Genomic DNA, 51,861 nt, shown 5'->3' on the forward strand with positions numbered 1-51,861 from the left:
ACCCATTTCGGACTGATCGCCTTCCAGCGCCAGACGAGCGGAGCCGGTGATGATCGGGGTGTCGTCACCCGGGAAGTCGTAGGACGACAGCAGGTCGCGCACTTCCATTTCCACCAGTTCCAGCAGTTCGGCGTCGTCCACCAGGTCAGCCTTGTTCAGGTAGACGATGATGTACGGCACACCCACCTGACGGGACAGCAGGATGTGTTCACGGGTTTGCGGCATCGGACCGTCAGCGGCCGAGCACACCAGAATCGCGCCGTCCATCTGGGCAGCACCGGTGATCATGTTCTTCACATAGTCGGCGTGGCCCGGGCAGTCTACGTGAGCGTAGTGACGGGTAGCGGTTTCGTATTCAACGTGAGCGGTATTAATGGTAATACCACGTGCCTTTTCTTCCGGCGCGCTGTCGATCTGGGAGTAGTCTTTGGCTTCGCCACCGAATTTCTTCGACAGAATGGTGGTGATAGCGGCGGTCAGCGTGGTTTTACCATGGTCAACGTGACCGATGGTGCCGACGTTTACGTGCGGTTTTGTCCGCTCGAACTTTTCCTTAGCCATGGCAAAATTTCCTGAATCCGAAACAAATTAAGCGGTGGTGCCCATGGGCAGAATTGAACTGCCGACCTCTCCCTTACCAAGGGAGTGCTCTACCCCTGAGCTACATGGGCCCTAAAACTGGCATTTAACGTCTGGAGCGGGTGAAGGGAATCGAACCCTCGTCGTAAGCTTGGAAGGCTTCTGCTCTACCATTGAGCTACACCCGCCCGTCACGATCACGGACGACCTTACAACACGCCGCCAAGACGTTTAAAAAGTATTCTGGTGGAGGGAGAAGGATTCGAACCTTCGAAGGCAGAGCCGTCAGATTTACAGTCTGATCCCTTTGACCGCTCGGGAATCCCTCCTGAAAGAGACCCGAATATTATAGACACCCCCGAAGGTCGTCAACACCTTTTTTGAAAAAATCGCATTTTTTTGCGGATAAAAAGCAGAAAGGTCCGGCGGACTGCTTTACCACCGAACCCTTCTCTTTCCAGATCAGACACTTAGCACCGAATCAGGCCTTGCCGCTGATGCGTAGATACTTCTGGTACAACTCGTCCTGCGTTTCCTGATGGCTCGGGTCCAGCGGAATGCAGTCGACCGGACAGACCTGCTGGCACTGCGGTTCGTCGTAATGACCGACGCACTGGGTGCACAGGTTGGGGTCGATCTCGTAGATTTCCTCGCCCTGCGAGATGGCGCTGTTCGGGCACTCCGGCTCACAGACGTCGCAGTTGATGCACTCGTCAGTAATCATCAAAGACATAGTATTTTCCTCAAGTATTTCATGTTTGAATTCTGTCACCCGGCTTGCCGGCCCGCAAGTCCTCACTGTTATATGGATATAGCGGGCTCCGGCGGCGGGCTACAGGCTTGCGTCTGGCCGGTCCCGCCCGAGCAGTCCGTAATGGACCAGGCCGGCGCGGCCTTCTTTTATCCGTTGCCAGCCGTCGAGTCCGGGCCAGCTGGCCGCCTCGGCGTAGACCCGCGCATCGTCGGCGAGCACGGCGGGCAGCAGCGGCAGGATTTGCTCGAGCAGCTCGGAACGGTAGGGTGGATCGAGAAACACCAGGTCGAAGCGCTCGCGGCAGCTTTTGAGGTAATGCACCGCATCCATCACCACGACCTCGACCGACTGCGCCGCGAGCAGCTGGCGATTGGCCTTGAGGCTTTCGGCGACCTTGCGCGACTTTTCCACCATGACCACGCGCCGCGCCCGGCGCGAGGCGGCTTCGAAACCCAATGCGCCGCTGCCGGCGAATAGATCGAGGCAGTTGAGCCCGTCCAGCTCCTGTCCAAGCCAGTTGAACAGGGTTTCGCGCACACGGTCGGGGGTTGGCCGAAGGCCTTCGGCGTCGGGGAACGGCAGTTGCCGGCGGCGGTAGTCGCCGCCAATGATCCGAACTTGGTTTCTGGCTTGACTCATGGTAAAGCGGTGAAAAAATCAAGGCGCAGAGTTTACCGTGATCCGGTGCTCGGCGCCTTAATTTTAATCAGCTCACTGCCACGTGGACGATCCCGGTACGACATCGCCCCGCGGCAAGGGCCTACTGCCGGTCTCGATCGACACAGCCGGCGGCGCCCACAGCGCCCCCTGGTTGCCCGCGCGCCCCGCCCGTGCGCAGACGGGAGCAGCTACGTTGGTGGAACGGTCAGGAATTCGGCCCGACGATGACCGTCGCCATTTGCTCGGGGTGGATACGGCGTCGCCAGGCATCGCGTACTTGGTCCGGCGTGACCGCCGCGACGTGCTTCACGTAATCGTCGAGGAAAGTCAGCGGCAGCTGGTACAAACCGATCACGCCGAGGTAGCCCAGCAGCTTGCCGTTGCTATCGAAGCGCAACGGGAAGCCACCGATGATGTTGGCCTTGGCCTGCTCCAGTTCGGCCGCGCTCGGTCCTTCTTCGATGAACTGCCTCAGTGTGTCACGGGTGACCTTGAGGGCGGTCGCGGCCTGGTCGTTACGGGTGGAAAGCCCGATACCGAACTCGCCGGCGCGCTGATACGGGCTGAAGTTGCTGCTGACGCCGTAGGTGAGGCCGCGCTTGTCGCGCACTTCCTTCATCAGCCGGGCGTCGAAACCGCCGCCGCCGAGGGCATAATTGCCGACCAGCAGGGGGAAGTAATCCGGATCGTCCCGGGTGATCACCGGCATGCCCAGCGCCATGTGGGTTTGTGTTCCGGGATGGGTCAGCTTGACCGTCTTGCCGGCGGGCGGCAGCGCCACCGGCGGAATGGCCGGCAGGCTGCCCGGGCGGTTGGCAAGCCCGGCGAGCAGTTCTTCGGCCAACCTTTCCGCTTCCGCCCGACTCAGGTCGCCGACGATCGATACCACGGCGTAGCGCGGCTGGTAGTGACTGCGCCAGAACGCCAGCAGGTCGGCACGGGTGATCGATTTGAGCGATGCCGCGGACACCCTGGCGTTGATGCCGTAGGGATGCTGCGGGTACATCTGCCGGGTCAGCTCGCGCTGCGCCAGGAAACCGGCGTCGTTCTCTTCCTGGCGCAGGTTTTCGATGGTGCGCGCCTTTTCCCGCTCGAGGATGGCCGCGGGGAAGGCGGGGTGGGCCAGCACGTCCGCCGCCAGCGCCACGGCCTGCTCGCGCACGGCGGGACGAGCCAGGGTGCGCAGCGTGACGCCGGCTCCCTCGAGTTCGGCGAATGCCGACAGCGACGAGGCGGTATCGGCCAGTGCTTCGCGCAACTGTTCTTCGCTGCGCCTGGCGGTGCCGGCGTCGAGCAGACTAGCGGTCATGTCGCTGACGCCGGGCTTGGCCGGGTCTTCGCGCCGGTTGCCGGCGTCGAACTCGACGCGCAGGTCGACGATGGGGTTGGCATGGGCCTCGACGAAGTAGACGCGGGCGCCCTGGGCACTGTTCCAGTGCTGGATGGTCACGGCCTGCGCCATGCCGCCGAGCAGCATGGAGACGGCCAGCCAGCCGATCACGCTCTTGGACAATTTAACGGACATGAGTCTGATCCCCTTGTGGCATGGCCGGCATACGTGGCTTGTCTCCCTGTTGCGGCAATAGCGTCACGACAGTCAGATGGTCGTCGACCAGGCTGCGCGCCGCCTGCCGCACCTGCTCGGCGCTAACCTTGGCGATATTGGCGTCGATGGTGGCGTCGTCGCGCCAGGAGAAGCCGATGCTTTCCAGGTTGCCGATCCGCATGGCCTGGGCAAACATCGAATCCTTTTCATAGATACGCCCGGCCTGCAGCTGCAATCGCACGCGTTCCAGCTCGCGTTCGCTGACACCGTCACGGGCGATATGGGCCATTTCCTGGCGCAGGGCCTGTTCCAGTTGCGCCAGGGCCTTGCCCTGGGCTGGCACACCGCTGAGCGAGAACAGGGCTCCGCCGCGGCCGAGCATGTCGTAGTCGGCCGACACCTCGGTGGCGACGCGCTGTTCGCGCACCAGGCGACGCGGCAGGCGCGACGCGGCCTGGCCGTCGAGAATCGCCGACAACATATATAAGGCATACGGCCGCTGCGCATCGACTTTCTCCAGCCGCGGCACCTGCCACGCCAGCGTCAGGGAGGGCAACGGCGACACCGCCTTGACGCTGACCCGGCGCTCACCCTTCTGCTCCGGCTCGATCTGCGGTCGGCGCTCGGGCAGTGCCACCGGCTTGAGCGGGCCGAACTGGCGGCGCGCCTCAGCGATCACTGCCTGCGGATCGACGTCGCCCACCACCACCAGCGTGGCGTTGTTCGGGCCGTACCAGTGGTGGTACCACTGGCGCAGGTCGTCCGGCTTCATGTGGTCGAGGTCGTCCATCCAGCCGATCACCGGGTAGCGCACCGGGTTGGCGACGAAGGCGTTGGCGAACAGGGTTTCAGCCATGATGCCGGCGGGCTGGTCGTCGGTGCGCATGCGCCGCTCTTCCTTGACGACCTGCAGTTCGCTGGTGAAATCGCTGTCCTTGAACGACAGGTTGTGCATGCGATCCGCCTCCAGCTTGAGCGCCAGCGGCAGCTTGTCGGCAGCCAGCTGCTGGAAGTAGACGGTGTAGTCACGCGAGGTGAAGGCGTTGTCCTTGCCGCCGGCCTGGGCGATGAGCCGGCTGAACTCGCCGGCCGGCACCGTCGGCGTGCCCTTGAACATCATGTGCTCCAAAAGGTGCGACAGCCCGGTACGGCCGTTGACCTCGTCCACGCTGCCGACGCGGTACCACAGCTGGGATACCGCCACCGGCGCGCGCTCGTCGCGCTGCACCACGATTTTCATGCCGTTGTCGAGCACGGCCTCGACGGGCTCGGCCGAAACCACGCCGCACACCCCGAGAAACACCACGCCCGCAACAGTCGAGAGGGTTCTAGAAATCACGGAATCTGCCCTATGCCTGATTTGAGGATACAATTTGGTCCATCTGATGCCATAAGTTGACTACAGCCCAGCATGTTTAGTTTCTTCAAGAAGAAGTCTGCGCCGCCGGCCATCCCGGCCAGCAGCGAAACGCCTACCCCCGATACCGTCAGCGCCACCGAGCTCATTCCCGACACGTCACTGCCTCCGGAGATTCCGTCCGCACCGGCCGTCGTGCCGGCGGCGTTTGAGACCGCCCCGCCCAAGAAGCTGAGCTGGACCGAGCGGCTCAAGGCCGGCCTGTCGAAAACCCGCGACAAGCTCGGCAAGTCGCTGGCCGGGCTGTTCGGCGGCGGCAAGATCGACGAGGACCTGTACGACGAGCTGGAGACGGTGCTGTTGACCGCCGACATGGGCGTCGACGCCACCCTGCACCTGCTCAAGGACGTACGGGAGCGCGTCTCGCTGCGGGGCCTGAAGGATGCCGCCGAACTGAAAGGGGCGCTGAAGGATTCGCTGAACGACCTGATCGGGCCGCTGGAGCAGCCGCTCGACGTCACCGGACGCAAACCCTATGTCATCATGATGGCCGGCGTCAACGGCGCCGGCAAGACCACCAGCATCGGCAAGCTGGCCAAATACTTCCAGTCGCAGGGCAAATCGGTGCTGCTGGCCGCCGGCGACACCTTCCGCGCTGCCGCACGCGAGCAGCTGATCGCCTGGGGTGAGCGCAACAACGTCACCGTGATCGCGCAGCAGAGCGGCGATTCGGCCGCGGTGTGCTTCGACGCCATCAAGGCGGCGCAGGCGCGCGGCATCGACATCGTGCTGGCCGACACCGCCGGCCGCCTGCCGACGCAGCTGCACCTGATGGAAGAAATCAAGAAGGTGAAGCGAGTGATCCAGAAGGCGCTGCCGGAGGCGCCGCACGAAGTGATGCTGGTACTGGACGCCAACATCGGCCAGAACGCCATCAACCAGGTCAAGGTGTTCGACGAGGCGCTCGGCCTGACCGGGCTGATCCTGACCAAGCTCGACGGCACCGCCAAAGGCGGGGTGATCGCCGCCATCGCCAAGCAGAACCCGGTGCCGCTGCGCTTCGTCGGCGTCGGCGAGAGCATCGACGACCTGCGCCCGTTCAATGCGAAGGACTACGTTGACGCGCTGTTCGACTGAGAGCCATCCCGTCAGGCGGCTCCGCCTTGGCATGGCGCATGTTGGCCGGCGGCGTGCCAATCCATGGCTCTGGGCCGATCTGAAGATTGGTCCAGCGAGCTTTGGCCGGCGGCTCGGATGCCTCGTGTACCCCGTGTACATTCCGCCTCCCGTGCGCCGGCAACACGCGCCCCACCCGGGCTCGCTCGCCCGCGGCAATAACGCCATTTGCCGCGTGGCCCTGGCTTCGGCCAATTAATCTATCCGCAAGGGGACTCTTCCGCATGATCCAGTTCGACCAGGTGACCAAGCGCTACCCCGGGGGTAACGAGGCCCTGAAGAATCTCTCGTTTGCCATCGACAGCGGCGAAATGGTGTTCCTGGCCGGCCACTCCGGTGCCGGCAAATCCACCCTGCTGAAGCTGATCGCCGGCATCGAGCGCGCCACCAGCGGCGGCGTGCTGGTCAACGGCCAGAACCTCAGCAAGCTGCGTCCGAGCCAGCTGCCTTACGTGCGCCAGCACATCGGCCTGGTGTTCCAGGATCACAAGATCCTGTTCGACCGCCCCGTGTTCGACAACGTCATGCTGCCGCTCAACATCATCGGTTTCGACCGGCGCGATGCCGCCAAACGCGTGCGCGCTGCGCTCGACAAGGTCGGCCTGCTGGGCAAGGAGAAGGCCATGCCGATCCACCTCTCCGGCGGCGAACAGCAACGGCTGTGCATTGCCCGCGCCGTGGTGCATCGGCCGTCCATCCTGCTCGCCGACGAGCCTTCGGCCAACCTCGACCGCGCCTACGCGCTCGACATCATGGAATTGTTCAAGTCGTTCCACCAGGTTGGCGTCACCGTGGTGATCTCGGCCCACGACGAGACGCTGATGGAAGACTACGGACGCCGCATCATCCGCCTGAGAGAAGGACAGTTCGCCGCATGAAGCACTTTCTCTACCTGCACCTCCTGAGCGCCCGCCAGGCGTTGGTCAAAATCCTGCGCCAGCCGTTCGGCAGCCTGCTCAGCCTGCTGATGCTGTCGGTGGCACTGGCGCTGCCGCTGGCCCTGTACCTCGGCGTCGAGAGCACCCAGGCCTGGGTTGGCAAGCTCACCGCCACGCCGCAGATTTCGCTGTTCATGGAGCTGTCGGCCGAAGACGCCGACCTCGCCGCGGTAAAAAGCTCGCTGGCCGGCAACCCCAAGGTGAAATCGGTCAGCTTCGTCAGCAAGGCCGAGGCGCTGGCGGGGCTGGAAAAGCGCAACGGCCTCGACGGCCTGGCCGCCGATCTGGACAGCAACCCGCTGCCAGACGCCTTCGTGGTCACCCCGGTGACGCTCGAGCCCGGCGAGCTGGACATGCTGCAGAAGGAGCTGTCGGGCCTGCCGATGGTCGAGTCCGCCCAGTTCGACGCCAGCTGGGCCAAGCGCCTCTACGGCATGGTCGAACTGGTGCGCCACCTGACCTTGTTTCTCGGCGCCGCTCTCGGCCTCGCCCTGGTACTGGTGACGCATAACACCATCCGCATGCAAATTCTGGCGCACCGCGACGAGATTGAGGTGTCGAAGCTGATCGGCGCCAGCGACAACTTCATCCGCCGGCCCTTCCTCTACCACGCCTTGTGGCAGGGCATCCTGGCCGGGCTGATCGCCTGGGGGCTGACCAGTTGGCTGGTGGCCACGGCCAACCCGGCGGTACGCGAATTCGCCCAGCTCTACAACGAGCGGCTGGAACTGCGCACGCTGACAGCGTTCGAACTGCTGGCCATGCTCGCCGCCACCGGCGTGCTGGCGATGCTCGGCGCACGGCTGGCGGCCAATCATCACCTGCGCCAGATCGAGCCGCACTAGGCGCCCCTCACGGCGAAAGAGACCGGCTATCGGGCCGATTGAAAAATACATCGCCACCGGAACTTTTTGCAGCTGGCACTCGACCAATGCGAGTGCTAGCATTGCACTACCCATCAAGGAGGTAGTTAATCCATGACCGCAACGTTCGCCTTGCCCGTCCCCTCGTCCAGCGGCAGCCTGGAGCAGTACATCCAGATCGTGAACAGCGTGCCGCTGTTGAGCGCAGAAGAAGAGAACGAGCTGGCCAACCGCCTGCATGCCCAGAACGATCTGGAGGCGGCCAAAAAGCTGGTGCTGTCGCATCTGCGCGTGGTGGTATCGATTGCCCGCGGCTACGCCGGCTACGGCCTGCCGCAAGCCGACCTGATCCAGGAAGGCAACATCGGCCTGATGAAGGCGGTAAAACGCTTCGAGCCGGACCGCGGCGTGCGCCTGTTCTCCTTCGCCGTGCACTGGATCAAGGCCGAAATCCACGAATTCATCCTGCGCAACTGGCGCCTGGTGCGTGTCGCCACCACCAAGCCGCAGCGCAAGCTGTTTTTCAACCTGCGCAGCATGAAGAAAAGCTTCGCCGCGCTGACCGACAGCGAAGCGCGCGTGATCGCCGACGATCTCGGCGTCAAGCCGGAAGAAGTGCTGGAGATGGAAACCCGCATGAGCGGCCAGGACGTGGCCCTGCTGGCCGACGACAACGACGACGAGGGCTTTGCCCCGATCGACTGGCTGGCCGACTCCGACCACGAGCCGACGCGCCAGCTGGAGAAGAAAGCCTTCGACCACCTGCAGACCGCCGGGTTGGAACAGGCCCTCTCCTCACTCGACGCACGCAGCCGCCGCATCATCGAAGCGCGCTGGCTGGCCGATGACAGTGGCGCCACGCTGCACGAACTGGCCGCCGAGTTCGGCGTCTCGGCCGAGCGCATCCGCCAGATCGAGGCCAAGGCACTGACCAAGATGAAGTCCGCACTGAGCGAGCGGGCCGCCATCGAGGCCTGAAGCGCCTGATCACGGAACACAACAACGCCCCGCAAAGCGGGGCGTTTTGCTTGCTACGGCGTAAAGCGGGTTAGTCGCCCGTAGGATGGGGAAAGGCGTTTGCGCCCTGCCCCATCAAACCATGCGCTTCAGTGGTGGGTTACGCGACGCCTCGCCCATCCTACCCCGCCCCCCCCTGCGAAGCCGCCGCTTCAGCGGTATTGCGGGGGCAGCTTTTGCCGCGCCGCCTCCGTGGCTCGCCTCAGCCCGGCCCAGGCCGGCTCACGCGGATCGAGTTCGTTCAGGAACGAGGGGGCGTAGGTGGGGAACGACGCCAGCGCGGCGCCGAGCGTCGCCTCGGCAGCGTTTTCGTCCCCCGCCAGCGCCTCCAGCTGGGCCTTCTTCAGCAACACGTCCGGATAGGGACGGAACGCCGCCAGCCGTGTCAGCCAGCGCCGCTTTTGCGGCAGCTGTTCGCGCGTCGGCTGCAGGTAATTGTCCAGCGTGTTGAGCGCGTGGAAGGCGAACAGCGGTTCGGTCTCGACGATCTCGGCCAACCGCGCCACGCGTGTTTCGTTGGCCTTGGCGTTGGCCAGCGGCGTATACAGCCCGAGCAGCTCGTCGTAGCGGGTCAGCCCCGTCAACGACAGCCAGCCCAATGCCGCCACCCCCAGCCACAGCGGCAACCTTGCCAAGCGCGGCAGACGGACGCCCGGTCCCGGCGCCAGCGCCACGAAGATCACCAGCACGGCAAGGAAGTACAGATACCACAACGGGTATTCCAGCAGGCTGTGGATCAGCGTCACCGCCATGCCTCCCAACGGCAGAACGTGTTCCAGTTCAGCCCGCTCTCGGAAATACGGCCACACCGTCCAGACAAAGCCTCCCAGCACCAGCAGCGTCACCAGCCCGCCCATCTCCGCTAACAACTGCAGCACCAGGTTATGGGCATTGGTGAACAACCCGCTATTGAAGCCGGCGGCGGCAAACGGCGGCAGCGGCTGCAACCGCACGCTCTCGGCCGCGAACTGCGACCAACCGACACCCCACAGCGGATGCGAGCGGAACACCAGCCAGGCCTTGTGCATCTCGGCGAAGCGGCGCGAGCCCATGCTGTCGCCATTGGCCGCCAGCCGCTCCAGCCCCGAGGCCCCGCCGACGCTTTCATGACTCAGCAGCGACACCAGCTGGTTCACCCACGGCAGCAGGAACTGCGCCGCCAGGATCAATACGCAACTGATCCATAGCACGTTGCGCAGACGTCGCGAAGCCGTGTCGCCGATGCGCCAGTGCCAGACCAGCGCCAACACCGATAGCGCCAGCAGATAGAGCAGGATGGTGCGCGAGCCGGCCCAGGCCAGCAACAGCGCCAGCCATGCCGCCAGCCCCCACAGCCAGCGCGCCGGCAATTTCCCGGCGGCATGCAGATAACACCCCGCCAGCACGCCCCACATCAGGTAATGGGCGAACTGGTTGCGCTGGCCGATGTGGCCGAAAATGTTGCTGGTCGGATGGGCGTGGTCGTAGAACAGCAGCCCCCCTGTGGCTTCGGCCAGCCCGGTCAGTTGCGCCATGCCGATCAGCGACTGGAGCAGCGCCCCCGCCAGCAAGGCCCAGGCGAGCCAGACGGTCAGCTCACGTTGACCGAAGCGCTCGCGCAGCGTCACCGTGACGCAGGCTAACAAGGCCATGCACGCCCAGGCCAATGCCGTTGCCCAGCTCATGCCGGGGAACAGCACCGGCACCAGCCACGGCTGCAACCCCCAGCACAGCCCCGCCAGCAAAGCCCACCAGGCCGCGCGCGGCACGCGATCGAACAAGGCTGGCGTCGCGGGCAGCAACAGCACCGCCGCCAGCACGGTCAGCCAGACCACGTTGATCTCCCCCCACCACTGCGGCAAGGGTACGTAGTGGAAGCGCGAGGCGAACGGCACAATGGCGATCAGGCAGACGCTCAGCAGGGCAAGACGGGGAAACAGTCGAGAGGAAAGCATTGGTGTCGGGTCAGTAAACACAAGCGCGCAGCATAGCGCAAAGCGAGGGGGAGGAAAAAGCCGGGAGGGGGCCCGGCTCTACACTGAAATAATCTGTCGTAAAGTGGCGGTTAAAATACTGCAATCAATGCTATTTCGCCGATACCATTTTGACAGCCGCTTGATAACCGCCTTGGCGATATGCGATTTGCACTTTAGCAGTCAGTTCCTTGAGTGGACCATATTCCGGCTCAGAAACCACATTCAGCATGTCCTCCGCCTGCCCCGCCAAATGGGGAAATGACACCAATGCCATCGCTAACGTCTCTTGCGCCTGTTCAGCTTGCTGGCTTAAAGCTTGTAACATGGCCAGTTTAACCAGAATGCCGAAATAGGGACGGAAACGCGCTATTTCGTAAAACAAGGCCAGTTGCGTCGATTTTTGCGCTCTAACAGGAAACAAATAATTACTCAGTACCAGGTCCACGTCACTAGACCATAGAGGGTTCTGCCGTAAAGCAATCATTTCGCGTATACGGTAACCGGTGTCCACGCCAGCGCTGGGCGGCCTATCCCACAAAACCAGGCGGGCAAAAATCGGGACACCACTCACAGCGTAAGTGATGGTGCCAATGCAAATTGACACAAGCAACGCATTGCGAATGCCCAGCCTCACTACTAATGCCATTGGCTTAGCGGGGGACAAACACAACACAATAGCGAAACAGCAAAGAAATGGCATATACCACAATGGGTATTCGAACATGGAATGGCCCAGTGTAATCATGGCCAATCCAATTAACATCAGATTCTCCGACGTTGCTTCCCGGCGACGCAGATAGGGCAACAGGCAATACAACAGGGCAGCTAACGCATAGATCAGACCCATCAGCCCTGTTTCTGCCATCAACTGGAAAATTATATTGTGGGAGTGTGTGAATAGTGTATTTTCCGCAACTTTGGAATATCCACCGTAAGCCTCATACCACATGCTTTGCCAAGCATAACTGCCAAAACCCGTGCCAAATAACGGATGTGCAAGGAGTACCTGCCAAGCCTTGCTCCACTCAATACGGCGCCGGGCGCCAAAACCGGCATCCATCAGGCGGTCAGCCCCACTGACAACATTGATCTGCACACCAGACCAGCGAGTAAAAGTAGCCACTAACTCATGAGTGAACAATTGTGCGAGCATGATCAGCAACGTTGTCGTTATCAAAGCTATGACGAAGCGCCGGATAATTTGATCTTGGCTACCACGGAACCACCAGAGGCCGGCCAATAAGATGAACCCTCCGGCATAAGCCAGCACAAGACGCGTACCCGACCACGCCATCAACAGGGCAAAAAACGCCGCCAGCACCCCCCATGCCATCCAATATTGCCGGCGACTCGCGAATAGATAGCAGTTAGCTAACGCACCCCAGCCTAGAAAATGGGCAAACAAGTTAGGCTGTCCGATATTACCAAAAGGAATTGAAGGCCCCGGCTTGGATGAAACGAAGAAGATAAAGTCATGCCCAACACTAGCCATTCCCAAGGCTTGAAGGAGGCCAAACAATGCCTGAACAAAAGCAGCCAGCAACAGCCCCCAAGCCAGCATGCTAACGACCGACTCACGACCATGAGTTTGTACCTCACGGTATGCCAGCATGCCGCCTGAAAATGCCATCACAAAGAATGCCGAGACTTTCAACACAGGTTGGAATCCAGCCTGATTGCCCCCGACCGGTAGCAATACCGCCAGCAACAGCCATCCCATGGCCAGCAACACTGCCGGCGGGAATGCCGAGGAAGACTCCTTGCCTCTGGTGAGCACCAACTGCGCCAGCCATGCCAACGCGATCAGAAACATGCAGCCAATATCGGTCCACCAATCCAACAACGGCTGATAATGCAACCAGTTGAACAAGGGTAAGACAATAGCCAAGACAAGCAGCAGCGAGGGCAGTCTTTTCACGAAGATATCCCAATAAAAAAAGAGGGTGGCAAGCACCCTCTTTTTCAATTTACATCATTATTAACGGCAGGATGTCGGCAGGTATTTGGACGGGGTTGCAGACGAGGTTGCAGCGCAAGTCCAGCTCAGCGGCCCCGATGGCACGGTACCCCCGACCACGCTGGAAGCGCCATCCTTTGGCGTCAGCTTGAAAGAGACCCCCTTGGCATTAGTAGTCATTGTCACAGTAATCGCACCAGAAGTTGAATCAACGGCGATGGATTGAGTATTGTTGACCGGGCCAGTAAAGCTATAACCCTTGCTCAGGTCGGTAGTTCCATTCATGGCGTTCTCGGCCACGGTGGTTTTTGCTGCAGAAGCCAACTCCAGACCTTCAGAGACCTTGGCGCGGACAACGTAGTCCTGATACGCCGGAATCGCCAAAGCAGCCAAAATACCGATGATCGCGACCACGATCATCAGTTCGATCAGGGTAAAGCCCTGTTGCATGGATTTGTTCATGGTTGAACCCCCAAGTTTGTTGAATATCAAGGCCGACATCGGCCAGACTGCGCTGAAGGAGCCTTCGGCCGATTTCTGGTCCGTGTCACTCCGTTTCGAGGGCCATTCTTGCAATCTGCATGCCAGCTCAGCCAAATCCTTGAATTCCGATTACTTCAATGCCATGCCCGCCGTCAAGCATGGACGGCACACGACAGAAAGTGCCGTTTTTCGTCACCCCGCCTTCGCACTTCTCCCCCCCAAGGCTGTGCTAGCATCGCGTGCATCGAACATTGCACAGAGCGTCTCCCGATGAGCAACCAAGACTGGCTGGCTCGCAGCCGACAGGCCGTGTGGCACCCCTGTACCCAGATGAAACGCCACGAAGCGCTGCCGCTGGTGCCGATCGCCCGCGCAGAAGGGGTATGGCTGACCGATTTCGACGGCAAGCGTTACCTGGATGCGGTCAGTTCCTGGTGGGTGAACCTGTTCGGCCACGGCCACCCGGCGATCAAGGCCGCGATCAAGGATCAGCTCGACTCGCTGGAGCACGTGATGCTGGCGGGCTTCACGCACCGCCCGGTGATCGAGCTGTCGGAGCGGCTCGGCAAGCTCACCGGCCTCGGCCACGCCTTCTACGGTTCGGACGGCGCCAGCGCCACGGAAATCGCGCTGAAGATGAGCTTCCACTACTGGCAGAACAGCGGCCGTCCGGGCAAGATGCGTTTTCTCAGCCTGGAAAACAGTTACCACGGCGAGACCGTCGGCGCGCTGGCAGTGACCGACGTGCCGCTGTTCTCGTCGACCTACGCTCCGCTGCTCAAGGCCGGCACCCGTGTGCCGACGCCGGATGCGCGCCAGGCCCGGGACGGCGAGACGGCGGAGGATGTGGCACGGCGCGCCGCACGAGCACTGGAGAACGTGCTGGCCAAGCAGGCCGACAGCATCGCTGCGCTGATTGTCGAGCCGCTGGTGCAGGGTGCCGCCGGCATGGCGATGTACCACCCGGCTTATCTGGAGGAAGCACGCCGTCTGTGCGACCGCTACCAGGTGCACCTGATCGCCGACGAGATCGCGGTGGGCTTCGGCCGCACCGGTACACTGTTCGCCTGCGAGCAGGCTGGCATCCGGCCGGATTTCCTGTGCCTGTCCAAGGGCATCACTGGCGGCTTCCTGCCCTTGTCGTGCGTGCTGACCACCGATGGCGTCTACCAGGCCTTCTACCACGACGAGGTGGCTCGCGGCTTCCTGCACTCGCACAGCTACACCGGCAACGCACTGGCTTGCCGCGCCGCGCTGGCAGTGCTGGACCTGTTCGAGCAGGAAGACGTGCTCGCGCGCAACCGGGAAAAGGCCGCGCACTTCTCCACCCTGCTCGCCCCCTTACGCGCCCATCCACAGGTACGCCAATTCCGCCAGCAGGGCATGATCTGGGCTTTCGAGGTCGAGACGACGCGCGGCGACTTTGCCATGGCGTTCTTCTCCGCCATGCTGCAGCGCGGCTGCCTGGTGCGGCCGATCGGCAATACGGTGTACTTCATGCCACCCTACGTGATCGAGGCGGAGGAGATGGCGCTGCTGTGCCAGGCCACGCTCGACACGCTGGATGAACTGCAGCACTCCGGGCAATGGCCGGAACGCGCCACGCCGCCGCTGCCGTAACGATTGCCAAGGCCGGCCGATACCAATAGCATTGCAGGATCACCCTACCATTGACATGGGGCTAGGCCATGCAATTGCGCCTACCGGATAATCTGATGGACCCCAAGCTGGTCGACCTGCAGCCGGACAGCGTGGCCGACTGGCTGGATCGCCTCCCCTACACTCGCCTCGACGAATGCGGGCACTTGCTGCTGGGCGCCCTGCAAAGCCTGAGTCGCACCCAAGTGGCGGTCGGCACCCGGCACAAGCTGCTGAAGCTTTACCTGGCGGCGCTCGATCGTTTCTTTCCGGCATTGGAAACCCAGATCGTCAGCGACGAGGTGGTCAGCTCGTCCAAGGCGCGCCAGGCGGCGCGCCTCGGCATGGCGCTGTTCGATGCGCTGTTCGCCGGCTTCAAGCGCACCTTGGTGGAACGACTGGAAAAGCGCTCGCTGCTGGAACGCGAACAGCCCAAGGTGGAGTTGCTCTGCCTCGCCCTGTTGACCGCGCGCATGCAAGTCAAACTGGCCATGGAGTGCTATAGCGACCTGCCGCTGCACTTCTGGCACGACTGCCACCAACTCTACCAGCTCGCCGAGGAATCGGGCTGGCAGGAGCGCCGCCATGCCCCGGCGGAAACCATCGCCGTGGTGTATCGGCAGATCCTACTGATGGGGCTGACCGACAGCAAGCATCTGGGCGACAACGAAATCGCGGCGGCCAAGGGGCTGATCTTCCGGCTGGCGCCGCGGATCGGACTGATCGCGCTGGCCGGGCTCACCAAGACACAGGGCTTCGGCTACCAGGTCGACCCGGCGCGTGACGACCCGCCTCACTTCTTGCCGCTCAAACCCCAAGTGGCCGCCAGCGGCGAATTCTGGGTCTATCTGAACGACGTCATCGACGCCCTGCAACAGCCGGATGCCTTGGCGCGCCAGTTGGCGAACGAAGCGGCCATCCCCGCCGAGCTGACCGTGGAGGTGGCACGCAAGCTGGCCGAAGAGTGGGCGCAGCCGAGGCGGCGACGCCAGCCGCGCCAGCCAGTCCAGCAATGGCTGAGCCTCACCGCCCAGTTATTGCCGATCTGGCTGACGCTGCGACCCGCCCCGGTGGAACCCATCGACGATAGCCCGATACCGGTGCTGGGCCGGCCGGCTCCTCCGGCCCTGTTCCAGGCCGTCAACCAGAGCCAGCTCGGTTTTCTGCTGCGCGGCAACCCGCAGGAACAACCGCTGCGGACCGGCGAGCTGCTGCTGCTCGCGCCGCAGTTGCAGCCGGACAATCGCCTGTTGTGCGCGGTACGCTGGGCGGCGGCGCCGCTCGGCGGCAACGACGTGGAATGCGGTGTGGAGTTGCTCGGGCCGGCGCCGGAAGCGGTCGAGGTGCTGCCCACCATCACCTACCAGGACGACGTGTTCCAGCCGGCGCTGCATCTGGCGGCACAACCGCGCCTCGGGCGCCCGGCCCTGCTGGTTATGCCGGGCCGGCCGTTCTCGCGACTGCGCGAATTCGTGCTGCGCGACAGCCACGGCGAAACTCGCATCCGTGTCACCCGCGTCGAACTGCAGACCCCGTTCTACCAGGCCATGGAGTACCGCCGCAGCGTGGATCTGTGAGCCGGCCCGGCGAGCGGCGCCCTTTCGGATAGCGCGCAAGTTGCGGCATACTGGCGGACCTGATTTCTTCGTTGCGAGTGGGGTTTCATGCAATCGGTCATTCATGCGGGCAGTCGCCTGGTGGTCAAGGTCGGGTCAAGCCTGGTCACCAACGACGGTAAAGGGCTGGACCTGGCGGCGCTGGCGCGCTGGGCGGCCGAGATTGCCGACCTCAAGCGGCGCGGCAAGCAGGTGGTGCTGGTTTCCAGCGGTGCCATCGCCGAAGGCTGCCAGCGCCTGGGCTGGAGCAGCCGCCCCAAGGCCGTGCACGAGCTGCAGGCCGCCGCCGCGGTGGGCCAGATGGGCTTGTGCCAGGCCTACGAGAGCGCCTTCCGGGAATTCGGCCTGCAAACCGCCCAGGTGCTGCTGACCCACGAGGATCTGACCGACCGTACCCGCTACCTCAACGCCCGCTCCACGCTGACCTCGCTGCTCAATCTCAACGTGGTGCCGATCATCAACGAGAACGACACGGTGGTGACCGACGAGATCCGCTTCGGCGACAACGACACGCTGGGTGCGCTGGTGACCAACCTGATCGAGGCCGATGCGCTGGTGATCCTGACCGACCAGCAGGGCCTCTACACCGCCGACCCGCGCAAGAATCCGGACGCCGAGTTCGTTCACGAGGCGGTGGCCGGCACCCCGGAGCTGGAGGCGATGGCCGGCGGCGCCGGCAGCAGCGTCGGCACCGGCGGCATGATGACCAAGATCCTCGCCGCCAAGCGTGCGGCACGCAGCGGTGCCGCCACGGTGATCGCCTGCGGCCGCGAACTCAATGTGCTGTCGCGGCTCGCCGACGGCGAAGCCATCGGCACCCAGCTGCTGGCGCCGACCAGCCGCATGACGGCGCGCAAGCAATGGCTGGCCGACCACCTGATCCTGACCGGCCGGCTGGTGCTCGACAGTGGAGCCGCACTGGCGGTGCGGCAGAAGCGCAGCAGCCTGCTGCCGATTGGCGTATTGCGGGTGGAGGGCGACTTCCTGCGCGGCGAGGCGGTGGCCTGCGTCGACGAGAGCGGCGTGGAAGTGGCGCGCGGCCTGGTGAACTACAGCTCGGACGAGGCGCGGCTGATCATGCAGAAGCCGACGCGCGCCATCGAGGGCATCCTGGGTTACCTGGTGGAGCCGGAGCTGATCCACCGCGACAACATGGTGGCGCTGTAGGGCGGAAGCCCTGCGTAGCAGGGCGTTCCGCCTCTATGCCGAACACCGGTTTGGCGGAACGCCCCCATTCCTTCGCGACGCGACGCTTGCCTCACTCAGTTGCTCGGCGGAACGCCCCATCCGGGGCTTCCGCCCTACTCCTGGGCGCCGTGCTTGAGTTCGATGGCGCGCACGATGACGTAGGCGATCATCGAACACAGGAAGAACAGCAGCATCATCCACGCCACCGACTGCAGCGTTTCAATCAGCGTGCGGTAGATTTCCAGCGTCCAGCGCATGCCGTTGAGTTCCAGCGCCGCCGATTCGCGGTTGGCGGTGACGTACTTTTCCAGCTCCCACAGCCGCACCCCGCCGGACACCCCGACCACCACGATGGCAAACAGCAGATACTTGCGCCAGGCGTCGGCCATTTCATCACCGACAATACGGCTGAGAATGCGGTTGACCGCGCCATCGAAAAACTTGGCGGTGATCAGCGAGGTGGCCAGCGCCACCAGGAACGTTGTCGCCAGCAATACAAAGAACATGAAACTCCCCTTGTTGTCAGTCGTCATGACTGGCACGCATTGTACGCGCCCAATACGGTAGATTCGATGGCACGGTGAAATACCAAGGCCAAGCGGTGGCGAGGTCGGAGCCCTCGCCACCCGGCGCCCTCTCAGAACCTATTCACGATCTTGCTGTGCGTCCCTGATCGGGGCTCATGTGCACTGCGTGCGAATCTATCGCTGGGCCCATCGAAGATGGGCACGCAGAGATTCGCTCAGCGATCAGAAATCCTCATGTACTCCAGTACATTCCGGTTTCTGCGCTGCTCTTCACCCCGCTGAGGGCCGCTCACGACAGATCGTGAATCAGGTTCTCAGGCCGCCTCCGCAACCAGACTGGCCGCGAAACGGGCCAGCAGGCCGGCTGCCTCCGGTGTCGGCCGCACCTGCGCCAGTAAGGCCTGCGGATCGCGTCCGGCAGCGCATAGCCGGTCATGCAGCAGCTCGAGGTAGCGGCGCATGGCGTGCTGGTCGAATTCGGGGTGGAACTGCACCCCCCAGGCCGAGCCGAGGCGGAACGCCTGGTGCGGTTCGAAGGCGTTGCCGGCGAGCGGCACCGCCCCCGGCGGCAGGCGCAGCACGGTCTGCCAGTGAATCACGTTGGCGGCAAACCGCGCCGGCAGCGTGCCCAGCAACGGGTCGGTTTCGGCCGCCACCAGACGTTCCACCTCGACCGCGCCGGCTTCCGGCCCGTGCGGATGGTAGCCGACTTCGCCGCCCAGGGCGTCGGCCAGCAGTTGGTGGCCGTAGCAGATGCCTAGCAGCGGCACGCGGGCGGCGTGCGCGGCGCGCAGCCAGGCGGCGGTGGCTTCGCTCCATGGCGCGCGCTCGCTGACCATGGCCGGCGAGCCGGTGATCACGGCAGCGGCGCAGTGTTGCGGCGGCGGCAGCGTCTCGCCGGCGACCACGTTCACCACTCGCCAGTCGTCCGCATCGGGCAGCTCGCGGCGGATCCAGTCTTCAAAATCCCCCTGCTCTTCGGCCAACGCGGGCAGGGTGCTGCCGGTCTTGATGATCAGTTTCTCGCTCATGTCGCTTGCTCTCGCTGGGGCTCAGTCCTTCAACGGCAGACCGAAATGACTGTAGGCCTGCGCCGTCGCCATGCGGCCGCGCGGGGTGCGCTGCAGGTAGCCCTGCTGGATCAGGTAGGGTTCGATCACGTCTTCGATGGTATCGGAACTCTCGCCGATCGCCGCCGCCACGTTGTCGAGCCCGACCGGGCCGCCGGCGAACTTCTCCAGGATGGCGGCAAGCAATTTGCGGTCCATCACGTCGAGTCCGGCCGGGTCGACGTCGAGCATGGCCAGCGCGGCGTCGGCCACCGCGGCAGTGACCACGCCGTCGGCCTTGACCTCGGCGTAGTCGCGCACGCGGCGCAACAGGCGGTTGGCGATGCGCGGCGTGCCTCGACTGCGGCGTGCCACCTCGAAGGCGCCGTCCTCGCCCAGTTGCACGTTGAGCAGGCCGGCCGAGCGGCTGACGATGCGCGTCAGCTCTTCCGGGGTATAGAACTCGAGGCGCGCGACGATGCCGAAGCGATCGCGCAGCGGGTTGGTGAGCATGCCGGCGCGGGTGGTGGCGCCGACCAGGGTGAACGGCGGCAGGTCGATCTTGACCGAGCGCGCCGCCGGGCCTTCGCCGATCATGATGTCGATCTGGTAATCCTCCAGCGCCGGGTAGAGGATTTCCTCCACCACCGGCGAGAGGCGGTGGATCTCGTCGATGAACAGCACGTCGTGCGGTTCGAGGTTGGTCAGCAGCGCCGCCAGGTCGCCGGCGCGCTCCAGCACCGGGCCCGAGGTCTGGCGCAGGTTAACACCCATCTCGCGCGCCACGATGTGCGCCAAGGTGGTCTTGCCGAGCCCCGGCGGGCCGAACAGCAGCACGTGGTCGAGCGCCTCGCCGCGCTTCTTCGCCGCCTCGATGAAGATTTCCAGCTGCTCGCGCGCCTTCTTCTGGCCGACGTAGTCGTCGAGCGCCTTGGGGCGCAGCGCGCGTTCCAGCGCTTCTTCCTGCGCGGACAGCGACTGCTGGGTAACGAGTCGGCGCTCGGGTGCGCCGCCGATCAGGTTGTCGGTTTCGATCATGGCATGGTCTTGAACATCAATGCTGTGATGTTACCACTGCTATACTGTGCCCCGCTTGCGGCCAACGTTGGCCGCAAGCGACGTCTTCAGGGCGGGGTGCAATTCCCCACCGGCGGTATGGCCCCAGGGCCGAGCCCGCGAGCGCTTTTGCCTCCCCGGCAAAAGGTCAGCAGATCTGGTGCGATGCCAGAGCCGACGGTCACAGTCCGGATGAAAGAAGATGAACGCCGCCGTGCCATGCGCACGCGCGGTGCCGTGGGCATTTGCCTGCGCCAACCTTCAGCCCGGAGGCGTGTTTCTCAACCCAGCATCTTGAGGACCGTTTCCATGAACGCCGATACCGACATCCTTTCCCTGCGCGTCCACGCCGCGCTCGATGCCCTGCGCCAGGGCAAACCCGTGATCGTGGCCGACGACCACGACCGCGAAAACGAAGCCGACCTGATCCTCGCCGCCGACGCGTTGACGGTGCCAGAGATGGCGCGCCTGATCCGCGACTGCAGCGGCATCGTCTGCCTGTGCCTGACGCCGGAACACGCCGCCCGCCTGCAGCTGCCGCCGATGGTCGCCGATAACGGCAGCCGCTACGGCACCGCCTTCACCGTCAGCATCGAGGCGGCAGAAGGCGTGAGCACCGGCGTCTCCGCCACCGACCGGGTCGCCACCATCCGCGCCGCCATCGCCCCCGCCGCGCGTCCCGAGCACCTGGCCCGCCCCGGCCACGTCTACCCGCTGGTCGCCCGCGCCGGCGGCGTGCGTGAACGGCGCGGCCATACCGAGTCTGCGGTGGAACTGGCGCGGCTGGCCGGCTTCAGCCCGGCCGGCGTGTTGTGCGAGCTGATGAACCCGGACGGCAGCATGATGCGCGGTGCCGAACTGGATGCCTACGCCGCGCAACACCAGCTGCCGCAACTGACGGTGGCCGAACTGGTGGCATGGCTGGAACGCAATACAAACTGAGGTGGGCCGCCTGTAGGGGCGTTCCGCTGGGCGTGGATCCCACGGTTTGACAGCGTAGTTGCTTGATGGGCGGCACGGGTGGCGGAACGCCCGGTTTCACCGGGCTTCCGCCCTACGCCGCGGTGGCTACTTCGCCTTCTTGCCGCCACCATTACCCGGTTTGAGGCGGATGGAAACCCCGCCCCGGCCGCTGCTGGCCTTGTGCACCTCGAACCAGCCCGACTTCACCACCAGGTCCGACAGTTTGGCGAAGCCGTAATTGCGCGGGTCGAAGTCCGGCATCCACTGCCCCAGCAGGCTGCCCACGCCGCCCAGATCGGCCCAGCCTTCGTCGTCGTCCATGCTCTCGATGCCCTTCTGGAACTGGGCACGCAGCTTCTTGTCGAGCGGGCGCAGCACACGGGCCGGCTGCGGCGACTTGGCGGCGCCGCGGCCGGCCTCGTCCCCCTTGAGTGCCACCTCGTCCGTCTTGACCTCGTCGACCCTGCCCAGCACTTCGACGTAGACGAACTTGCTGCAGGCGTTGACGAAGGCCGAGGGCGTTTTTTCCTCGCCGAAGCCCCACACTTCCAGCCCGTCCTCGCGCAGACGAGTGGCCAGGCGGGAGAAGTCACTGTCGCTGGAGACTAGGCAAAAGCTCTGATAACGCCCCGAGTGCAGCATGTCCATGGCGTCGATCACCAGCGTGATGTCCGACGCGTTCTTGCCCTTGGTGTTGGGAAACTGCTGGATGGGATGGATGGCGAAGCGCGCGCACAACTCGCGCCAGGCCTTGTCATGACGGCTGAAGTCGCCGTAGACGCGTTTGAGCGCCAGCACGCCGAGCTTGCCGGCTTCTTCCAGCACGTCTTCGATCCAGCCCGGCGAGACGTTGTCGGCGTCGATCAGTACCGCGACGTTGGCCATATCGGCTCCTTGTTGTTAAAGCCTGTTCATGATCTCGCGAGTTCGCGCGAGACAAGGCAAGCATGACGGATGAAGCGGCGTTGATACGAAGTCAATGCGCATTCCTGCATCGAATTCAACGCAGTATCGCCCAAGCGCAGCAAAGCGAATAAAGACCAGCCGATCGAGGGCAGGCTTTCAGCGCCCGCCGGCCACATCCAGCAGGTGGCCCGTGGTGAACGAGGCTTCCTCCGACAGCAGCCACAGAATGGCGGAGGCCACCTCTTCCGGCTGGCCGCCGCGCAGCATCGGCACCGCGCTTTTGACGCGGTCCACCCGACCCGGCTCGCCGCCGTCGGCATGCATCTCGGTATAGATGAAGCCGGGGCGCACGCCGTTGACACGGATGCCTTCGGCCGCGACTTCCTTGGCCAGCCCCACGGTCAGTGTATCCACGGCGCCCTTGCTGGCCGCGTAGTCGATGTATTCATTGGGCGAGCCCAGCCGCGCGGCGGCGGACGACACGTTGACGATGGCGCCGCCTTGCCCGCCATGGCGCGTGGACAGCCGCTTCACCGCCTCGCGGCAGCACAGCAGCGGCCCCAGCACATTGGTGGCCAGGATGCGCTGCCAGCGCGCCACGCTCATTTCGTCCAGCCGCATCTGCTGCTCCAGCACGCCGGCGTTGTTGACCAGCGCCGACAGCGGCCCCAGGCTCGCCTCGGTTTCGGAAAACAAGCGCAGCACGTCCACCTCGTCGGCCACGTTGGCGGCGATCGCCACCGCCTTGCCGCCCTCGGCCACGATGCTATCCACCACGGCTTGCGCCGCGTCGGCGTGGCGATGGTAATTCACCGCGACCGCGTAGCCGCGGCGGGCCGCCAGCCGGGCCGTGGCTGCACCGATGCCTCGCCCGCCGCCGGTCACCAGCAGCACCTTGTCCATGCTTTACCCTTTCATCAGGCTCTTGAGCGCCAGGCGCACGCCGTCGCTCACCGTCACCTCGGGCGGCAGGCCCTTGGTGGCGGCAGCGGCCTCCTTGTCGTTGTAGCCCAAGGCCAGCAGTGCGTTGACGATGTCGCTCTTGTCGTCCGGCGTGGCGGCGAACGGCAGCCCGCCCGGGGTGGTCACGGCGCCGCCGGTGGCGAGCTTGCCGCGCAGCTCCAGCACCAGGCGCTCGGCAGTTTTCTTGCCGATGCCGGGGACGCTGGAGAGACGTTTGAGGTCTTCGCTGGCCACCGCCAGCGCCAGTTCGTCGGCGCTCAACCCGGACAGGATGGCCAGCGCGATCTTGGCGCCGATGCCGCCGACCTTGATCAGCTGGCGGAAGGTCTCGCGCTCGCCCTTGCTGGCGAAGCCGAACAACAGGTGGGCGTCCTCGCGCACCACCAGGTGGGTATAGAGCGTGGTTTTCTCGCCCAGCGCGGGCAGCAGGTAGAAGGTGCTCATCGGCACGTCGACTTCGTAGCCGATGCCGCCGACGTCGACCACGATCTGCGGCGGGAGTTTTTCGATGAGCTGGCCGGTGAGGCGTCCGATCATGGGGTGTCCAGAATGAGAGAAGGTTGGCCGAAGAGCGGCGTCAAGCCGCCATGCTGCCACAGTCGGCGCGGCTTGTTGAGCCGGTCGCGGTGGAGCCTGGAGTCTCCGCGCGGGGGAAAATCGTTGCCGGCGGCTCTTAGTGGGGTGAAGCGCCGCGCCACAACGGTAAGGGAACGATCATCCACAAGGATGTCGCCTCGCCGATGCGCACGGCTACCGCTCGGGAAGGCGTACAGCGGTTCAGGCCAGTCGCCCGCCTTTGACCCGGAGACCTTGACGGGTGAAGGCGGCAACCGCGGCGTGGCTGTGGTTGGCGTGCGCCAGCGCCACCGCCAGCGCGTCGGCGGCGTCGGCCTGCGGCGTGCCGGACAGGTTCAACAGGCGCACGATCATCGCCTGCACCTGCTCCTTGGGCGCCTTGCCATGGCCGACCACCGACTGCTTGACCTGCAGCGCGGTGTACTCCGCCACCGCCAGCTGTTTCAACACCAGCGCCGCCAGCACCGCGCCGCGCGCCTGCCCCAGCATCAGCGTGGCGGCCGGGTTGACGTTGACGAACACCTGCTCGACCGCGGCCTCGCCGGGCCGGTAGGTGTCGACCACGCCGAACAGGCCGTCGACGATGACCTTGATGCGCTCAGTCAGCGGCGCGCCCTGCGGGGTGCGGATGCAGCCCGAGGCGACGTAGTGGCGCTGCTGGCCGATGACGTCGATGACGCCGAAACCGGTGATGCGGCTGCCGGGGTCGATGCCGAGAATGCGCCGGCTCACCGCCCGGCCCAGCCGCGCGCGATGGCGTCGGCTTCGGCCAACCTTTCGGCGGTACCGACGTCGAGCCACAGGCCATCATGACGCGCGCCGCTGACCCGGCCCTCCGCCATCGCCGCGCGCAGCAGTGGTGCGAGCTTGGCCGGCTGATGCGGCGGTGTGGCGGCGAACAGCGCGGGATGGTAAGCGGCGATGCCGGAGAAGGTCAGCGCCTCGCCGTCGGCCGGGCTGGCCGACAGCCGGCCATCGGCCAGCAGGCCGAAGTCGCCGCCCGGATGGTGCTGCGGGTTGGGCACCAAGAGCAGGTGCGCCAGCCTCTGCTGACCATCGAGCTGTGCCGCAGCGTCGCCCAGAGCGGCAAAATCGATATCGGTCAGCACATCGCCGTTGACCACGATGAACGGTGCCTCACCTAACAAGGGCAAGGCGGTGGCGATGCCGCCGGCGGTCTCCAGCGCCGTACCTTCACGCGAGTAGGCGATGCTCACGCCATAGGCGGCGCCATCGCCCAGCGCCGCCTCGATCCGCTCGCCGAGCCAGGCATGGTTGATGACGAGCTCGGTGATGCCTGCATCGCGCAGGCGCTTGATGTGCCAGCCGATCAACGGCTCGCCGCCCACCGGCAGCAGGGGCTTGGGCGTGTGGTCGGTGAGCGGGCGCATGCGTTCGCCGCGCCCGGCGGCCAGGATCATCGCCTTCATTCGTCGTCTGCCACGATGCGGGTGGCGCTGAACAGCGAGCCGACGCTGTCGTCGTCCTCGTCCTTGCCCACCAGTTGCACCAGCAGCTGGTACAGCGGCGAGAGCTCCTGGTAGCGACGCGTGGTCTTCTTTAGATACTTGAGGAAGCGCGGAATCTCGCCGCGGTACTTATCCTTGCCGTCGCGGTGATACAGGCGGGCGAAGATGCCGGCCACCTTCAGATGGCGCTGCACCCCCATCCACTCCACGTCGCGCCAGAACACGTCGATGTCGGCCGGCACCGGCAGGCCGGCGGCACGCGCTTTCTCCCAGTAACGCACCACTAGGTCGAGCACGAAGGCCTCATCCCACTCGATGAAGGCGTCGCGCAGCAGCGACACCAGGTCGTAGCTGATCGGACCGTACACCGCATCCTGGAAATCCAGCACACCGGGCTTGCCCGGCGTCAGCATCAGGTTGCGCACGATGAAATCGCGATGCACGAACACCTTGGGCTGCGCCAGCAGGGCCGGCAGCAGCGCCTTGACGCCGGCATCCCACAGTTGACGCTGGGCATAGTTGAGCGGCTGCCCCAGCTCCTTGGCGCAAAACCACTCCGGGAACAGGTTGAGTTCGCGCGTCAGCAGCGCCTCGTCGTATTCCGGCAGCACACCGGGGCGGCTCGCCTGCTGCAGCTCGATCAGGGTGTCGATGGCCTCCAGCAGCAGATGCTGGTGCACCACCGGGCGCTCGTCGTGCTGCAGCGCCGAGAGATAGGTCACCCGCCCCAGGTCTTCCAACAGCATGAAACCCTGCTCGCGGTCGCGCACCAGGATTTCCGGCACGTTCACCATGGCGAACTGCTCGCGCACCTGGACGTAGGCGTCGGTGTTCATCTTGTCCGGCGGCGCATCCATCACGATGCGGCTCGTGCCATCCGGCAGGGTGACGCGGAAGTAGCGGCGGAAGTCGGCGTCGGCGGCGGCGAACTCCACCGTCAGCTCGGTGTCGGGATAGAGGCCGGCGAGCCAGCCTTTGAGCAGTTCCAATCGTTGCATGTCGGTTCGTTGCGGTGCTGATAGAATTGTGCGATTTTATACCGCTGATTGCCCCCGAGATATGGCTTTGTGCATGGCACGTTTACAACCCACCCCGCTGACGCTGGCGCTCGCCGCCGCGTTCTCACTCTCGTCGGTCCAGGCAGAAGAACTGAACACCGCGCCCGCAGCCGGTCAGACCCAGCTCAGCGCCGACGAACTCAGCGGCCAGATGGACAACGAAATCAAGGCCCGCGGCAACGTGGTGGTACGCCGTGACGACCAGACGCTCACCGCCGACTGGCTGGAGTACTACCAGGCCAAGAACCGCGCCCGCGCCGGCGATCACTTCACACTGACCCAGTCCGGCAGCCGCGTCTCCGGCACCCAGCTCGACTACGACCTGGCCAACCGCACCGGCAGCGCCGAACAGCCCGACTTCGCCGCCGCCGAGGGCCTGCGCACCTTCCGCGGCAGCGGTGAGCGCGCCGAATTCCTCGGCCGAGACAAATACCGCCTGCTGCAGGCACGTGCCAACACCTGCCGCCCGGGCGACGACTCCTGGTACCTCAAGGCCTCCAGCATCGACTTCGACTACGGCAAGAACGTCGGCGAAGCCCACAACGCCCGGATCGAGTTCCAGGGCGTGCCGATCCTGTACACGCCGTGGATCGACTTCCCGCTCGACGGCGGCCGCAAATCGGGCGTCTTGGCGCCCATCGCCAAGACCGGCAGCAACGGCACCGAACTGAGCGTTCCCTACTACTGGAACATCGCGCCCAACTACGACGCCACCCTCACACCAGGCTACAACGACAAGCGCGGTGCCATGCTCGGCGCCGAATTCCGCTACCTGCAGCCGGATTACAAGGGCGAGATCGCCACCACGCAGATACCGGACGACCACGAGGCCGGGCGCAGCCGCTACGCCTGGAGTGCCAAGCACTCGCAAACCCTCGGCTCCGGCTTCAATCTGGGCTACAACGCCAACTACGTCTCCGACGACGACTACTTCAACGACTTCGGCAGCCGCCAGGACATTGCCTCCGGCACCAACCTGGTACGCGAAGCCTGGCTCGGTTACGGCTCGGAGTGGGACAGCGGCACCTTCAACGCCCAGCTCAAGGCACAGCGCTACCAGACGCTGCAGGACTCGACCACCCCGGTCGACGTGCCCTACGCCCGGTTGCCGCAGCTCACCGCCAACGCCAACCAGGAACTGGGGGCGGGCCTGTCGGCCAACCTGCAAGCCGAGCTGACCCGCTTCACCCACCCTACCAAACAGGAAGGCAGCCGCCTGGTCAGCTACCCCAGCGTCACCTGGTCGCTGGACCAGAGCTGGGGCTACCTCCGTCCCAAGCTCGGCGTGCACTACACCCGCTACAGCCTGGACGATTTCGGCAGCGAAAAAGCGCGCGAGGTGACGCGCACCCTGCCCATCTTCAGCACCGATAGCGGCCTTTACTTCGACCGCCCCACCACGCTGTTCGGCAGCAACTACATCCAGACGCTGGAGCCGCGCCTCTACTACCTGAACATCCCGAGCAAGCAGCAGAACGACCTGCCCAACTTCGACAGCGCCGAGAACAGCATCGACTTTGCCCAGCTATTCAATGAGAACCGCTTCTCCGGCTCCGACCGCATCAACGGCGCCAACCAGCTGACCGCGGCGCTATCCACCCGTTACCTGGATGACAAGACCGGCAGCGAACAACTGCGGCTGTCGGTGGGGCAGGTGTTCTACTTCAGCCGGGATAACCTGACGCTGAACGGCACCACCACCGAGCGCAGCGCCCAGAGCTCGGACCTGCTGTTCAGCGCGGCGGGCCAGCTCACCCCGAGCTGGCGCTTCGACAGCCTGTACCAGCACAACCAGGAGCTCAGCAAGACCGAGCAGTACAACCTGCAGCTGTTCTACACCCCCACGCCCGGCAAGACCGCCAGCATCCGCTACCGCTACGACCGCTCGGCCGACGTCGGCAACGCCGACGGCACTCCCGGCCCCTTGCGCCAGGTCGATATCGCCGGGCAGTGGCCGCTGGCGAAAAAGTGGTACGCCGTGGCGCGTTATAACTATTCCCTGATCGACAAGAAACCGCTGGAACAACTAGCCGGCTTCGAGTACAACGACGGCTGCTGGACCGCCCGCGTGGTCGGCCAACGCTACGTGTCTTCCAGCACGGCGACCAAGAATGCCGTCTTCCTGCAACTGGAGCTGAAAGACCTCGGCGGTATCGGCAGCAACCCGCTCGACACCCTGCGACTGGCCATCCCCGGCTATAGCAAAATCAACGACATACGCCAATGACCATGAAGAAAACCCTGCTTGCCCTGTTGATTGCCACCACCCTCGGCACGGCCTACGCGGCCCCGGTACGCGCGGTGGACCGCATCGTCGCGGTCGTCAACAAGAGCGCCATCACCGAGAGCGACCTGCAAAAACGTGTCAAAGACACCGTCATGGAGCTGGAGGCGCGCAAGGTCACGCCCCCGGCCCCCGACGTGTTGTCGCGCCAGGTGCTGGAACAGATGATCACCGAAGAGGTGCAGGTACAGTACGCCACCAGCAACGGCGTACGCGTCAGCGACGACGAGCTGCAGCAGACGCTGGAGCGCCTGGCCAGCCAGAACAAGCTGACGCTCGAGGCGATGAAGGTGCAAGTGGCCAAGGAAGGGGTCACCTTCGACACCTTCCGCGAGCAGATTCGCCGCCAGATCCTGCTGTCCCGCCTCAAGGAGCGGGAAGTCGAGTCGCGTGTGAACGTCAGCGACACCGAGGTCGAGCAGGTCCTGAAGAGCGAGCAGACCGCCAACCGTTCCGAATACCGCCTGGCCAACATCCTGGTGAGCGTGCCGGAGCGCGCCGACGCCAAGCAGATCGACGCCCAGTCGCAAAAGGCGCACAAGGCGCTGGCCGAACTGGACGCCGGCCAGCCGTTCGCCAAGGTGGCGGCGGCCTACTCCGACGCCCCCAACGGTCTCAAGGGCGGCGACCTGGGCTGGCGTCCGGCGTCCAGCCTGCCGCTCGACTTCACCAAGCTGCTGGAAACCATGCAACCCGGCAGCCACACCACCGTGATTCGCAGCCAGCAAGGCTTCTTCATTTTCCAGCTGCAGGAAAAGCGTAGCGCCGATACCCCGCTGATGGTCGAGCAGTACCACGTGCGCCACATCCTGTTGCGCACCAACGAGGCGGTCTCCGAAGCCGACGCCAAGACGCGCCTGCTGCAGATCCGCGACCGTATCGAGCGCGGGGCGAGCTTCGAGGAAATGGCCAAGCTCTACTCCGAAGACGCCAGCAACACCCGCGGCGGCGACCTGGGCTGGGTCAATCTCGGCGACACCGTCCCGACCTTCGAACAGGCCATGACCTCGCTGCCGTTGAATACCGTGTCCCAGCCGGTGCGCTCGCCGTTCGGCTGGCACCTGATCAAGGTCGAAGGCAAGCGCACCCAGGACGTGGCGCAGGATCGCGAGAAGATGATGGTCAAGCAGCAGATTCGCGCCCGCAAGATCGACGAGGCCTACCTCGACTGGGTACGCCAGCTGCGTGACTCGGCCTTCGTCGACGACCGCCTGGAAGAAAAGTGAGCCGCCCGCCCGTTATCGCCATCACCGCCGGCGAACCGGCCGGCATCGGCCCCGAGCTGGTCTTAAGGTTGGCCGAAGCCCCCGGCGCCAGCCGACGCGTCGTCATCGCCGACCGCACGCTGCTGGCCGAACGGGCGCGTCTGCTGGGCCTGGCGCTCACGCTGGCCGACTACCGGCGCGAGACCGCGCCGACGCCCGGCACGCTGGAAGTGCTGCACGTGCCGCTCGCGGCGCCGAGCCGCCCCGGCGTGCTCGACGCCGCCAACGGTCGCTATGTGCTGGCCACGCTGGATGCCGCCATCGCCGGCTGCGTCTCGGGCGAATTCGCCGCCATGGTCACGGCACCGGTGCACAAGGGCGTGATCAACGACGCCGGCGTGCCCTTCTCCGGCCATACCGAATACCTTGCCGAGCAGACCCGTACCCCCCGCGTGGTGATGATGCTGGTCGGCGGCGGCATGCGCGTCGCGCTCGCCACCACCCATCTGCCGCTGCGCGCGGTGCCCGATGCCCTCACCCCGGCCCTCCTGACTGAAGTGCTGCAGATTCTGCACGCCGATCTCGTCGGCAAGTTCGGCATCGCCGCCCCGCGCATCCTGGTAGCCGGTCTCAACCCGCACGCCGGCGAAGGCGGTCACCTGGGGCGCGAGGAAATCGAGGTGATCGAACCGGTGCTGGCCACGTTGCGCGCCGGCGGCATGAATCTGATCGGTCCCCTGCCGGCCGACACGCTGTTCAATCCCGACAAGCTGACCCAGGCCGACGCGGTGCTGGCGATGTACCATGACCAAGGCTTGCCGGTACTCAAGCACGCCAGCTTTGGCCAAGGCGTCAACGTCACGCTGGGCCTGCCCATCATCCGCACCTCGGTCGACCACGGCACCGCGCTGGATCTCGCCGGCAGCGGCCGCGCCGACCCCGGCAGTCTGTTCGAGGCGCTGGCGCTGGCCGAAACCCTGGCCGCCCGCCACGCCGCACCAGGCCCGGTCCGGTAAGACGTCGCCGTGAGAGTGGCTGGGCCATGAACCCCGGCCCTTCGTCTGCGTCTTGGAGCCTGTTCAGGGTCTTTTTGCGGCGGCGGCCGAGCTCTGCCGGATGCCGCGCCAGAACAGAGTTTCGCCGCAGTGTCATTCACTGCCAGTGACGCACAACGACACGATGCGACGCAGCCACGCCACACCTCTCCCGGCACACGGCTCAAGCGCCAGGACGCTCCTCCTCCGTGACATCACGAGCCTCTCCGCCTCCTCAACCCGAGGCAAGCATTGTCCGACAATCGCCAATTCAGCCGCATATAGCCGCCGACGCTATAACCATGACGTGAGCGGCATTTTTCGCGACGCAGCAATTGCGGTAAAATTTGTCGTTATTATCCAAAACCTTGTCGAGTCCAGAGCACGATGAACGCCACCGCCCACCAGCGCGTACGTGAGATTCCCTACAACTACACTTCTTTTTCCGACCGTGAAATCATGATTCGCCTGCTGGGCGAGGACATGTGGCAGCTGTTGGAATCGCTGCGCGGCGAGCGCAAGACCGGCCGTTCCGCCCGCATGCTGTTCGAGGTGCTGGGCGACATCTGGGTGGTGGACCGCAACCCCTACCTGGTCGACGACCTGCTCGACAACCCCAAACGCCTGGCGGCGCTGACCGGGGCGATGCGCCACCGCCTCGCCGAGGTGGAAAAGCGCCGCATCGGCAACGACAAGGTCGGCCAGCTCTTGGTCGCCGCCGGCAACGCCGTGACCCGCTTCGAGCAGCAGTTCAGCGACACCCGCGAGCTGCGCGCCAAGATTCTCAAGCGCCTGACGCGCCACACCCGCAAGGACAACATCCTGTTCGACGGCCTGGCGCGCGTGTCGCACGTCACCGACGCCACCGACTGGCGCGTCGAATACCCGTTCGTGGTGCTGTGCCCCGACACCGAGGCCGAGATCGCCCCGCTGGTGAGGGCCTGTATCGAACTCGGCCTCACCATCATCCCGCGCGGCGGCGGCACCGGCTACACCGGCGGCGCCGTGCCGCTCGACCGCCTGTCGGCCGTGATCAACACCGAGAAGCTCGACCGCCACAACGGCGTCGAATACATCACCCTGCCCGGCCTGACCGGCCGCCACCCGACCATCCAGTGCGGCGCCGGCGTGGTGACGCGCCGCGTCGAGGAAACCGCTCACGCCGCCGGCGTGGTGTTCGCGGTCGACCCGACCTCGGCCGACGCCTCCTGTATCGGCGGCAACGTGGCGATGAACGCCGGCGGCAAGAAGGCGCTGCTGTGGGGCACCGCGCTCGACAACCTGGCCTCGTGGAAGATGGTCGACCCGAACGGCCACTGGCTGTTCATCGAGCGTCTCGGCCACAACTTCGGCAAGATTCACGATATCGACACCGCCACCTTCCGCATCAGCAAGCTGGACGACGATGGCGAAACGGTACTGGACAGCCGCGAGCTGGCGATCCCTGGCCGCACCTTCCGCAAGGTCGGCCTCGGCAAGGACGTCACCGACAAGTTCCTCGCAGGCCTGCCCGGCATCCAGAAGGAAGGTACCGACGGCATCATCACCAGCGCGCGCTTCGTGCTGCACCGCATGCCCAAGCACGCCCGCACCGTCTGCCTGGAATTCTTCGGCACCGTAGCACAGGCCACCCCGGCCATCGTCGAGATCACCGACTACTTCAAGGCCGGCGGCGCCGGTCTGGCGGCCGGCGTGCAGCTGGCCGGCCTCGAACACCTCGACTGGCGCTACGTGCGCGCCGTCGGCTACGCCACCAAGGCCAAGTCCAAGGGTCGGCCGAAGATGGTGCTGATCGCCGACATCGTCTCCGACGACGAAAACGCCGTGGCGGAAACCGCCAGCCACGTGGTCAAGCTCGCCAACGCCCGTTCCGGCGAAGGCTTCATCGCCGTCACCGCCGAGGCACGCAAGAAATTCTGGCTCGACCGCGCCCGCACCGCCGCCATCGCCAAGCACACCAACGCCTTCAAGATCAACGAGGACGTGGTGATCCCGCTGCCGCGCCTGGGCGACTACTCCGACGGCATCGAGCGCATCAACATCGAGCTGTCGATCGCCAACAAGGTGCGCCTGCTCGACCGCCTCACCGACTACTTCCACGGCCGCCTGCCGGTGGACGCCGAGAGCGGCGCGGTGTCGGCCGACGAACTGATCGGCGAGCGCCGCGCCAGCGCCCTGGAGCTGATCGGCGCGGTGCGAACACGCTGGCAGTGGCTGCTCGACCACCTCGACGCCCCGCTCGCCGACTACCGCGCGCTGTGGCCGGAGGCCCCGCTGGAAGACGCTTCGGCCAACCCCGCCTCGGTGTTCATCGCGATGCGCGACTTCCAGTTGCGCGTGAGCTGGAAGCGGGAGCTCCTGGCCGACCTCGAGACGCTGTTCTCCGGCAAGACCGATGCGCCGATCCTGGCCGCGGTCAAGGCCATCCACCAGAAGGTGCTGCGCGGCCGCGTGTTCGTGGCGCTGCACATGCACGCCGGCGACGGCAACGTGCACACCAACCTGCCGGTCAACTCCGACGACTACGACATGCTGCAGACCGCGCACCACGCGGTGGCGCGCATCATGGCGCTGGCGCGCGGCCTCGACGGCGTGATCTCGGGCGAGCACGGCATCGGCATCACCAAGCTGGAATTCCTCACCGACGAGGAAATGGCGCCGTTCGCCGCCTACAAGCAGCAAGTCGACCCGAACGGCCACTTCAACCGCGGCAAGCTGTTGCCGGGCGCAGACCTGTCCAACGCCTACACCCCGTCGTTCGAGCTGTTGGGTGCCGAATCGCTGATCCTCGAGCAGTCCGACATCGGCCAGATCTCCGCTTCGGTGAAGGACTGCCTGCGCTGCGGCAAGTGCAAACCGGTGTGCTCCACCCACGTGCCGCGCGCCAACCTGCTGTACAGCCCGCGCAACAAGATTCTCGGCACCGGCCTCCTGACCGAAGCCTTCCTCTACGAGGAACAGACCCGCCGCGGCGTCAGCTTCAAGCACTTCGACGAGCTGTCCGACGTCGCCGACCATTGCACCGTGTGCCACCGCTGCGTCAAACCGTGTCCGGTCAAGATCGACTTCGGCGACGTCTCGGTGGCGATGCGCAACTTCCTCAGGAAGACCGGCAACAAGAAGTTCAACCCCGGCACCGCGCTCGGCATGACCTTCCTCACCGTCAAGGACCCCGCCACCATCAAGGCGATGCGCGTCGGCATGATCGACATCGGCTACAAGGCGCAGCGTCTCGGCCACAACCTGGCCAAGAAGTTCGGCCTGATCGGCAAACAGAAGGAGCAGCCGCCGGCCACGCTCGGCAAGCCACCCATCAAGGCGCAGGTGATCCACTTCATCAACCGCCCGATGCCGGGCGGCCTGCCGAAGAAAACCGCGCGCGCCCTGCTCGACATCGAGGATCCGAACGTCGTACCGGTGATCCGCAATCCGCAGGTGGCGGAAGACGCCGAGGCGGTGTTCTATTTCCCCGGCTGCGGCTCGGAACGCCTGTTCAGCCAGGTCGGCCTCGCCACCCAGGCGATGCTGTGGCACGTCGGCACCCAGACCGTGCTGCCACCGGGCTACCTGTGCTGCGGCTACCCGCAGACCTCGGCCGGTCACGCCGACAAGGGCGAGCAGATCACCACCGAGAACCGCGTGCTGTTCCACCGCCTGGCCAACACGCTCAACTACCTCGACATCAAGACCGTGGTGGTGAGCTGCGGCACCTGCTACGACCAGCTCACGCAGTATCGCTTCGAAGACATCTTCCCGGGCTGCCGCATCCTCGACATCCACGAGTACCTGATGGAAAAGGGCGTCAAGCTCGACGGCGTGAGCGGCCAGAAGTACCTGTACCATGATCCCTGCCACACCCCGATCAAGGCCTACCAGCCACTCGACGTGGCCAACAGCCTGCTCGGCGGCGGCGTCAAGCTCAACGACCGCTGCTGCGGCGAATCGGGCACCTTCGCGGTGAGCCGCCCGGACATCTCGAGCCAGGTGAAATTCCGCAAGCAGGAAGAAATCGAGAAGGACTTGGCGCTCCTGACCGAGGGCCAGCCGCAGGAGAAACCGGTGAAGCTGCTTACCTCCTGCCCGTCCTGCCTGCAGGGCCTGTCGCGCTACGGCGAGGACACCGGCACCGAGGCCGACTACATCGTGATCGAGATCGCCAAGCACGTGCTGGGCGAGAACTGGATGCCGGAGTACGTCGAGAAGGCGCGCAACGGCGGCATCGAGCGCGTGCTGCTGTAAGCGCTCCGTGCCAGGAAAAAGCGGCCTACCCGGGCCGCTTTTTTTATTCCTGCCTCACCCTCTGGCGTTCCCGCCACTCATCGCCCCGCCACTCGCCTTGCTCGTCTATCATGACATCTTCACCCACCCGGAGCCGCCGCATGCCGCACCTCACGCTCGACTACAGCAGCAACCTCACCACGCTCGACGCCGACCGCACCCTGCTGGCACTCAACCGCCAGCTGGTCGAGTCCGGACAATTCACAGAAAACGACATCAAGAGCCGGGCCTGCCGGCTGGAGCACTTCCGCATCGGCATCGAACCCGCGCCGCGCGCCTTTGCCCACGTCACGCTGGCGCTCCTCTCCGGCCGCACCCCCGAGTGCAAGCAGGCGCTGTCCGCCAGCCTGCTGGCGGTGCTGCAGCGTGCCGGACTGACGCTGCCCGGCGCCGAAGTGCAGCTGAGCGTCGAAGTCCGCGACATGGAGCGAGCCAGCTACAGCAAGGTCATTATCGCCGACTGAATCCAACCCGGCCCCCCGCTCGAGATCACCCGGCGACGCCGCGCCGGGTGCCGTTCCCGCCCCCAGGGTAACCCCTTCATTACACCATGCAGATGGCCTATACTGGCCCGCGGACGGTCCACCGCACCGTCACGACAATAAAGGGGAGAGAATGAAAATCGCACACCGGCTGATGATCCTGATCGCAGCCGCCATCATCGGCAGCGTCTTCATCGGGGGTATGGCGCTGCAGCAGTTGGGCACCGTTCACCAGAGCCTCAAGACCGTCAACGAAGACACCATCCCCAGCCTGCGCAAGCTGGACAATCTCATCATCGAATTGCTGGCGATGCGCACCAGCATCCTCAACCACATCCTGACCACCGACTCCAACCAGATCCAGCAGCTGGACAGCGTGCTCAAGCAGCAGCGTCAAACCCTGAACAAGGCGCTCAAGGACTACGAGGGGCTGATCGGCAGCGACGAGCGCGACCTCGCCCTGTTCAAGGCCTCTTCCAACTCGCTGCAAGGCTATCTGAAGGAAGCGGACAAGGCCGTGGAACTGTCCGGCCTGTACCGCAAGGACGAAGCCTACGCCAAGCTCAACCAGCTCAAGGTACTGGGTGACCAGACCGTGGCCGCGCTCAACCAGGAACTGGAATACAAGGTACAACAGGCCCAGCAGCGTTCCGACAGTGCCGACAGCACCGTGCAGCAGGCCAAGCTCATCGTCGGCGGCGCCGTGCTGGCGATCCTGCTCCTGACCGGTTTGCTGGGCTGGCTGATCGCCCGTCAGATCAGCGTCGGGCTGGCCAACGCCCAGGGCACCATCAGCGCCATCGAATCCTCTCTCGACTTCACCCGCCGCGCCGAAGTGCGCGGCAACGACGAGGTCAGCCAGACCCTGCAGGCCTTCAATCAGCTCATCGCCCGCCTGCAGGACAGTCTGCGCAACCTGCAGGCCGGCGTGCAGGAAGTGGGCCAGACCTCGTCCGAACTGCTCGGCGCGTCGCAACAGGTCGCCAAGAGCTCCGGAGCACAGAGCGAGTCCTCCTCGCACATGGCCGCTTCGGTGGAGCAGATGACGGTCAGCATCAGCCACGTCGCGGAACGTGCCGGCGAAGCCAGCCAGCTCTCCAGCGAAGCCGGCGACCGCGCCGAGAGCGGGCGCCAGGTGATCGGCCAGACCGTTAGCGACATCCACTCCATCGCCGCGGCGGTGGATACCGCGGCCGAGGACATCCGCCAGCTCGACGCCAAGAGCAAGGAGATCGCCTCGGTGATCAACGTGATCCGCGACGTCGCCGACCAGACCAACCTGCTGGCGCTCAATGCCGCCATCGAGGCGGCGCGCGCCGGCGAATCGGGCCGCGGCTTCGCCGTGGTGGCCGACGAGGTGCGCAAGTTGGCCGAACGCACCGCCGCCTCGACGCAGGAAATCGGCACCATCATCGGCGCCATCCAGAACGTGTCGGGCAGCGCGGTCGAGCGCATGCAGCACGCCGTGGCGCGGGTGGAACAGGGGGTCTCCGGCGCCAACTCGGCGCAGCAGTCGATGGGCAGCATCTCCGAGTCGTCCGGCCACAGCGTGCGGCTGGTGGCCGAGATCACCTCCGCGATCCGCGAACAGGGCGAAGCGACCACCACCATCGCCCAGCAGGTGGAACAGGTGGCGCGCATGGCCGAGGAAAACAGCAGCGCGGCGACCCAGGCGGCGGCGCTGGCCGAGCGCCTGGAAGAGGTCTCCGGGCGCATGCGCCAGGTGGTCAGCGCCTACCGGCTGTAAGAACCTGTTCACGATCTTGCTACGCATCCCTGATCGGGGCTCATGTGCACTGCGTGCGAAGCTTTCGCTGGGCACATCGAAGATGTGCACGCAGAGATTCGCTCAGCGAGCGGAAATCCTCATGTACTCCAGTACATTCCGGTTTCTGCGCTGCTCTTCACCCCGCTGAGGGCTGCTCGCGACAGCTCGGGAACAGGTTCTAAGCTCCTGCCCGACACCAAGCCCCCACCCGGCAGCCGCCGCGTGGCGCGACACGACAGCGGCCGGCGATGCCGGCCGCTACAATGAAGCATTCTCCTCTTTCAATTTTTAGCGCGGATTCCCCCGACATGTATTGTGAACTCTGCTCTTCACCGGCCGGCAACGTCCTGTTCGAGGACGATCGCCTGCGGGTGGTGCTGGTCGACGAACCCGGTTACCCGGGTTTTTGTCGCGTCATCTGGAAGGCCCACGTCAAGGAAATGAGCGACCTCGCCGCCGCCGACCGCCAGCACCTGTTCGACTGGCTGCTGCGCACCGAGGTCGCGGTGCGCCAGGTGATGAAGCCCGACAAGATCAACCTGGCCAGCCTCGGCAACATGGTGCCGCACCTGCACTGGCACGTGATTCCGCGCTTCCAGAACGATGCCCATTTCCCCAGCCCGATCTGGGCCGGGGCGCGCCGCAGCGGCGCCGATCATGGCCAGCCGGACCTGGCGCACAAGCTGATCGCCGCGCTCAACACCGTCCCCTGAGGCTCAGCCATGACACCCGGCTTGCCGCCACCCGGCCGTTCTGGGTAGGCTGATGGCCGGGTCTTTGGCATCGCGGTCCGCCGGTCGTTCCAGCGGTGCGCGACGCCGCCGTCAGCGGCTGCATCCGGCGGTGATCCGCGCCGGGCTCCGATCCCGACACCAGGCCAGCGCCAACCGCACGCCAGCGTCTTTCCCGTGCCCCTGTATGGAGAGCCATTTATGTTTACCACGCTGATTTCCGCCAGCGAACTCGCCGCCCTGCCAGCAGCCGAGCGCGTCGTGCTGGATTGCCGCTTCCAGCTCAGCGACCCCGATCATGGCCATCACGCCTACAACAAGGGGCACATTCCCGGTGCCTACTATCTCAACCTCGACTACAACCTGTCCGGGGCCAAAACCGGCCGCAACGGTCGCCATCCCTTGCCCGAAGGGCAGCGTCTCGCGGTCGATCTCGGCACCTGCGGCGTGACGCCGGGCAAACAGGTGGTGGTGTACGACGACGCCGGCGGCATGTTCGCCGCGCGCGCCTGGTGGCTGCTGCGCTGGCTGGGACATGAAGCCGTCGCCGTGCTCGACGGCGGGCTTCCCGCCTGGCTGGCGATCGGCGGTGAACTGACGCGGGACGTGCCGCGTCGTCACACCCAGCGCTACGTCAGCCATCCCGCGCTGGCGCAGGCCGTCAAGGCCGACGCGGTGCTCGCCAACCTGCGCGACCCCGATTTCGTTCTGGTGGACGCCCGTTCGCCGGAACGCTACCGCGGCGAGGGCGAGACGCTGGATCCGGTCGGCGGCCACATCCCCGGTGCGCTGAATCGCTTCTTCATGCGCAACATGGATGAGGATGGCCGCTTCAAGGACAAGGACAGGCTGAAACAGGAATGGATTGCGTTGCTGGGTGCGCGTGACGACTGGTCGGAGGTGGTGCACCAGTGCGGCTCCGGCGTCACCGCCTGCGTCAACCTGCTGGCGATGGAACACGCCGGCCTCACCGGCAGCCGGCTCTATCCCGGCTCGTGGAGCGAATGGTGCAGCGACCCCACTCGGCCGGTGGAACGCTGAGCCCAGCGCCATCCCATAAACAGAAAGCCATCCGGGTTCCTCGCCGGATGGCTTTTTGCAAGCAGCGCCTCACCCGTGGGCATCGATAGTACGGGCGAAACGCGACGCGGCCCGTCACAACGCGGCTGAAAAACGATGGGTTCCGGTACCGAGCACCTCTGCCCATCCTCGGGCGACAAGTATCGATGGCTGCTCCGCAGGATGGGGAAGCACAGTACAACCCATCGTCTCATTGATGGCTTCCGGCATGCTGCGCCCGTCTACGCCAGCATCAGCTTTTGCAACAGACGCTGCCCCTCCTGCCAACTGCCCAGCCCTGCGGTGCTGCCCATATGGCCGGCGTTGCCGGCATCCACCAGCTTTACCCCCCAGCCCTGGGCCATGCGCTCGGCGTCGGCAAACTCGCAGAACAGGTCGTCGTGGCTCGCCACCATGATCGCCGGACACGGCAGGCGCTGTGCCCAAGGTTGGCCGAAGCCGGTGAACTTCGGTAGCCGCGCCCCGGCCGGCAATTCGCCGCTGGCCAGCGCGCGTTCCGGCGTGATCGGCAGCGCCGGCGGCGCCACCAGCAACAGCCCCTTGATCTTGCGCTGTTCCAGCAGCGACGCCGACAGCAGCCAGGCCACCGCGGTGTGGCAGCCCAGGCTGTGCGCCGCGATCACCACCTTGCCGTCGATCTCGGCAACGCTGCGGGCGAGCGCCGCCACCCAGGCGTCGCGGTCCGGATACAGCCAGTCTTCCTGCTCCACCCGGCGCGCCAGCGGGTAGCTGCGCTCCCACAAGGTCTGCCAATGCTGCTGGCCGGAATTGCCCCAGCCCGGTACCGTGAGCAGGAAGATATCCTCGTCGTCGAACATCACAGCGTCCTGTTGTAGTCCACGATCAGCGGGGCATGATCGGAAAATTTCACGTCCTTGTACACCGACGCCGCGCGCGCGCACGCCATCATCGACGGCGTGACGATATGGTAGTCAATCATACAAAATACCTACTATGATAAGGGTATGAAAAATACCCGTGTCTATTCTTACCGCCGCTTCTCATCAGGCCGCCAAGCTTCTGGTCACAGTCTTGAACGACAGTCAGAAGCAGCACGTCGTTGGTGTGCTGAGCGAGGCTTCACGCTAGACAACGAGCTTGTTCTTGCAGACTTGGGCGTCTCCGCTTATACGGGCGATAACGCAACGCGCGGAGCTTTGTCCGCCTTCCTTACTGCTGCTGAAGCGGGAAGAGTCCCCAAGGGTTCGATCTTACTCTTAGAGAGCCTTGATCGCCTCACACGCACGGCTATCCCAGAAGCCGTTGGCCTTCTGACCTCAATTGTGCGTGCCGGGATACGTGTTGTGTCCATGATTGATGGTCAGGAATGGAACAACGAGAACATCAATGACACTACCAACTTCCTTGTGTCTGTTTTGCTCTTTGCTAGGGCACATGAGGAGAGCGCCACCAAAGCCAAGCGGGTGAGTGCCGCCTTTCAGAAGAAGAGAACTGCCGGACTGGCTGTCGTCTCAACAAAGCATGGGCCTGGCTGGGCGAATCCAAGTCAAGACATGTCGCATTGGATGCTTGATGAGGAAAAAGCCGAGGCCGTAAAACGTACTTTTGAGCTGGCGGCCAACGGTCTTGGTGGCATAGCTATTGCCAGAATTGCAAATCAAGAAGGCTGGGATTACCCATGGAGGGTAAAGAAGAGTACGACAGGAATCTGGGAGCACACCACGATCAGCCGGCTCCTTAGAGACCGTAGGGTCTTGGGCGAGTGGCAGCCACACCGAATGGTTGCTGGGAGACTTACCCCAGATGGGGACGTCGTCCAGGACTATTTCCCTCGCGTCATCTCTGACGAGTTATGGCACAAAGTTCAGGCCTCACTGGTCGGCAGACCTGGTCCGAAACGTATGCACGGCATTACTGCCGATATTTTTGCGGGCTTACTGTTTTGTAGATGTGGCAAAAAGATGGAGCGTAAAGCACCTTCAGGTCGTGGGGTTGGGCGCTACTACTGTCTTGGAAGAAAAGCAGGGCTTACTGAGTGCCCCTCCCTTCCCGAGCCCATTCTGCTTGGTCCTGTTTTGTCAGGGCTCGCTCAGATGGAGCAAGATGCCTTCAAGCAAGATTCTGCTGCTACGGCTGCTAGAGAGGCGCTGGCACTGGCTGAAGCAAAAGCAGCCGATGCTCAAGAGAAGGCAGACAGGCTGTTAGCTGCCATCGAAGATGGTGGTCACAACGATTTTATCCTTCAACGACTGGCTACCATTCAAAAAGAGAAGAATGAGGCGGTGGAAGCTGCACTGGCAGCCAAGGAAAAACTAGCTAGCCTGCCCATACAAGGAAGAACTTTTGGGGAGGACCTTGCCAGGCAAGCCCATGATGCTGTAGCCGATAAAGAAGCAGGAGAGATTCGACACAAACTCGCGATGGCAATTGCATCTGTTGTGCAACGGATCGATTGGCATGGCCGTATTGTGATGATCAAAACGCATTCGGGGAATGGAATTGCCATTAATCCACCTGCAGAGCTTCTTGAAAAGCGACTTAAGCGAAAGGCCACGGGAGTCAGACCTTAGGAATGGCTGAGCCCCGCCATCGGCGGGGCTGGGAATTCTTCACACTCGGAAGAGGATTATCACGGATTCACTTGTGCCATTATGGTGGTCACATGCATGTGGTAGACGCCATCCTCATCTTTCCAGAGGGCGTGCCCCCACGGGGTCGGCGAGCCCGCGTCCTCTGCAAGCTTGGCGGCTTCAAACAGGTCCGCTGCATCCCACTCGGCGTAAGGGTTGTAGTTGCCACTGGTAAAACAGGCGGCATGCAGGTCCTCGCTATCGATGGCATCGAACCAGAAACCACCGCTGGCGAGGCTGTCACCCGCGATGAATACCACTGGGACAAAAGCGACTTTGTCATAGCCATTTTCACCTGCCAGGTCGCTTTCCAGCATGCCACTATCAACCAAGGCCAGGGCGGGCACCATCAGGTTAACGTGCCGGCCATCAGGTAGAACACAACCCCACTCGAAGTTTGTTGCTGCCGACAGTTTGTCGAGGCGGAGTATATTCGAGATAAAGGGGTGCTGTTCTGCCAGGGCTGTCAGGCAGGGTTCGAATTTGGGGCCGAGATGGATAAGCAGGGCTTTACCAAAGGTGGCAGAGGTTTCGTATGGCCGTCCGATGCCGGCGAGGTTGCAGCGGTAATCGATATATCCGGACATGTCGAACTGATGCTCACGTTCTTTGCAGATTTTCTCCATGATGGATAACGCCCTTACAATGCCTGACCAGCATTGCTGTGCCTTTTTCAGGCTCATTAACTTAGCGGTAATAGCAGGTAGGGGCGGGAATGGCTCCGATGGTTCTAATTCATGCTCATAGCCACAGAAGGCTTGATTATCCATTTTATGGGCTCCTTTTCAGTCATTTTGGGGTAATTCCGGATTTAGCCGGGGCTTCTGATCATGGCGACTGAAGGATTTTTATTGCCTTGGACAATCAAGTTTCTCTCCTGTTTTTGATGGTTAAATTCTATCAAAACCCCCTGTTTTTGTCTCGAATGTCGTGCTGCAAATATGTTATTTGTGTTGAAAAACAACTAATTAAAAGTGGTTTTTTTGAAGGTGTGCTAAAAAGCTCTTCTTTTTAAGAAGAGCTTTGGATTTAATAATCCACCTGCAAAAATGATGTTTTCTAGAGTGAGTCTGGCCCGTGATTCAATGGTGCCCAGGACTGATTGCCGGAGCACGAATGATGGTGGTGAACGTCTTGGCCAAACGGGCTGCCACCCGCATCTACCCCACCTATGGTGTTGTCAATCATTAGCAGACCGGTGGCGGGATTGACCACCGAGGTGGCCTCGGGGTGGGGGGCCTCTTCTGCTGTAGAGGCCTGGCCAAACAGGCGGTTCCAAAAAGACATGATGTTCTCCTTTCTTTGGGGGATACCCCGCCCATGGGCGGGGCGGTCGGGGTTAGTCTTCGCCGGGGTACAAGATGGTCAGTACGGGCTCGCCGTCATCTCCCGGACCTATTGCTAGACGCAGGGTGAAGTGCTCGACCCGCCCACTGGCTTGCTCCACGCGCAGCGAATAGTCCACCTCGCCGAGGTCTTTGGCCTTCCGGGTAGCTAAGCGGGCCAGCCACAACACATCCCACAGCCTGCCGCGTTCGTCCTGGCCTGCTTCATCAGCCTCCCAGGCGACACACGTAGCCCAGACCCCGGCTGTGACGGCAACCGGCAGGCGGAATCCGGCTTCTCGTGCGGCATCGGTGACATCGATGAGCACGCCGTCGGCAATGGCTTGGGCGCGGCAGTAGGCGTAAATCGGTTCACCAAAAATCGGGTCATTCATTTGCGTTGCTCCTTGACGATGGTGACGGGCATGAGGCTGGTGCCGTGGGCTGTCCAGCGCAGTACGTGGCGCTGACCATCCCGGATGGTTTTGAAATCGCGATGGGTGCGTTTCCATCCCTCAGCCGTCATGTGTTCCTCGCGCTTCGGTTCTGGTGTGGGGTGTTCCATGCTGTTGCCTTTCAAACTGACCGGATTTCTAGATTCCGAGCCCGCCGTTGCTTGGCTGTTGACGTGCGGGCCTGGCGCTGTGTCGGGGGACGTTGGTTTTACCGCCGTGTTTTCTGAGTTCGACGCCCGCAATCCGGTAAGAACGAGCCACAAGGACGGGGCGCCAGCTGGCGAAACAAAGCCGCAGCCTGAAAGGACCGGGTGCCGTTCGCCCCGAAGGGCTGGCAGCTTGCGCCCTGGCCGGCTCGGGCTAGGCTTGCGCTAAGGTGACGGAGTCAGGAAACCGCGTGCGTTAAACCTCACTGGCGCGACGGGGCCGAGGCACGTGCTGGCAACTGCCAGCCGTGCCGGGGTGCGCAAGCTGTAGGCGCGCAGCGATCGGCTAGACCGAGCGCGGAGGGGAGCCGCGCTGTGCGCGGGGCAAGGCGTCCAGCCGCAGCCTCCGAGACCCGCTGGCCCCAGCTAGCGCGGTAGAGGACAGGGGGAGCCGCAAGACACAAGCCGGCAGGCGTAGCCGTCGCCGTGCTTGAGGCAAGCCCCAGCTTGCCGGTGGCGCAGTGGGGGACGGAGTCCCGGCGTCCCGGCGTACGCTCGGGCAACCCGGCCGAGTGCGCGTGCGCACCAACGCCGGAGCAGCGTCCAGCGGAACCGGTCGGGCGGGTTGCCCGAGCGTTGAGTGGAGCGCTAAGCGGAAGGAGAGGCTTGGGGACGCCCTCATCAATAGGAGCACGGGACACGTCCAGAGGCCCGAAAAGTCAGGCGTTCGTCCAGAACACAGCCAGGCTTTGCTGCTCCAGCGTGCGCAGCACTCCACGACGCCTCCCCCTTACGCCCCCGGGCGATGGGGGAGGAGACTGGGCCAAGCGAAGCGGTGGCTATACCTGTTTTCGACATCCTTTGGAGAGAACACGATGAAGACCCCACCCGATGGCCGCTTGGTTGCGCAGAAAAATGAAACGGCGGTGCTCAGAGCACTGCACCGCTATGGCTGGTTGCGCACACGTGACCTGGCTGTGTTGGTCTGGCACAGCTTTACCAGGCTATTGCTGGGGCGGCATCCCAGCTTGGCTCCGCTCGCGGCCACCGATACGGCCATTCGTATGGCCCAGCGCACCCTGGCACGGATGCGCCGGCAGCGCCTGGTGCTCAGTACGAATGCACCAAATGGCAGCCGCATCCATGCGCTATCCGAGCGTGGTGCTCGGGTACTGCAGGGGCTGGGCGTGCCGGCGACGACCGGCAAGGACTTGGTGCGCGATTACCATGCTGCGTTTTTCCTGCATCGCTGTATCGCCAACGAAGTGGCGATCAGCGCGACAATGGCGGGCTATCGCGTGTCCACGGAGAGGGAGATTGCTCAGGGGCGCTGGCTGGGAGGGGGGAACGGCATTGCCGGTAAAAAGCCGGATGTATTGGTGCGCTCCGGGGCGATGGCTTGGTGGGTGGAGGTGGAGCACAGTCACAAAAACCGCAACGACTACGCCAAGCTGCTACGCTGGCTGGTGGCTATCTGGCAGAACACCCCACGCCCAGGTGAGGCGGCACCTCTGCATGAAGACGTGACCCTACGCCAAGTGGTGTTTATCTGCACCAAAGCGTTTGCCAAGAAGCTGACGGCGGACTTGCAGGAACAAGGCTGGAGTGCGGAGCAAGTTGCCAGCCGGCTGCGCTATGAAGCGTCGCTATACTCTTTCGAGGCTATCGCGTTTTTCTAAGTTGAGGCTAAGACACGGCCTGGTCGGACCGTGCGCAAACGACTGATTCAGCCTAACAAATGGTGTAGGCGGGCAACGTGCCGACCACGTTGTTTACCCTAGCAGGGCTTACGGGGCCATCGGCCCCTGGCTCTGTGTTTTTATGTTTTGGCTGTCCGGAGTGTTTTATCCAGGACGGGTGGCTGGACAAGAATACTCCATGAAAAACAAGACTTTATTTTTCTGTCCTGGTTGTCTTGGCAAGAAGTCAAAAATAGCTGGCTGAGTGAGTTTCGGAAAAGTTTGGTTTCCGACCCGGACAGACAGGACAGGCCAGACGGCCATGGCGCGACACTCAGACGAACAGCGTTATGCATTTTCACCACAGCATCCATGCGTATTGTGAGAAGACTCTTTGCAATGTGAAGCGCATTGCCATAGTATGACTATCAAACAAGGCGCTCGCCTTATTCCCCAGGACCCAACCTAGCGGTCCATCCCGTGCTCCCTCCGAAAACATTCGGAGTGCGAGACGCATTTCCAAAATTTAAATTGTTTCACCGTTCACCATTCGCATCCGCTTGCATCGGGCTGTTCTTGTCCTTTCCAACGCATGCCGTGATGAGACCCGGGCTATTGACCCTTTCGTTCCTTAACAATCTGAACTGATCGGCTGACGCCGCTTGAGCCTTCGGGCTCGCCGTCAGCAATGTCGCATCGCGACCGATTGCTAGATTCTTTGGTCTGAGCGAACGGGAGCGATGGATTTCTTTCTCTGTCCGTCCCTGTTCTAGGGGCGGTAAAAAGGATTTCTATAATGCAAAACAATACTGCTCAACAATTCAATAACATCATTTCTGTTCTGCCGGTCGCCCCCAAGCCATTGAAGTGGAACCACGTTCCTGCTAGTGCGTTAACGATGCTACGTAACGTCATTCAGGTTACCCCAAAGGCCGCCGCGATTTCCGAGACCTACATGAATGAACTCCGGCCGTATTTCGCCAATGGCGGTGATGGCCGTATCTGGTACTACGATGGGGCTAAATGGTGTGTAGAGAGCGACCTGGATGCCGAGACCAAGATTTCTGAGCTTATCCGCGATGTCGGTGGCAAGCCGACCCGGAACCTGGTTCCTGGCCTGCAGTTTGAACTGACACGACTGAGCCAGCGAGTACCAGAGAGCGCTTCCGGCATCAACGTCGCCAATGGCTTCCTGCAGTGTGTAGGCCAGCAATGGGTACTGACCCCGCATCACAAGAACTATGGCCAACGGTATCAGCTACCGTTTGATTATGACCCTCAAGCGACCTGCCCCCTCTGGATGAGCTTTCTGGAACGAATGCAGCCGAGCGAGGAAGTACGCCGCTATCTACAAAACTTCTTCGGTTGGGTCGTGCTCGGTCATAACCGTCCTCATGAAGAGAAGTTTGCCATCTGGCTGGGAGATGGTGCGAACGGCAAGAGCGTGGCGATCGGGGTGCTTAAGGCCCTGGTCGGGGATGAAAACGCAGCCACGCTGAGCCTGAACGAACTGAATGGCAAGAGCGTGGAGCTACTGGCGAACAAACTGGTGAATGTCGGCTCCGAAACCGAGCGCACTGAGAGAGTCGAAACCGCGATATTGAAGAAGCTGGTTTCGGGCGAACCGGTGTTGGCCACCCCGAAATATCGCCATCACTACACCATGACCTGTAATACCGCGTTGGTTTTTGCGGTGAATGATGTGCCGGTGATTGACGACCGTTCTGGTGGGACTTGGCGTCGCCTGATGCTGGTGGAGTGGCCGGTCACGCTGGAAGAGCATGAGCGCGACAAGAAGTTGCAAGACAAGCTGGCACAACAGGAACTGCCAGGCATCCTGAACTGGGCCTTGGAGGGCGCACTTCGGGTGCTGGAAGAGGGCTTGGTGGTTCCGACCTCGGTCACCGCCAGCGGGTCGCGTCTTCGCCAGGAAAACAACGCGATTGCCCTGTTCGTGGAAGATGCGGTGCAACTGCACAAGGAAGCCGTGATTGCCAAGGGAGACTTGTACAAAGCCTTCAAGCTGTGGTGCCTGTCTCATGGCCATAAGGTCATGAGCGAAGTCAATTTTGGCAAAGAACTGCGCCGCCTAAAGTTGGACCTGCGCGATGCAAAAACCCCGGCTGGCTATGTCGATATTGAGGGTTACCGCCTGAATAGTCGACTGAACGCCTACCGTGGTCTGATGATTCCCGCAGAGAGGATTTCGCGGGAGATTCAGCACGGCGATGGTCCCCGCCTCCGTACGAACAATGCGATTGGCCAGCTCCTGGTCGCTGCAAACGATGAAATGGCCTACTGAATGAACTGAGTGATCGGGGAGATGCGAGTCTCCCCGATCCGCTCGATAAACAATGAAAGAGAAACCGATGGAAACGAAAAAGACCTTACCGGTTGGGGAGCCGCTCCCTGCTGCAACGTGGCACCCCATCGGCAAAATCAAGCTGGGTAAACCACTCCCAGAAACGCCGGAATGGCTGCTGAAGCAGGCCGTGAACGACGAGCAGTACGCAAACGAGAAGTAACACCGTCTATCGCGCCTACCCCCCACTCCGGGGTGGGCGTCCCGCCTTATAGCTGCAAAATTCCCAAGCTGCTCATTCCGCATAAGATTCGACAGACCCTTGCATAATTTTCACAGCACGCCTTCGGATGAGGTGCCTTGATCGTTTCGGCACTGTATCGAGCATGACTGCCGGAAAGTCTTGCTCAAGCGTCTACGACAATGTCAAAGGCATCTATCTCGACGGCTGGTGCATGTACAATGTCTAGCATCTCAGCCCTACCGCACTAGGAAAAGAATAGCGATGTCTGCACTGTCCTCTTTACTTGATACTTTCCGCTCTGCGGCGGTCACAGAACGTGAAAAAGGGACCTACTTCGAAGAACTGTTCGTCTGCTATCTGCGCAACGAAGCCACTTACCGCGATTTGTACTCCGACGTGTGGACCTACGCAGACTGGGCGGAACAGTATGGCCAGGGCTGGAACAAGAAAGATACCGGCATCGACCTGGTGGCGCAGACCGCTACCGGCGAATACCACGCCATCCAGTGCAAGTTCTACGCCGAAGACTACAAGGTGCAGAAAGCTGATATCGACAGCTTCTTCACCGCATCTGGCAAGAAACCGTTCACCCGCCGCGTCATCGTCACCACCACCAACAACTGGGGCAATAACGCCGAGGATGCGCTGATTGACCAGCAGCCTCCGGTATTCAAGATTGACCTGCAGGCACTGGAAGACAGCCAGATCGACTGGAGCCAGTACCAAGCCAATACAGCACCGGTATTCAAGGACAAGAAAAAGCTCAAACCTCATCAAGAGCGGGCGCTTGCGGCCACTGAACGTGGCCTGAATACCGCTGAGCGCGGCAAGCTCATCATGGCTTGCGGCACAGGCAAAACTTTCACAAGCCTGAAAATCGCCGAAAAGCTGGTCGGTGCGGGCAAACGCGTGCTGTTTCTGGTGCCTAGCCTGTCGCTGCTATCGCAAACCCTCACCGAGTGGACGCAAGAGAGCGAAACCCCGCTACACAGCTTTGCCGTGTGCTCCGACAGCGATGTGGGCAAGAAACGCAAGAAAGACGACGACGTGGTGCAGACCTTTGCACACGAGTTGCGCTATCCAGCCACCACCGAGCCAGCAAGGTTGGCCGTAGAGATGGCCAACCGCCATGATGACGAACATATGAGTGTGGTGTTCAGCACCTACCACTCTATCGAAGTTATCAGCCGCGCCCAGCAAGAGCATGGCCTGGCTGACTTTGATCTCATCATTTGCGACGAAGCCCACCGCACCACCGGGGCCACGTTTGATGGCGAAGAAGAAAGCGCGTTTGTGAAGGTACACGACGGCGACTTCATCCGCGCCGCCAAGCGACTGTACATGACAGCCACGCCCCGTATCTATGGCGACAGCGCCAAGGCCAGCGCCGAAAAAGGCGACGTGGAACTGTGCTCCATGGACGACGAAAGTTTGTATGGCAAAGAGCTATTCGTCATCACTTTCAGCGAGGCAGTCAAGGCCGGTTTGTTGGTGGATTACAAGGTACTGGTGTTGGCCATGGACGAAGCCCACATCAGCCGCAGTCTGCAAAACCTGCTGAAAGACGACGACAACCAAATCAAGGTGGAAGATGCAGCCAAGATCGTAGGGTGCTGGAAGGCGCTATCCAAGCAGGATACTCGTGAAGACTTGGGCGATGACGCCGCTGCCATGCGTCGCGCAGTGGCCTTCTGCCAGGTCATCGAATATCAGAGCAACGCCAAAACCCACAAAATCAGCTCCAAGAAAATAGCCGCCATGTTTGCCAAGGTGGTGGAGGAGTACAAGGCCAGTAACCCGGACGAAGATTGTGCCAGCCTCAGCTGCGAAGCCGACCATATCGACGGTGGTATGAATGCCGGCGAAAAAGAAGCCAAACTGGCGTGGCTCAAATCTCCTGTGCCGGACGATAGCTGCCGTATTCTCAGCAACGTACGCTGCCTATCCGAAGGCGTGGATGTTCCCGCGCTGGATGCCGTGTTGTTCCTCACCCCGCGCAGCTCTCAGGTAGATGTGGTGCAGTCCGTTGGCCGCGTCATGCGTAAAAATGATGCTTCCGGTAAAAAACGCGGCTATGTCATCCTGCCTATCGTGATCCCGGCAGGTATGGCCCCAGATGAGGCCTTGAACGATAACAAGACCTACAAGGTGGTGTGGCAGGTACTGCAGGCTCTGCGTTCGCACGACGACCGCTTTGACGCCATGATCAACAAGCTGGACCTCATCGGCAACGATACCAGCAAGATGGAAGTCATCGCTGTTACAGATAAGGTGCAAAAGAAGGCGGATAGCAAAGCCGCTGCAGCCAATCGTGACAAAGGTAAAAGTAGTTACGGCATCGGCAGCCCCGGCAAGGGTAAGCCTGCAGAAGACAAACCAGAACAGCACGTGCTGGAATTTGAAATCGGCGAAATCGAACGTGCCATCTTCGCCAAAGTGGTACAGAAATGCGGCAACCGCAACCATTGGGAAGAATGGGCTAACGATATCGCCAAGATCGCCCGTACGCACATCACCCGCATCACTGAAATCGTTAACGACGACAGTAATATCCATGAGCAGGTGGCGTTTGAAGGCCTGGTGGCCGAACTGAAGGACGACCTCAACGACAGCATCACCCGCGAAGAGGTCATTGAGATGCTTGCCCAGCACCTCATCACCAAACCGGTATTTGACGCGCTATTTGCCGACTATAGCTTTGCCAGCCACAACCCCATGTCCAAGTCCATGCAAAATGTACTGGATAAGCTGAACGAGCACCGACTGGACAAGGAAGCCGACACGCTGGAAAAGTTCTACGCCAGCGTCAAGCTGCGCGCCGATGGCATCGACAAGGCTGAAGGCAAGCAGAAGATCATCGTCGAACTGTACGACAAATTCTTTCGCAATGCCTTCCCACGCATGACGGAAAGATTGGGCATTGTCTACACCCCGGTAGAAGTGGTGGACTTCATCATCCACAGTGTCGAGCATATCCTCAAAACCGAATTCGGCCAGAGCCTAGGTAGCAACGGCGTCCATATTATCGACCCCTTTACTGGTACTGGCACCTTCATCACCCGCCTGCTGCAAAGCGGCATCCTCAGCAAAGAACAGCTACGGCAGAAATTCCAGGGCCAAATTCACGCCAATGAGCTGGTGCTACTAGCCTATTACATCGCTGCCATCAATATCGAGGCGGTGTACCACAGCATCGTCGGTGGTGACTATGTACCGTTTGACGGCATCTGCCTAACCGACACCTTCCAGATGTATGAGAAGGAAGACCTAGTCGACAAAGTACTGTTTGATAATAGCAAGCGCCGCAAGCGGCAAAAGGCGCTAGATATCCGGGTCATTATTGGAAATCCGCCCTATTCGGCGGGTCAGGAAAGTGCGAACGACAACAACCAAAATGTAGCCTACCCCGATCTGGACAGCCGCATCCGTACCACCTACGCCGAGTGCTCCAGCGCCACCAATAAGAATGCCCTATATGACAGCTATATCCGAGGCATTCGCTGGGCATCTGACCGTATCGGTAATAGCGGAGTGATTGGTTTTGTAACTAATGCTGGTTTTCTGGAGGCTAACACTGCCGATGGCATGCGCAAGTGTTTAGCCGAAGAATTCAGCAATATCTAAGTAATCACGCATAACTAAATTTGAGTTCTGTGCCAACCCTATCCAGCAAGTCGGTCACCTTGCTTTTCAATTCGGTGGCACCCCATGTCTTACATCGTCGCCAGTGGTATTTGGCTTGTTTCCAGAGCTGCTCGATCAGGTTCAGCTCTGGGCTATAAGCTGGCAGAAAGCAGAGATGAAACCCATGATCCAGCAACCAGACATCACGTTTATCTTCTCTGATGGCGGCGTGCATCCGCGCGTTATCCAGGATCAGCAAGGTCGGCCGCTCACGACTGGATCGCTCAGCCAAACTCTGCAAAAAGACCTCAACCTCTTGCTTGCGCACGGTCTGTTCAT

Annotated in this window: 44 protein-coding genes, 3 tRNA genes, 1 pseudogene and 1 riboswitch; of the genes and pseudogenes, 22 read left to right on the forward strand and 26 right to left on the reverse strand. The window is 62.9% G+C overall.

The window, feature by feature from the left end; translation table 11 throughout:
• From B9N72_RS18720 to B9N72_RS18755, 8 genes are all read right to left on the reverse strand, one after another.
• Positions 1 to 561 (reverse strand): GTP-binding protein (locus B9N72_RS18720; RefSeq protein ID WP_143477873.1); only part of this gene is annotated, 561 nt, incomplete at its 3' end.
• 35 nt (positions 562 to 596) lie between these two features.
• Positions 597 to 671 (reverse strand) — tRNA-Thr (locus tag B9N72_RS18725).
• A gap of 22 nt (positions 672 to 693) precedes the next feature.
• A tRNA-Gly gene (locus tag B9N72_RS18730) sits at positions 694 to 767 on the reverse strand.
• A 56-nt stretch (positions 768 to 823) separates the two neighbouring features.
• Positions 824 to 908 (reverse strand) — tRNA-Tyr (locus B9N72_RS18735).
• 152 nt (positions 909 to 1,060) lie between these two features.
• A complete protein-coding gene (locus B9N72_RS18740; protein WP_085277724.1) occupies positions 1,061 to 1,312 on the reverse strand; it encodes a YfhL family 4Fe-4S dicluster ferredoxin in 252 nt (83 codons plus the stop codon).
• 99 nt (positions 1,313 to 1,411) lie between these two features.
• Positions 1,412 to 1,972, reverse strand: coding sequence for a 16S rRNA (guanine(966)-N(2))-methyltransferase RsmD (rsmD, locus tag B9N72_RS18745; protein WP_085277725.1), 561 nt, complete (start codon positions 1,970 to 1,972; stop codon positions 1,412 to 1,414).
• 226 nt (positions 1,973 to 2,198) lie between these two features.
• Positions 2,199 to 3,518 carry a M16 family metallopeptidase gene (locus B9N72_RS18750; RefSeq protein WP_085277726.1) on the reverse strand — a complete coding sequence of 440 codons (1,320 nt, stop codon included), beginning with the start codon at positions 3,516 to 3,518 and terminating at the stop codon, positions 2,199 to 2,201.
• Positions 3,508 to 4,878, reverse strand: a complete 1,371-nt coding sequence (locus B9N72_RS18755; protein ID WP_085277727.1) for a M16 family metallopeptidase — start codon at positions 4,876 to 4,878, stop codon at positions 3,508 to 3,510. The genes B9N72_RS18750 and B9N72_RS18755 overlap by 11 nt, the downstream gene beginning before the upstream one ends.
• 72 nt (positions 4,879 to 4,950) lie before the next feature.
• Between B9N72_RS18755 and ftsY the strand changes: the two genes are divergently transcribed.
• The 4 genes from ftsY (at position 4,951) to rpoH (ending at position 8,851) form a co-directional block, all read left to right on the forward strand.
• A complete protein-coding gene (ftsY, locus tag B9N72_RS18760; RefSeq protein WP_085277728.1) occupies positions 4,951 to 6,033 on the forward strand; it encodes a signal recognition particle-docking protein FtsY in 1,083 nt (360 codons plus the stop codon).
• Between the two features lie 263 nt (positions 6,034 to 6,296).
• The gene (gene ftsE / locus B9N72_RS18765; protein ID WP_014085752.1) at positions 6,297 to 6,950 is read left to right on the forward strand and encodes a cell division ATP-binding protein FtsE; all 654 of its coding nucleotides are present in this window, start codon (positions 6,297 to 6,299) and stop codon (positions 6,948 to 6,950) included.
• Positions 6,947 to 7,855, forward strand: a complete 909-nt coding sequence (gene ftsX / locus B9N72_RS18770; RefSeq protein WP_085277729.1) for a permease-like cell division protein FtsX — start codon at positions 6,947 to 6,949, stop codon at positions 7,853 to 7,855. Before ftsE ends, ftsX begins: the two co-directional genes overlap by 4 nt.
• 132 nt (positions 7,856 to 7,987) lie before the next feature.
• Positions 7,988 to 8,851 (forward strand): RNA polymerase sigma factor RpoH, encoded by an 864-nt coding sequence (gene rpoH, locus B9N72_RS18775; protein ID WP_085277730.1) that lies wholly within the window; start codon positions 7,988 to 7,990, stop codon positions 8,849 to 8,851.
• Positions 8,852 to 9,042: 191 nt separating this feature from the next.
• Here the strand turns inward: rpoH and B9N72_RS18780 are convergent, their stop codons facing one another.
• From B9N72_RS18780 to B9N72_RS21505, 3 genes are all read right to left on the reverse strand, one after another.
• Complete coding sequence (locus B9N72_RS18780) at positions 9,043 to 10,824, reverse strand: PglL family O-oligosaccharyltransferase (protein WP_085277731.1); 1,782 nt, start codon at positions 10,822 to 10,824, stop codon at positions 9,043 to 9,045.
• Between the two features lie 130 nt (positions 10,825 to 10,954).
• Entirely contained in the window at positions 10,955 to 12,799 is a 1,845-nt protein-coding gene (locus tag B9N72_RS18785) for a PglL family O-oligosaccharyltransferase (protein ID WP_085277732.1), read from the reverse strand.
• 24 nt (positions 12,800 to 12,823) lie between these two features.
• A complete protein-coding gene (locus B9N72_RS21505) occupies positions 12,824 to 13,264 on the reverse strand; it encodes a pilin (protein ID WP_085277761.1) in 441 nt (146 codons plus the stop codon).
• On the opposite strand from B9N72_RS21505, the gene B9N72_RS20970 reads away from it, so the two are divergent.
• The 4 genes from B9N72_RS20970 to proB all read left to right on the forward strand — a co-directional run bounded on the left by B9N72_RS20970 (position 13,263) and on the right by proB (position 17,706).
• A complete protein-coding gene (locus tag B9N72_RS20970; RefSeq protein ID WP_143477874.1) occupies positions 13,263 to 13,559 on the forward strand; it encodes a hypothetical protein in 297 nt (98 codons plus the stop codon). The two genes, B9N72_RS21505 and B9N72_RS20970, sit on opposite strands and share 2 nt — an antisense overlap.
• Positions 13,556 to 14,905, forward strand: coding sequence for an adenosylmethionine--8-amino-7-oxononanoate transaminase (locus tag B9N72_RS18795; RefSeq protein ID WP_085277733.1), 1,350 nt, complete (start codon positions 13,556 to 13,558; stop codon positions 14,903 to 14,905). Before B9N72_RS20970 ends, B9N72_RS18795 begins: the two co-directional genes overlap by 4 nt.
• Positions 14,906 to 14,973: 68 nt before the next feature.
• Positions 14,974 to 16,500: a hypothetical protein gene (locus B9N72_RS18800; protein ID WP_085277734.1), complete on the forward strand. Its 1,527-nt coding sequence runs from the start codon at positions 14,974 to 14,976 to the stop codon at positions 16,498 to 16,500.
• 87 nt (positions 16,501 to 16,587) lie between these two features.
• Positions 16,588 to 17,706, forward strand: coding sequence for a glutamate 5-kinase (gene proB, locus B9N72_RS18805; protein ID WP_085277735.1), 1,119 nt, complete (start codon positions 16,588 to 16,590; stop codon positions 17,704 to 17,706).
• Between the two features lie 134 nt (positions 17,707 to 17,840).
• On the opposite strand, the gene B9N72_RS18810 is transcribed toward proB, so the two are convergent.
• The 3 genes from B9N72_RS18810 to ruvB form a co-directional block, all read right to left on the reverse strand.
• On the reverse strand, positions 17,841 to 18,233 hold the full coding sequence (locus B9N72_RS18810; RefSeq protein ID WP_008955864.1) for a hypothetical protein: 393 nt from the start codon (positions 18,231 to 18,233) through the stop codon (positions 17,841 to 17,843).
• Positions 18,234 to 18,568: 335 nt separating this feature from the next.
• A complete protein-coding gene (locus B9N72_RS18815; RefSeq protein WP_085277736.1) occupies positions 18,569 to 19,285 on the reverse strand; it encodes a glutamine amidotransferase in 717 nt (238 codons plus the stop codon).
• A gap of 21 nt (positions 19,286 to 19,306) precedes the next feature.
• A complete protein-coding gene (gene ruvB, locus B9N72_RS18820; protein WP_085277737.1) occupies positions 19,307 to 20,341 on the reverse strand; it encodes a Holliday junction branch migration DNA helicase RuvB in 1,035 nt (344 codons plus the stop codon).
• A 78-nt stretch (positions 20,342 to 20,419) separates the two neighbouring features.
• Positions 20,420 to 20,567, forward strand: a riboswitch (FMN riboswitch).
• 101 nt (positions 20,568 to 20,668) lie between these two features.
• Here ruvB and ribB point away from each other — a divergent pair.
• Positions 20,669 to 21,301 carry a 3,4-dihydroxy-2-butanone-4-phosphate synthase gene (ribB, locus tag B9N72_RS18825; RefSeq protein ID WP_085277738.1) on the forward strand — a complete coding sequence of 211 codons (633 nt, stop codon included), beginning with the start codon at positions 20,669 to 20,671 and terminating at the stop codon, positions 21,299 to 21,301.
• 126 nt (positions 21,302 to 21,427) lie between these two features.
• On the opposite strand, the gene B9N72_RS18830 is transcribed toward ribB, so the two are convergent.
• The 6 genes from B9N72_RS18830 to amgK all read right to left on the reverse strand — a co-directional run bounded on the left by B9N72_RS18830 (position 21,428) and on the right by amgK (position 26,234).
• Positions 21,428 to 22,207 (reverse strand): NYN domain-containing protein, encoded by a 780-nt coding sequence (locus tag B9N72_RS18830; RefSeq protein ID WP_085277739.1) that lies wholly within the window; start codon positions 22,205 to 22,207, stop codon positions 21,428 to 21,430.
• Positions 22,208 to 22,384: 177 nt separating this feature from the next.
• Positions 22,385 to 23,131, reverse strand: coding sequence for an SDR family oxidoreductase (locus B9N72_RS18835; protein ID WP_085277740.1), 747 nt, complete (start codon positions 23,129 to 23,131; stop codon positions 22,385 to 22,387).
• 3 nt (positions 23,132 to 23,134) lie between these two features.
• Entirely contained in the window at positions 23,135 to 23,728 is a 594-nt protein-coding gene (ruvA, locus tag B9N72_RS18840; RefSeq protein ID WP_085277741.1) for a Holliday junction branch migration protein RuvA, read from the reverse strand.
• A 240-nt stretch (positions 23,729 to 23,968) separates the two neighbouring features.
• The gene (gene ruvC, locus B9N72_RS18845) at positions 23,969 to 24,499 is read right to left on the reverse strand and encodes a crossover junction endodeoxyribonuclease RuvC (protein ID WP_085277742.1); all 531 of its coding nucleotides are present in this window, start codon (positions 24,497 to 24,499) and stop codon (positions 23,969 to 23,971) included.
• Positions 24,496 to 25,197 carry an N-acetylmuramate alpha-1-phosphate uridylyltransferase MurU gene (gene murU, locus B9N72_RS18850; RefSeq protein WP_085277743.1) on the reverse strand — a complete coding sequence of 234 codons (702 nt, stop codon included), beginning with the start codon at positions 25,195 to 25,197 and terminating at the stop codon, positions 24,496 to 24,498. Before murU ends, ruvC begins: the two co-directional genes overlap by 4 nt.
• A complete protein-coding gene (gene amgK, locus B9N72_RS18855) occupies positions 25,194 to 26,234 on the reverse strand; it encodes an N-acetylmuramate/N-acetylglucosamine kinase AmgK (protein WP_085277744.1) in 1,041 nt (346 codons plus the stop codon). The genes murU and amgK overlap by 4 nt, the downstream gene beginning before the upstream one ends.
• A 73-nt stretch (positions 26,235 to 26,307) precedes the next feature.
• Here amgK and B9N72_RS18860 point away from each other — a divergent pair, with 73 nt between their 5' ends.
• The 8 genes from B9N72_RS18860 to B9N72_RS18895 all read left to right on the forward strand — a co-directional run bounded on the left by B9N72_RS18860 (position 26,308) and on the right by B9N72_RS18895 (position 39,117).
• Entirely contained in the window at positions 26,308 to 28,521 is a 2,214-nt protein-coding gene (locus tag B9N72_RS18860) for an LPS-assembly protein LptD (protein WP_085277745.1), read from the forward strand.
• The gene (locus B9N72_RS18865; RefSeq protein WP_085277746.1) at positions 28,518 to 29,804 is read left to right on the forward strand and encodes a peptidylprolyl isomerase; all 1,287 of its coding nucleotides are present in this window, start codon (positions 28,518 to 28,520) and stop codon (positions 29,802 to 29,804) included. The genes B9N72_RS18860 and B9N72_RS18865 overlap by 4 nt, the downstream gene beginning before the upstream one ends.
• Positions 29,801 to 30,799, forward strand: a complete 999-nt coding sequence (pdxA, locus tag B9N72_RS18870; protein WP_085277747.1) for a 4-hydroxythreonine-4-phosphate dehydrogenase PdxA — start codon at positions 29,801 to 29,803, stop codon at positions 30,797 to 30,799. The genes B9N72_RS18865 and pdxA overlap by 4 nt, the downstream gene beginning before the upstream one ends.
• Before the next feature lie 405 nt (positions 30,800 to 31,204).
• Positions 31,205 to 35,056: a DUF3683 domain-containing protein gene (locus B9N72_RS18875; protein WP_085277748.1), complete on the forward strand. Its 3,852-nt coding sequence runs from the start codon at positions 31,205 to 31,207 to the stop codon at positions 35,054 to 35,056.
• A 140-nt stretch (positions 35,057 to 35,196) separates the two neighbouring features.
• Positions 35,197 to 35,559, forward strand: a complete 363-nt coding sequence (locus B9N72_RS18880; RefSeq protein WP_085277749.1) for a 5-carboxymethyl-2-hydroxymuconate Delta-isomerase — start codon at positions 35,197 to 35,199, stop codon at positions 35,557 to 35,559.
• 151 nt (positions 35,560 to 35,710) lie between these two features.
• Positions 35,711 to 37,324 (forward strand): methyl-accepting chemotaxis protein, encoded by a 1,614-nt coding sequence (locus B9N72_RS18885; RefSeq protein WP_085277750.1) that lies wholly within the window; start codon positions 35,711 to 35,713, stop codon positions 37,322 to 37,324.
• A gap of 329 nt (positions 37,325 to 37,653) precedes the next feature.
• Entirely contained in the window at positions 37,654 to 38,058 is a 405-nt protein-coding gene (locus B9N72_RS18890) for an HIT family protein (RefSeq protein ID WP_085277751.1), read from the forward strand.
• A 219-nt stretch (positions 38,059 to 38,277) separates the two neighbouring features.
• Complete coding sequence (locus tag B9N72_RS18895; protein WP_085277752.1) at positions 38,278 to 39,117, forward strand: sulfurtransferase; 840 nt, start codon at positions 38,278 to 38,280, stop codon at positions 39,115 to 39,117.
• Positions 39,118 to 39,377: 260 nt separating this feature from the next.
• Here B9N72_RS18895 and B9N72_RS18900 read toward each other — a convergent pair whose 3' ends face one another.
• Both B9N72_RS18900 and B9N72_RS20975 read right to left on the reverse strand, forming a co-directional pair.
• On the reverse strand, positions 39,378 to 39,974 hold the full coding sequence (locus B9N72_RS18900) for an RBBP9/YdeN family alpha/beta hydrolase (RefSeq protein ID WP_085277753.1): 597 nt from the start codon (positions 39,972 to 39,974) through the stop codon (positions 39,378 to 39,380).
• Positions 39,974 to 40,093: pseudogene (locus B9N72_RS20975) on the reverse strand (exodeoxyribonuclease III); the annotation flags it as partial. The pseudogene B9N72_RS20975 and the gene B9N72_RS18900, both read right to left, overlap by 1 nt.
• 28 nt (positions 40,094 to 40,121) lie before the next feature.
• On the opposite strand from B9N72_RS20975, the gene B9N72_RS18905 reads away from it, so the two are divergent.
• Complete coding sequence (locus B9N72_RS18905; protein ID WP_085277754.1) at positions 40,122 to 41,687, forward strand: recombinase family protein; 1,566 nt, start codon at positions 40,122 to 40,124, stop codon at positions 41,685 to 41,687.
• A 59-nt stretch (positions 41,688 to 41,746) separates the two neighbouring features.
• Here B9N72_RS18905 and B9N72_RS18910 read toward each other — a convergent pair whose 3' ends face one another.
• From B9N72_RS18910 to B9N72_RS21135, 3 genes are all read right to left on the reverse strand, one after another.
• Positions 41,747 to 42,517, reverse strand: a complete 771-nt coding sequence (locus tag B9N72_RS18910; protein ID WP_085277755.1) for a hypothetical protein — start codon at positions 42,515 to 42,517, stop codon at positions 41,747 to 41,749.
• Between the two features lie 569 nt (positions 42,518 to 43,086).
• The gene (locus B9N72_RS18915) at positions 43,087 to 43,467 is read right to left on the reverse strand and encodes a DUF6573 family protein (protein ID WP_085277756.1); all 381 of its coding nucleotides are present in this window, start codon (positions 43,465 to 43,467) and stop codon (positions 43,087 to 43,089) included.
• Positions 43,464 to 43,637, reverse strand: a complete 174-nt coding sequence (locus B9N72_RS21135) for a hypothetical protein (RefSeq protein ID WP_159453052.1) — start codon at positions 43,635 to 43,637, stop codon at positions 43,464 to 43,466. The genes B9N72_RS18915 and B9N72_RS21135 overlap by 4 nt, the downstream gene beginning before the upstream one ends.
• Before the next feature lie 911 nt (positions 43,638 to 44,548).
• On the opposite strand from B9N72_RS21135, the gene B9N72_RS18920 reads away from it, so the two are divergent.
• The 4 genes from B9N72_RS18920 (at position 44,549) to B9N72_RS18930 (ending at position 51,522) form a co-directional block, all read left to right on the forward strand.
• Positions 44,549 to 45,352, forward strand: a complete 804-nt coding sequence (locus B9N72_RS18920) for a hypothetical protein (RefSeq protein ID WP_085277757.1) — start codon at positions 44,549 to 44,551, stop codon at positions 45,350 to 45,352.
• Between the two features lie 796 nt (positions 45,353 to 46,148).
• Entirely contained in the window at positions 46,149 to 47,654 is a 1,506-nt protein-coding gene (locus tag B9N72_RS18925) for a DNA primase family protein (protein WP_085277758.1), read from the forward strand.
• 67 nt (positions 47,655 to 47,721) lie between these two features.
• Complete coding sequence (locus B9N72_RS21140) at positions 47,722 to 47,877, forward strand: hypothetical protein (RefSeq protein WP_159453053.1); 156 nt, start codon at positions 47,722 to 47,724, stop codon at positions 47,875 to 47,877.
• 282 nt (positions 47,878 to 48,159) lie between these two features.
• On the forward strand, positions 48,160 to 51,522 hold the full coding sequence (locus B9N72_RS18930; RefSeq protein ID WP_085277759.1) for a DEAD/DEAH box helicase: 3,363 nt from the start codon (positions 48,160 to 48,162) through the stop codon (positions 51,520 to 51,522).
• Positions 51,523 to 51,526: 4 nt separating this feature from the next.
• Here the strand turns inward: B9N72_RS18930 and B9N72_RS18935 are convergent.
• Positions 51,527 to 51,861 (reverse strand): transposase (locus B9N72_RS18935; RefSeq protein WP_085277760.1); only part of this gene is annotated, 335 nt, incomplete at its 5' end.

Source organism: Pseudogulbenkiania subflava DSM 22618, from assembly GCF_900177275.1.
Taxonomy (GTDB): Bacteria; Pseudomonadota; Gammaproteobacteria; order Burkholderiales; family Chromobacteriaceae; genus Pseudogulbenkiania; species Pseudogulbenkiania subflava.

What these genes read in the sequence shown, in the direction of transcription:
- B9N72_RS18740 (WP_085277724.1), bottom strand. Translation starts at nt 1,312, where the DNA reads ATGTCTTTGATGATTACTGACGAGTGCATCAACTGCGACGTCTGTGAG.
- rsmD (WP_085277725.1), bottom strand. Translation starts at nt 1,972, where the DNA reads ATGAGTCAAGCCAGAAACCAAGTTCGGATCATTGGCGGCGACTACCGC.
- B9N72_RS18750 (WP_085277726.1), bottom strand. Translation starts at nt 3,518, where the DNA reads ATGTCCGTTAAATTGTCCAAGAGCGTGATCGGCTGGCTGGCCGTCTCC.
- ftsY (WP_085277728.1), top strand. Translation starts at nt 4,951, where the DNA reads ATGTTTAGTTTCTTCAAGAAGAAGTCTGCGCCGCCGGCCATCCCGGCC.
- ftsE (WP_014085752.1), top strand. Translation starts at nt 6,297, where the DNA reads ATGATCCAGTTCGACCAGGTGACCAAGCGCTACCCCGGGGGTAACGAG.
- ftsX (WP_085277729.1), top strand. Translation starts at nt 6,947, where the DNA reads ATGAAGCACTTTCTCTACCTGCACCTCCTGAGCGCCCGCCAGGCGTTG.
- rpoH (WP_085277730.1), top strand. Translation starts at nt 7,988, where the DNA reads ATGACCGCAACGTTCGCCTTGCCCGTCCCCTCGTCCAGCGGCAGCCTG.
- B9N72_RS18780 (WP_085277731.1), bottom strand. Translation starts at nt 10,824, where the DNA reads ATGCTTTCCTCTCGACTGTTTCCCCGTCTTGCCCTGCTGAGCGTCTGC.
- B9N72_RS20970 (WP_143477874.1), top strand. Translation starts at nt 13,263, where the DNA reads ATGGTTGAACCCCCAAGTTTGTTGAATATCAAGGCCGACATCGGCCAG.
- B9N72_RS21505 (WP_085277761.1), bottom strand. Translation starts at nt 13,264, where the DNA reads ATGAACAAATCCATGCAACAGGGCTTTACCCTGATCGAACTGATGATC.
- B9N72_RS18795 (WP_085277733.1), top strand. Translation starts at nt 13,556, where the DNA reads ATGAGCAACCAAGACTGGCTGGCTCGCAGCCGACAGGCCGTGTGGCAC.
- B9N72_RS18800 (WP_085277734.1), top strand. Translation starts at nt 14,974, where the DNA reads ATGCAATTGCGCCTACCGGATAATCTGATGGACCCCAAGCTGGTCGAC.
- proB (WP_085277735.1), top strand. Translation starts at nt 16,588, where the DNA reads ATGCAATCGGTCATTCATGCGGGCAGTCGCCTGGTGGTCAAGGTCGGG.
- B9N72_RS18810 (WP_008955864.1), bottom strand. Translation starts at nt 18,233, where the DNA reads ATGTTCTTTGTATTGCTGGCGACAACGTTCCTGGTGGCGCTGGCCACC.
- B9N72_RS18815 (WP_085277736.1), bottom strand. Translation starts at nt 19,285, where the DNA reads ATGAGCGAGAAACTGATCATCAAGACCGGCAGCACCCTGCCCGCGTTG.
- ruvB (WP_085277737.1), bottom strand. Translation starts at nt 20,341, where the DNA reads ATGATCGAAACCGACAACCTGATCGGCGGCGCACCCGAGCGCCGACTC.
- ribB (WP_085277738.1), top strand. Translation starts at nt 20,669, where the DNA reads ATGAACGCCGATACCGACATCCTTTCCCTGCGCGTCCACGCCGCGCTC.
- B9N72_RS18830 (WP_085277739.1), bottom strand. Translation starts at nt 22,207, where the DNA reads ATGGCCAACGTCGCGGTACTGATCGACGCCGACAACGTCTCGCCGGGC.
- B9N72_RS18835 (WP_085277740.1), bottom strand. Translation starts at nt 23,131, where the DNA reads ATGGACAAGGTGCTGCTGGTGACCGGCGGCGGGCGAGGCATCGGTGCA.
- ruvA (WP_085277741.1), bottom strand. Translation starts at nt 23,728, where the DNA reads ATGATCGGACGCCTCACCGGCCAGCTCATCGAAAAACTCCCGCCGCAG.
- murU (WP_085277743.1), bottom strand. Translation starts at nt 25,197, where the DNA reads ATGAAGGCGATGATCCTGGCCGCCGGGCGCGGCGAACGCATGCGCCCG.
- amgK (WP_085277744.1), bottom strand. Translation starts at nt 26,234, where the DNA reads ATGCAACGATTGGAACTGCTCAAAGGCTGGCTCGCCGGCCTCTATCCC.
- B9N72_RS18860 (WP_085277745.1), top strand. Translation starts at nt 26,308, where the DNA reads ATGGCACGTTTACAACCCACCCCGCTGACGCTGGCGCTCGCCGCCGCG.
- B9N72_RS18865 (WP_085277746.1), top strand. Translation starts at nt 28,518, where the DNA reads ATGACCATGAAGAAAACCCTGCTTGCCCTGTTGATTGCCACCACCCTC.
- B9N72_RS18875 (WP_085277748.1), top strand. Translation starts at nt 31,205, where the DNA reads ATGAACGCCACCGCCCACCAGCGCGTACGTGAGATTCCCTACAACTAC.
- B9N72_RS18880 (WP_085277749.1), top strand. Translation starts at nt 35,197, where the DNA reads ATGCCGCACCTCACGCTCGACTACAGCAGCAACCTCACCACGCTCGAC.
- B9N72_RS18885 (WP_085277750.1), top strand. Translation starts at nt 35,711, where the DNA reads ATGAAAATCGCACACCGGCTGATGATCCTGATCGCAGCCGCCATCATC.
- B9N72_RS18890 (WP_085277751.1), top strand. Translation starts at nt 37,654, where the DNA reads ATGTATTGTGAACTCTGCTCTTCACCGGCCGGCAACGTCCTGTTCGAG.
- B9N72_RS18895 (WP_085277752.1), top strand. Translation starts at nt 38,278, where the DNA reads ATGTTTACCACGCTGATTTCCGCCAGCGAACTCGCCGCCCTGCCAGCA.
- B9N72_RS18900 (WP_085277753.1), bottom strand. Translation starts at nt 39,974, where the DNA reads ATGTTCGACGACGAGGATATCTTCCTGCTCACGGTACCGGGCTGGGGC.
- B9N72_RS18905 (WP_085277754.1), top strand. Translation starts at nt 40,122, where the DNA reads ATGAAAAATACCCGTGTCTATTCTTACCGCCGCTTCTCATCAGGCCGC.
- B9N72_RS18910 (WP_085277755.1), bottom strand. Translation starts at nt 42,517, where the DNA reads ATGGATAATCAAGCCTTCTGTGGCTATGAGCATGAATTAGAACCATCG.
- B9N72_RS18915 (WP_085277756.1), bottom strand. Translation starts at nt 43,467, where the DNA reads ATGAATGACCCGATTTTTGGTGAACCGATTTACGCCTACTGCCGCGCC.
- B9N72_RS21135 (WP_159453052.1), bottom strand. Translation starts at nt 43,637, where the DNA reads ATGGAACACCCCACACCAGAACCGAAGCGCGAGGAACACATGACGGCT.
- B9N72_RS18920 (WP_085277757.1), top strand. Translation starts at nt 44,549, where the DNA reads ATGAAGACCCCACCCGATGGCCGCTTGGTTGCGCAGAAAAATGAAACG.
- B9N72_RS18925 (WP_085277758.1), top strand. Translation starts at nt 46,149, where the DNA reads ATGCAAAACAATACTGCTCAACAATTCAATAACATCATTTCTGTTCTG.
- B9N72_RS21140 (WP_159453053.1), top strand. Translation starts at nt 47,722, where the DNA reads ATGGAAACGAAAAAGACCTTACCGGTTGGGGAGCCGCTCCCTGCTGCA.
- B9N72_RS18930 (WP_085277759.1), top strand. Translation starts at nt 48,160, where the DNA reads ATGTCTGCACTGTCCTCTTTACTTGATACTTTCCGCTCTGCGGCGGTC.